Source organism: Sphingopyxis sp. GW821-FHT12F08 (assembly GCF_058806755.1).
Window position 1 is genome coordinate 1 of record NZ_JBXAQA010000007.1, and the last position, 55675, is coordinate 55675.

The 55675-nt window shown below is 66.5% G+C and carries 55 protein-coding genes and 1 tRNA gene (1 of these 56 cut by a window edge); 32 read left to right on the forward strand and 24 right to left on the reverse strand.

The window, feature by feature from the left end:
* Nucleotides 1–334 precede the first annotated feature (334 nt).
* The 5 genes from AC1RNQ_RS18030 (at nt 335) to AC1RNQ_RS18050 (ending at nt 2860) form a co-directional block, all read left to right on the forward strand.
* Nucleotides 335–664 carry an AtpZ/AtpI family protein gene (locus tag AC1RNQ_RS18030; RefSeq protein ID WP_493173336.1) on the forward strand — a complete coding sequence of 110 codons (330 nt, stop codon included), beginning with the start codon at nt 335–337 and terminating at the stop codon, nt 662–664.
* Between the two features lie 63 nt (nt 665–727).
* The gene (locus tag AC1RNQ_RS18035) at nt 728–1480 is read left to right on the forward strand and encodes a F0F1 ATP synthase subunit A (RefSeq protein ID WP_493173939.1); all 753 of its coding nucleotides are present in this window, start codon (nt 728–730) and stop codon (nt 1478–1480) included.
* A 42-nt stretch (nt 1481–1522) separates the two neighbouring features.
* Nucleotides 1523–1753 carry a F0F1 ATP synthase subunit C gene (locus AC1RNQ_RS18040; protein WP_037515205.1) on the forward strand — a complete coding sequence of 77 codons (231 nt, stop codon included), beginning with the start codon at nt 1523–1525 and terminating at the stop codon, nt 1751–1753.
* Nucleotides 1754–1824: 71 nt separating this feature from the next.
* Nucleotides 1825–2322, forward strand: coding sequence for a F0F1 ATP synthase subunit B family protein (locus AC1RNQ_RS18045; RefSeq protein ID WP_493173339.1), 498 nt, complete (start codon nt 1825–1827; stop codon nt 2320–2322).
* Complete coding sequence (locus AC1RNQ_RS18050) at nt 2315–2860, forward strand: F0F1 ATP synthase subunit B family protein (protein ID WP_493173341.1); 546 nt, start codon at nt 2315–2317, stop codon at nt 2858–2860. Before AC1RNQ_RS18045 ends, AC1RNQ_RS18050 begins: the two co-directional genes overlap by 8 nt.
* Nucleotides 2861–2863: 3 nt before the next feature.
* Here the strand turns inward: AC1RNQ_RS18050 and AC1RNQ_RS18055 are convergent, their stop codons facing one another.
* Nucleotides 2864–3511 (reverse strand): glutathione S-transferase family protein, encoded by a 648-nt coding sequence (locus tag AC1RNQ_RS18055; protein ID WP_493173343.1) that lies wholly within the window; start codon nt 3509–3511, stop codon nt 2864–2866.
* 13 nt (nt 3512–3524) lie between these two features.
* Nucleotides 3525–4244 carry an SDR family oxidoreductase gene (locus AC1RNQ_RS18060; RefSeq protein WP_493173345.1) on the reverse strand — a complete coding sequence of 240 codons (720 nt, stop codon included), beginning with the start codon at nt 4242–4244 and terminating at the stop codon, nt 3525–3527.
* Between the two features lie 72 nt (nt 4245–4316).
* On the opposite strand from AC1RNQ_RS18060, the gene uvrC reads away from it, so the two are divergent.
* The 7 genes from uvrC to AC1RNQ_RS18095 are packed head-to-tail and all read left to right on the forward strand — an operon-like array spanning nt 4317 to nt 10906.
* Nucleotides 4317–6251, forward strand: a complete 1935-nt coding sequence (gene uvrC / locus AC1RNQ_RS18065; RefSeq protein ID WP_493173347.1) for an excinuclease ABC subunit UvrC — start codon at nt 4317–4319, stop codon at nt 6249–6251.
* 13 nt (nt 6252–6264) lie between these two features.
* Entirely contained in the window at nt 6265–6657 is a 393-nt protein-coding gene (locus AC1RNQ_RS18070) for a PaaI family thioesterase (protein WP_493173349.1), read from the forward strand.
* Nucleotides 6645–7382: a DNA repair protein RecO gene (gene recO, locus AC1RNQ_RS18075; protein WP_493173351.1), complete on the forward strand. Its 738-nt coding sequence runs from the start codon at nt 6645–6647 to the stop codon at nt 7380–7382. The genes AC1RNQ_RS18070 and recO overlap by 13 nt, the downstream gene beginning before the upstream one ends.
* A gap of 48 nt (nt 7383–7430) precedes the next feature.
* The gene (gene leuB, locus AC1RNQ_RS18080; RefSeq protein ID WP_493173353.1) at nt 7431–8477 is read left to right on the forward strand and encodes a 3-isopropylmalate dehydrogenase; all 1047 of its coding nucleotides are present in this window, start codon (nt 7431–7433) and stop codon (nt 8475–8477) included.
* Between the two features lie 16 nt (nt 8478–8493).
* Nucleotides 8494–9699, forward strand: a complete 1206-nt coding sequence (locus AC1RNQ_RS18085; protein WP_493173355.1) for a trans-sulfuration enzyme family protein — start codon at nt 8494–8496, stop codon at nt 9697–9699.
* Nucleotides 9700–9716: 17 nt separating this feature from the next.
* Nucleotides 9717–10118: a Co2+/Mg2+ efflux protein ApaG gene (apaG, locus tag AC1RNQ_RS18090; protein ID WP_493173357.1), complete on the forward strand. Its 402-nt coding sequence runs from the start codon at nt 9717–9719 to the stop codon at nt 10116–10118.
* The gene (locus tag AC1RNQ_RS18095) at nt 10115–10906 is read left to right on the forward strand and encodes a LysR family transcriptional regulator (RefSeq protein ID WP_493173358.1); all 792 of its coding nucleotides are present in this window, start codon (nt 10115–10117) and stop codon (nt 10904–10906) included. The genes apaG and AC1RNQ_RS18095 overlap by 4 nt, the downstream gene beginning before the upstream one ends.
* A gap of 3 nt (nt 10907–10909) precedes the next feature.
* Here AC1RNQ_RS18095 and AC1RNQ_RS18100 read toward each other — a convergent pair whose 3' ends face one another.
* From AC1RNQ_RS18100 to parE, 4 genes are all read right to left on the reverse strand, one after another.
* Nucleotides 10910–12223, reverse strand: coding sequence for a serine hydrolase (locus tag AC1RNQ_RS18100; RefSeq protein WP_493173360.1), 1314 nt, complete (start codon nt 12221–12223; stop codon nt 10910–10912).
* The gene (locus AC1RNQ_RS18105; RefSeq protein ID WP_493173362.1) at nt 12220–12810 is read right to left on the reverse strand and encodes a hypothetical protein; all 591 of its coding nucleotides are present in this window, start codon (nt 12808–12810) and stop codon (nt 12220–12222) included. Before AC1RNQ_RS18105 ends, AC1RNQ_RS18100 begins: the two co-directional genes overlap by 4 nt.
* Nucleotides 12807–13331: an RNA polymerase sigma factor gene (locus AC1RNQ_RS18110; RefSeq protein ID WP_493173364.1), complete on the reverse strand. Its 525-nt coding sequence runs from the start codon at nt 13329–13331 to the stop codon at nt 12807–12809. Before AC1RNQ_RS18110 ends, AC1RNQ_RS18105 begins: the two co-directional genes overlap by 4 nt.
* An 82-nt stretch (nt 13332–13413) precedes the next feature.
* Nucleotides 13414–15393 (reverse strand): DNA topoisomerase IV subunit B, encoded by a 1980-nt coding sequence (parE, locus tag AC1RNQ_RS18115; RefSeq protein ID WP_493173366.1) that lies wholly within the window; start codon nt 15391–15393, stop codon nt 13414–13416.
* Between the two features lie 113 nt (nt 15394–15506).
* Between parE and AC1RNQ_RS18120 the strand changes: the two genes are divergently transcribed.
* On the forward strand, nt 15507–16991 hold the full coding sequence (locus AC1RNQ_RS18120) for a ComEC/Rec2 family competence protein (protein ID WP_493173368.1): 1485 nt from the start codon (nt 15507–15509) through the stop codon (nt 16989–16991).
* Between the two features lie 106 nt (nt 16992–17097).
* Nucleotides 17098–17934: an outer membrane protein gene (locus tag AC1RNQ_RS18125; RefSeq protein ID WP_493173369.1), complete on the forward strand. Its 837-nt coding sequence runs from the start codon at nt 17098–17100 to the stop codon at nt 17932–17934.
* A gap of 66 nt (nt 17935–18000) precedes the next feature.
* On the opposite strand, the gene AC1RNQ_RS18130 is transcribed toward AC1RNQ_RS18125, so the two are convergent.
* Nucleotides 18001–18396: a PaaI family thioesterase gene (locus tag AC1RNQ_RS18130; RefSeq protein ID WP_493173371.1), complete on the reverse strand. Its 396-nt coding sequence runs from the start codon at nt 18394–18396 to the stop codon at nt 18001–18003.
* A gap of 10 nt (nt 18397–18406) precedes the next feature.
* Nucleotides 18407–19099: a GcrA family cell cycle regulator gene (locus AC1RNQ_RS18135; protein WP_493173373.1), complete on the reverse strand. Its 693-nt coding sequence runs from the start codon at nt 19097–19099 to the stop codon at nt 18407–18409.
* Between the two features lie 109 nt (nt 19100–19208).
* On the opposite strand from AC1RNQ_RS18135, the gene AC1RNQ_RS18140 reads away from it, so the two are divergent.
* Complete coding sequence (locus AC1RNQ_RS18140; RefSeq protein WP_493173375.1) at nt 19209–20093, forward strand: ABC transporter permease; 885 nt, start codon at nt 19209–19211, stop codon at nt 20091–20093.
* A 9-nt stretch (nt 20094–20102) separates the two neighbouring features.
* Here AC1RNQ_RS18140 and hspQ read toward each other — a convergent pair whose 3' ends face one another.
* Together hspQ and AC1RNQ_RS18150 are read right to left on the reverse strand one after the other, a co-directional pair.
* A complete protein-coding gene (gene hspQ / locus AC1RNQ_RS18145) occupies nt 20103–20486 on the reverse strand; it encodes a heat shock protein HspQ (protein ID WP_493173377.1) in 384 nt (127 codons plus the stop codon).
* Nucleotides 20487–20596: 110 nt separating this feature from the next.
* Nucleotides 20597–20686, reverse strand: a tRNA-Ser gene (locus AC1RNQ_RS18150).
* Nucleotides 20687–21029: 343 nt separating this feature from the next.
* Here AC1RNQ_RS18150 and AC1RNQ_RS18155 point away from each other — a divergent pair.
* Nucleotides 21030–22004, forward strand: coding sequence for a right-handed parallel beta-helix repeat-containing protein (locus AC1RNQ_RS18155; RefSeq protein ID WP_493173379.1), 975 nt, complete (start codon nt 21030–21032; stop codon nt 22002–22004).
* A 73-nt stretch (nt 22005–22077) separates the two neighbouring features.
* Here the strand turns inward: AC1RNQ_RS18155 and virB11 are convergent, their stop codons facing one another.
* From virB11 to AC1RNQ_RS18200, 9 genes are all read right to left on the reverse strand, one after another.
* Nucleotides 22078–23079, reverse strand: a complete 1002-nt coding sequence (virB11, locus tag AC1RNQ_RS18160) for a P-type DNA transfer ATPase VirB11 (protein WP_493173381.1) — start codon at nt 23077–23079, stop codon at nt 22078–22080.
* Nucleotides 23079–24146 (reverse strand): TrbI/VirB10 family protein, encoded by a 1068-nt coding sequence (locus AC1RNQ_RS18165; protein ID WP_493173383.1) that lies wholly within the window; start codon nt 24144–24146, stop codon nt 23079–23081. The genes virB11 and AC1RNQ_RS18165 overlap by 1 nt, the downstream gene beginning before the upstream one ends.
* Nucleotides 24143–24838 (reverse strand): TrbG/VirB9 family P-type conjugative transfer protein, encoded by a 696-nt coding sequence (locus tag AC1RNQ_RS18170; RefSeq protein WP_493173385.1) that lies wholly within the window; start codon nt 24836–24838, stop codon nt 24143–24145. The genes AC1RNQ_RS18165 and AC1RNQ_RS18170 overlap by 4 nt, the downstream gene beginning before the upstream one ends.
* Nucleotides 24835–25662, reverse strand: a complete 828-nt coding sequence (locus AC1RNQ_RS18175; RefSeq protein ID WP_493173387.1) for a VirB8 family type IV secretion system protein — start codon at nt 25660–25662, stop codon at nt 24835–24837. The genes AC1RNQ_RS18170 and AC1RNQ_RS18175 overlap by 4 nt, the downstream gene beginning before the upstream one ends.
* Before the next feature lie 12 nt (nt 25663–25674).
* Nucleotides 25675–26913 carry a TrbL/VirB6 family protein gene (locus tag AC1RNQ_RS18180; protein WP_493173389.1) on the reverse strand — a complete coding sequence of 413 codons (1239 nt, stop codon included), beginning with the start codon at nt 26911–26913 and terminating at the stop codon, nt 25675–25677.
* Nucleotides 26910–29288 carry a VirB4 family type IV secretion/conjugal transfer ATPase gene (locus AC1RNQ_RS18185; protein ID WP_493173940.1) on the reverse strand — a complete coding sequence of 793 codons (2379 nt, stop codon included), beginning with the start codon at nt 29286–29288 and terminating at the stop codon, nt 26910–26912. Before AC1RNQ_RS18185 ends, AC1RNQ_RS18180 begins: the two co-directional genes overlap by 4 nt.
* The gene (locus AC1RNQ_RS18190) at nt 29261–29545 is read right to left on the reverse strand and encodes a VirB3 family type IV secretion system protein (RefSeq protein ID WP_493173391.1); all 285 of its coding nucleotides are present in this window, start codon (nt 29543–29545) and stop codon (nt 29261–29263) included. Before AC1RNQ_RS18190 ends, AC1RNQ_RS18185 begins: the two co-directional genes overlap by 28 nt.
* 10 nt (nt 29546–29555) lie before the next feature.
* A complete protein-coding gene (locus AC1RNQ_RS18195) occupies nt 29556–29873 on the reverse strand; it encodes a TrbC/VirB2 family type IV secretion system protein (protein WP_493173393.1) in 318 nt (105 codons plus the stop codon).
* A gap of 229 nt (nt 29874–30102) precedes the next feature.
* Nucleotides 30103–33351: an amidohydrolase family protein gene (locus AC1RNQ_RS18200; protein ID WP_493173395.1), complete on the reverse strand. Its 3249-nt coding sequence runs from the start codon at nt 33349–33351 to the stop codon at nt 30103–30105.
* Nucleotides 33352–33489: 138 nt separating this feature from the next.
* Between AC1RNQ_RS18200 and AC1RNQ_RS18205 the strand changes: the two genes are divergently transcribed.
* The 14 genes from AC1RNQ_RS18205 (at nt 33490) to AC1RNQ_RS18270 (ending at nt 45191) form a co-directional block, all read left to right on the forward strand.
* Nucleotides 33490–34668, forward strand: a complete 1179-nt coding sequence (locus AC1RNQ_RS18205; RefSeq protein ID WP_493173397.1) for a CaiB/BaiF CoA transferase family protein — start codon at nt 33490–33492, stop codon at nt 34666–34668.
* Between the two features lie 75 nt (nt 34669–34743).
* Nucleotides 34744–35625 carry a glutathione-dependent disulfide-bond oxidoreductase gene (gene yghU, locus AC1RNQ_RS18210; RefSeq protein WP_493173399.1) on the forward strand — a complete coding sequence of 294 codons (882 nt, stop codon included), beginning with the start codon at nt 34744–34746 and terminating at the stop codon, nt 35623–35625.
* A gap of 100 nt (nt 35626–35725) precedes the next feature.
* Entirely contained in the window at nt 35726–36340 is a 615-nt protein-coding gene (locus AC1RNQ_RS18215) for a phage tail protein (RefSeq protein ID WP_493173401.1), read from the forward strand.
* A 53-nt stretch (nt 36341–36393) separates the two neighbouring features.
* On the forward strand, nt 36394–37014 hold the full coding sequence (locus tag AC1RNQ_RS18220) for a phage tail protein (RefSeq protein WP_493173403.1): 621 nt from the start codon (nt 36394–36396) through the stop codon (nt 37012–37014).
* Between the two features lie 47 nt (nt 37015–37061).
* On the forward strand, nt 37062–37685 hold the full coding sequence (locus AC1RNQ_RS18225) for a phage tail protein (protein WP_493173405.1): 624 nt from the start codon (nt 37062–37064) through the stop codon (nt 37683–37685).
* A gap of 103 nt (nt 37686–37788) precedes the next feature.
* Nucleotides 37789–38400, forward strand: a complete 612-nt coding sequence (locus AC1RNQ_RS18230) for a phage tail protein (RefSeq protein ID WP_493173407.1) — start codon at nt 37789–37791, stop codon at nt 38398–38400.
* A 50-nt stretch (nt 38401–38450) separates the two neighbouring features.
* Nucleotides 38451–39059 carry a phage tail protein gene (locus tag AC1RNQ_RS18235; protein ID WP_493173409.1) on the forward strand — a complete coding sequence of 203 codons (609 nt, stop codon included), beginning with the start codon at nt 38451–38453 and terminating at the stop codon, nt 39057–39059.
* Nucleotides 39060–39103: 44 nt separating this feature from the next.
* Nucleotides 39104–39730, forward strand: coding sequence for a phage tail protein (locus AC1RNQ_RS18240; RefSeq protein ID WP_493173411.1), 627 nt, complete (start codon nt 39104–39106; stop codon nt 39728–39730).
* A gap of 215 nt (nt 39731–39945) precedes the next feature.
* The gene (locus AC1RNQ_RS18245; protein WP_493173413.1) at nt 39946–40497 is read left to right on the forward strand and encodes a phage tail protein; all 552 of its coding nucleotides are present in this window, start codon (nt 39946–39948) and stop codon (nt 40495–40497) included.
* Between the two features lie 48 nt (nt 40498–40545).
* Nucleotides 40546–41148: a phage tail protein gene (locus AC1RNQ_RS18250; RefSeq protein WP_493173415.1), complete on the forward strand. Its 603-nt coding sequence runs from the start codon at nt 40546–40548 to the stop codon at nt 41146–41148.
* Between the two features lie 48 nt (nt 41149–41196).
* On the forward strand, nt 41197–41820 hold the full coding sequence (locus AC1RNQ_RS18255; protein ID WP_493173417.1) for a phage tail protein: 624 nt from the start codon (nt 41197–41199) through the stop codon (nt 41818–41820).
* Between the two features lie 309 nt (nt 41821–42129).
* On the forward strand, nt 42130–42585 hold the full coding sequence (locus tag AC1RNQ_RS18260) for a TadE/TadG family type IV pilus assembly protein (protein ID WP_493173419.1): 456 nt from the start codon (nt 42130–42132) through the stop codon (nt 42583–42585).
* Nucleotides 42582–44210 carry a TadG family pilus assembly protein gene (locus AC1RNQ_RS18265; RefSeq protein ID WP_493173421.1) on the forward strand — a complete coding sequence of 543 codons (1629 nt, stop codon included), beginning with the start codon at nt 42582–42584 and terminating at the stop codon, nt 44208–44210. The genes AC1RNQ_RS18260 and AC1RNQ_RS18265 overlap by 4 nt, the downstream gene beginning before the upstream one ends.
* 78 nt (nt 44211–44288) lie before the next feature.
* Nucleotides 44289–45191, forward strand: a complete 903-nt coding sequence (locus AC1RNQ_RS18270; RefSeq protein WP_493173423.1) for a PAS domain-containing protein — start codon at nt 44289–44291, stop codon at nt 45189–45191.
* On the opposite strand, the gene AC1RNQ_RS18275 is transcribed toward AC1RNQ_RS18270, so the two are convergent.
* Complete coding sequence (locus tag AC1RNQ_RS18275; protein ID WP_493173425.1) at nt 45188–46264, reverse strand: MBL fold metallo-hydrolase; 1077 nt, start codon at nt 46262–46264, stop codon at nt 45188–45190. The two genes, AC1RNQ_RS18270 and AC1RNQ_RS18275, sit on opposite strands and share 4 nt — an antisense overlap.
* A 166-nt stretch (nt 46265–46430) precedes the next feature.
* Between AC1RNQ_RS18275 and AC1RNQ_RS18280 the strand changes: the two genes are divergently transcribed.
* Together AC1RNQ_RS18280 and AC1RNQ_RS18285 are read left to right on the forward strand one after the other, a co-directional pair.
* Complete coding sequence (locus tag AC1RNQ_RS18280) at nt 46431–47624, forward strand: acyl-CoA dehydrogenase family protein (protein ID WP_493173427.1); 1194 nt, start codon at nt 46431–46433, stop codon at nt 47622–47624.
* A gap of 111 nt (nt 47625–47735) precedes the next feature.
* The gene (locus AC1RNQ_RS18285) at nt 47736–48875 is read left to right on the forward strand and encodes an acyl-CoA dehydrogenase family protein (RefSeq protein ID WP_493173429.1); all 1140 of its coding nucleotides are present in this window, start codon (nt 47736–47738) and stop codon (nt 48873–48875) included.
* 224 nt (nt 48876–49099) lie between these two features.
* Here the strand turns inward: AC1RNQ_RS18285 and AC1RNQ_RS18290 are convergent, their stop codons facing one another.
* The 4 genes from AC1RNQ_RS18290 to AC1RNQ_RS18305 form a co-directional block, all read right to left on the reverse strand.
* Entirely contained in the window at nt 49100–51511 is a 2412-nt protein-coding gene (locus AC1RNQ_RS18290; RefSeq protein WP_493173431.1) for a TonB-dependent receptor, read from the reverse strand.
* A gap of 38 nt (nt 51512–51549) precedes the next feature.
* Entirely contained in the window at nt 51550–52485 is a 936-nt protein-coding gene (locus AC1RNQ_RS18295; RefSeq protein ID WP_493173433.1) for a FecR family protein, read from the reverse strand.
* Nucleotides 52475–53113 (reverse strand): RNA polymerase sigma factor, encoded by a 639-nt coding sequence (locus AC1RNQ_RS18300; protein WP_493173434.1) that lies wholly within the window; start codon nt 53111–53113, stop codon nt 52475–52477. Before AC1RNQ_RS18300 ends, AC1RNQ_RS18295 begins: the two co-directional genes overlap by 11 nt.
* A gap of 157 nt (nt 53114–53270) precedes the next feature.
* Nucleotides 53271–55675, reverse strand: the 3' portion of a protein-coding gene (locus AC1RNQ_RS18305; RefSeq protein WP_493173436.1) for an autotransporter outer membrane beta-barrel domain-containing protein. It continues 808 nt past the right edge of the window; 2405 of the gene's 3213 nt are visible here — the last part of the coding sequence; its start codon lies off the right edge, out of view; the stop codon is at nt 53271–53273.

Consider the following 55675-nt stretch of genomic DNA (forward strand, 5'->3'; position numbering starts at 1 on the left):
AGCCACAAAGACGCCTATGCATTCGAACACAGCCCATCGGCTCGACGCGCGCGCAATTACGGGCGGATTAGGGCGCCGTACCGTGCGCGACGCGCCCTCTTTGTGGTTTCGTGGCGTCGCGCGAGTCGATCGAACCACCCGCTCGCCACCCAGCGCCATCGGAGATAAGGAGAGACATCATTGCGCCCCCATTTTTGTGCACCCGCGCACAAGCATTGACTTACGGAGGCGTCATTCCTAAACGGACCGCGCCTTAGGGGTCCCCCGATTTTTCGGGCCTTTTTTCGCAGGCAGAATCGGGGATTTCCCGCTCTGTTTCAGGAGGATGGCGGAAATGACGGGGAACGGCAGCGATCCGGAACCAGCTTCGGAGGATTCGCGCCTGGTCTCGCTCGAAGAGCGATTGGACCGGGCCGAAGCCGCAGAAGCGAAACGGACCGCAGTGAACGCCGGACCGGAAGCCGATGCGAATTACAAGCTCGGCAACCGCGTCCTGGCCGAACTGCTGGGCGGGATCGGTGGCGGCGCGCTGGTCGGTTGGACGATCGACCATTTCGCCGGCACGGCGCCCTGGGGCCTGTTGGTGGTGCTGTTCCTCGGAATAGCCGTCGCCTTCAGGAACATATTTCGGATTGCGAACGTCCGGCCTGCAAAGCCGGATTGAGCGCAGGACTTGTTTGGGATTTAGGCGAGGTATCGCGTGGCGGATCAAGGCAAAGTGGACCCGATGCACCAGTTCGAGGTGCAGAAGATGTTCGACATGTTCCATGTCGGCGGTCACGAGGTCGCCTTCACCACCAGCGCGATGTGGATGGTGATCGCCGGCCTGCTTTTGTGGGTCTTCATGATCGGCGGGATGAAGCGCCAGCTCGTCCCCGGCCGCTGGCAGGTCGCCGTCGAAGGCTTCACCGGCTTCATCTCCAGTATGATGAACGCCAATATCGGCCCCGAAGGCCGCAAATATACGCCCTACGTCTTCTCGCTCTTCATGTTCATCCTGATGCTCAACGTCATCGGCCTCGCGCCGCTCGGCCTGTTCGGCGTCCACCCCTTCACCGTGACGAGCCATTTCGCGATCACCGGCGTGCTCGCGATCCTCAGCTTCGCGATCGTGCTGATCGTCGGCTTCTGGCGCCACGGCCTCCATTTCTTCTCGCTCTTCGTCCCGCACGGCACCCCGATCTGGCTGATGTGGCTGATCCCGGTGATCGAGCTGGTGTCGTTCCTCGTCCGCCCGTTCAGCCTCGCGCTGCGACTGTTCGTCGCGATGACCGCGGGTCACGTGCTGATGAAGGTGTTCGCCTCGTTCATCATCGACGGTCTGGCCGCCAGCCCGGTGATCGGCCTCGGCGTCGGCATCCCCAGCATGGCGCTGATGGTCGGCATCAGCGGCCTCGAACTGCTGGTCGCCGGCATCCAGGCCTATGTTTTCGCATTGCTAACGTCGCTCTATCTGAACGACGCGATCAACCTCCACTGATTTTCAACCACCTAATCGACGTTTTTCCCAAGGAGTTAAATAATGGACGTTCAAGCAGCTTCGCTCATCGGCGCAGGTCTGGCCGCCATCGGCGCCGGTATGGCCGCCATCGGTGTGGGCAATGTGTTCGGCAGCTTCCTTGAAAGCGCACTGCGCAATCCGGCAGCCGCCGACGGCCAGCAGGGCCGCCTGTTCATCGGCTTCGCGGCCGCCGAACTTCTCGGTCTGCTGTCGTTCCTGATCGCGATCCTGCTGTACCTCAAGGCAGCCTGATTTCGTCGGCGGGGCAGGCGCTTCGGCGCCCGCCCCGCGACTGCTTTCCTCTTTGTTCGTTGAGATAGTCCATGCCTCAGATCAGCCAATTCGCTGAAAACTGGTATGCCGCATCGCAGATTTTCTGGGTGCTGCTGACCTTCGGCTTCGTCTTCTTCGTCATCGGCCGCGGCATGCTGCCGAAGATCGAGGCGACGGTGGACGCGCGCGACCGCAAGGTGGCCGACGATCTCGCCGCGGCCAAGGCGGCGCATGCCGCCGCCGACGCGCTCGAGGAAAGCTATCGCCAGCAGGGCGATGCGAGCCGCGCCGCCGCGCAAAAGGCGGTGGGCGACGCCAAGGACAAGGCCGCAAAGGACGCCGAAAAGCGTCTTGCCAAGGTCGATGCCGAACTCAGCGACAAGCTGGCGGCGGCCGAAGCCGGTATTTCGGCGGCGCGCAGCTCGGCGATGGCCGAAATCGAATCGGTTGCGGCCGAAGCGGCGAGCGACCTGGTCGCCAAGCTGTCGGGCGTGAAGGTCGGCGCGGCGGATGTCAGGTCGGCGGTGAAGGCGGTGCTCCATGGCTGATTTGCTGATGATTTTTTCGGAAGCCGCGGGCGAAGTGCATGTCGAACCGGTATCGTTCGGTTTCATCGACGCGACCGTCTGGGTGTCGATCGCAATGGCGATCTTCATCGCCATCCTGCTGTGGAAAAAGGTGCCGGCGCTGGTCGCGGGCATGCTCGACAACAAGATCGCCGAGATCACCAAGCAGCTCAAGGAAGCCGAAGCGCTGCGGCTCGACGCCGAATCGCTGAAGGCCGAATATGAGGCGAAGCTCGCCGATGCGGCCAAGGAAGCCGGCGAGATGCGCGCGCGCGCCGAGGCCGAGGCCGAAACGCTGGTGGCGAAGGCGAAAGCCGACGCGACCGCGCTGATCGGACGCCGCAAGCAGATGGCCGAAGACCGCATCGCCGCGGCCGAAGCAACCGCGCTCAGCGAAGTCCGCTCGGCCGCTGCGAAGGCTGCGACCGAAGCCGCGGCGCGGCTGATCGCCGACAAGCACGACGCGGCCGCCGACAAGGCGCTCGTCGATCAGGCGATAGCGGGCGTCGCCAAGGGCTAAGCGTCAGCTGACCCCGGCGAGCCCGGCCACCCAGGCCTTGGTCGCCGGGCAACTGTCCATCGCCCGCCCGTAGGCGGGTCGGCCCGTGGTCCGGGCAATATAGGCCCGCTCGGTCGCGCCATGTTCGAAACCGATGGTCCGCTCGGCGAACTGCAGCGCATAGGTCACCGAAATATCGGCGGCCGTGAAGCGCTCTCCGGCGATATAGGGCGTGCTGGCCAACTGCCGGGAAACCAGCCCCAACCGGCTCTCGAATATCTCCCGGGCCCAGCCCACGGTCCAGTTCGCCTTGTCGTCCTCCGGGGCCAGGATATTGGTCGCCACAATGGCATTGACCGGCCCGGCGAGCCCCGCTTCGCCCATATGCAGAAACTGCAGATAGGCAGCGAAATCCGGATCGCCGGGCGCTGGCGCCAGCGGGCTCGGGCCGTAACGGGCCAGCAGATATTGGAGGATGGCGATCGACTCGACCATCACCGTGTCGCCGTCGACGATCGCCGGAATGAACCCGGCGGGATTGACCGCCTGGAACTCATGGTCGTTCTCGACCCCGTCGAGCAAATCGACCTGCCGCAGCCGGTACGCCAGCCCCATTTCCTCGAGCAGCCACGCCACCCGGAACCCGCGGCCCTCGCCGTAAACGGTGATCATCTCTTGCTGCCTCCTAATATTTGATCATGATCCGCCGCGCCAGCGCCGGCGAGATGCTGTGCACCAGCCGCAGTAGCTTGGTCTGCCCGACCGCGACCTCGGCGCTATTCGCCTTGATCCCGGCGACGATCTCGGCGGCGCAATCGGCCGCGTTCATCATCTTGCCGCCGCGCCCCGCGGTCATGTTCGTCGCCACCAGCGGCGGCAGCGCCTCCATCACCTTCACCCCGCTGTCCTTGAGCTGGTAGCGGATGGCCTGGGTATAGCTGCGCAGCGCCGCCTTGGTGGCGCAATAGATCGGCCCCCCGGCTCGCGGCGCGATCGCCAGCCCCGACGTGACGTTGACGATGATCGCATCGCCTTGGGCCTTGAGCTGCGGCAGCAACCGGGTGATCACGGCGATCGGCGCATAGAGGTTGGTGTCGATGCACTGCGCCGCGCTGGTCAGCGAAGCGACGTCGTCCAGTTCATAATCGCTGCCGACCCCGGCATTGTTGACCAGCAGCGCCAGCGGCTTGCCCGCAACGCCATCGACCACCGCGTCGATCCCGGCGGCACCCGACAAGTCGCCGACGATGGTGCCGAACCCCAGCGCCGCCATCGCCTGCAATTTCTCCGCCGAACGCCCGGTGACCGTCACGTCGGCGCCCAGTCCCTGCAACTGCAGCGCGATTTCCCGGCCGATGCCGTCGCTGCCCCCAGTAACCAATGCCGTTTTGCCGCGAATTTCCATGCGACCCCTCCCATGGTTGATTTACCCGTCACACTATGGCGGCTCGCATCGTCCTCGCCTACATGCAAAATCATGGTCCGCCCGAACGCCCCCGAACGATTCAACGAAGAGAAAGCGACGTACGTGGTCCGCGGCAGCGGCGAGGAAGGCGACAAGCCCGACCTCGAACGTGGCGCCGAGGCAATCCGCAACGTCGTGAAGAAACTGCCGACGCGCCCCGGCGTGTACCGCATGCTCGATGCCCGCGGCGACGTGCTCTACGTCGGCAAGGCGCGCGCCCTCAAGAACCGCGTGACCAACTACACCCAGGTCGCCCGCCTGCCGCAGCGGCTCCAGCGCATGGTGTCGCAAACGCGGGCGATGGAGATCGTCACCACGACGAGCGAGGCCGAGGCGCTGCTGCTCGAGGCGCAGCTGATCAAGCGCTACCGCCCGCCGTACAACGTGCTGCTCCGCGACGACAAAAGCTTCCCCTTCATCCTGCTGCGCATGGACCACGACTTTCCCCGGGTGCAGAAGCACCGCGGCGCGCGGCGTGCCAAGGGCCGTTACTATGGCCCCTTCGCCAGCGCCGGATCGGTGACGCGCACGCTCAACGCGCTGCAGAAGACCTTCCTGCTCCGCAGCTGCACCGACAGCTTCTTCACAAACCGCTCGCGGCCATGCCTGCTCTACCAGATCAAGCGCTGCAGTGCGCCATGCGTCGACCGGATTTCGACCGAGGACTATGCGCAGCTTGTCGGCGACGCACAGGATTTCCTCGAAGGCCGCTCGACCGGGGTACAGAAGCGCCTCGGCGACGCGATGACCAAGGCCGCCGAGGCGATGGACTTCGAGCAGGCGGCGGTGCTGCGCGACCGGCTCAAATCGCTGACCTTCATCCAGGGCAGCCAGTCGGTCCACGCCGACGGCCTCGGCGACGCCGACGTCTTCGCGCTCGCCGCCAAGGGCGGTCAACTGTGTATCGCGGGCTTCTTCATCCGCGGCGGCCAGAATTGGGGGCATCGCAGCTTTTTTCCGGCGCATGTGTCGGGGGTGCCCGAAGCGGAAGTGATGGCGAGCTTCCTGATGCAATTCTACGAAGGTGTGCCGCCGCCCAAGACAATCCTCGTCGACCGCGAGCCCGCCGAATGCGCGTTGCTCGCCGAGGCACTGGGCGAGGTCGCCGAGCGCAAGATCGAGATCAGCGTGCCGCAGCGCGGCAACCGCCGTCGCCTGCTCGAACAGGCGGTGCGCAACGCCGGCGAGGAACTCGACCGCCGGCTCGCCGAGAGCAGCAGCCAGGCGAAGCTCGGCCGCGAACTCGCCGATCTGTTCGACCTCGACAATCCGCCGCAGCGGATCGAAATCTACGACAACAGCCATATCCAGGGCAGCAACGCGCTCGGCGCGATGGTCGTCGCGGGACCCGAGGGCTGGATCAAGGGCGCGTACCGCAAGTTCAACATCAAGCGCAGCGAAACCCGGCCGGGCGACGACTTCGCGATGATGCGCGAGGTGTTCCAGCGCCGCTTCGCCCGCGCGATCGAGGAGGATCCCGAGCGGACCAGGGGCGAGTGGCCCGACCTGGTGCTGATCGACGGCGGCAAGGGACAGGTGTCGGCGGTCGCCTCGGTGTTCGCCGAACTGGGGATCGACGACCTGACCTTCATCGGGGTCGCCAAAGGCCCCGACCGCAATGCCGGACGCGAGACCTTCTACCACCCCGACGGGCGCGAATTCACGCTCCCGCCGAACAATGCCGTGCTCTTCTATATCCAGCGCCTCCGCGACGAGGCCCACCGCTTCGCCATTGGTGCACACCGGGCGAAGCGCGCCAAGGCGATGGGCTCGTCGCCGCTGGACGAAGTGCCGGGCATCGGCCCGTCGCGCAAAAAGGCGCTGCTGATGCATTTCGGCACCGCGCGCGCAGTACGCGGCGCCAGCCTCGAGGATCTGCAGAAGGCCCCCGGCGTCAGCGCCGCGGTGGCGCAGGCGGTCCATGATTTCTACCACGCGGGACGGTGAGGAGAGCGGGACGATGGATTTTGGCGCGATGATGCCGCTGGCGGCGACGCTGGGCGTGACGATCGACGAGGGAAGCAAGGAGCACGTTGCAGGCAAGCTGCCGGTGCGCCCCGAAATCTGCACCGCGGGCCATATCGTCCACGGCGGTGCGATCATGGCCTTCGCCGATTGCCTCGGCGCGGTGGGGGCGTTCCTGACTTTGCCCGAAGGCGCGAGCGGGACGACAACGATCGAAAGCAAAACCAATTTCCTCGGTGGCGGACCGGTCGGGTCGGTGCTCGTCGGCGAAGCGACCCCGGTGAAGATCGGCAAGCGCGTCTCCGTGTGGCAGACGCGCATCCGCACCGAGGACGGCGCCGACGTCGCGCTGGTGACGCAGACGCAGCTGGTGCTTTGGCCAGCCTGAGCGCCGAAGCGATCGTCTGCGCGGTCCGCGCGCATGGCGAGCATGGCGCGATCCTCCGCGCCCTGACGCGCGAGGCGGGGCTGGTCGCGGGCTATGTCCGCGGCGGGCGTTCGCGGCGGCTGCGGCCGATCCTGATGCCCGGAAATCTGGTCGCGCTCGAACTGCGCGCGCGGACGGAGGAGCAATTGGCCGGGGCAACGGCCGAATTGCTCGCGAGCCGTGCCCCGTTGCTGGCCGAACCATTGGCCGCGGCGGCGATCGACTGGGTGACCAGCGTGACCGCGGCGATCCTGCCCGAGAGCCAGCCCTATCCTGCGCTTTACGCGGCGCTGTCGGGCCTGCTCAATGCGGTCGCTGTGGCATCTTCGGCAAGGCAATGGGCCGCGGCGCTGGCACGCTACGAGCTGCTGTTGCTCGCCGAACTGGGGTTCGGGCTCGACCTCGACGAGTGCGTGGTCACGGGATCGCGCGATCATCTGGCCTTCGTCAGCCCCAAGTCGGGTGGCGCGGTGTGCGTCGAGGCGGCGATCGGCTATGAAGAGCGGCTGCTGCGCCTGCCGGCTTTCCTGCGCGGAGCCGGACCGGCCGAGACGATGGGCGATGTACTCGACGGGCTGGCGATCACCGGCCACTTCCTCGACCGCGACCTGATCGAGGGACGCAACCGCGACCTGCTCGAAGTCCGCGCGCGGCTGGTCGATCGGCTCGGCAGGGCAGTTGCGTAGCCGCCCTTCGCTGTCTAAGCGGCTCGCGAGACACGAAAGGGCAACGCATTGAATATCCTGCTGCTGGCTGGTGACGGTATCGGACCCGAGATCATGGCGGAGGCCGAGAAGATACTCGCCGCGCTCGCGCTTCCGGTGACGCTCGACCGCGCGCTCGTCGGCGGCACGGCCTATGAAGCGACCCGGCATCCGCTGCCCGCGGAGACGCTCGCTAAGGCCAAGGCGGCCGACGCGCTGCTGTTCGGTGCGGTCGGCGACCCGCGCTTCGACAATGTCGAGCGCCATTTGCGGCCCGAACAAGCGATCCTGGGCCTGCGCGCCGAGCTCGGGCTCTTCGCCAACCTGCGCCCGGCCAAGCTCTTCGCCGGGCTCGAGGACAGCTCGGCGCTGCGCCCCGAAGTCGCCTCGGCGATCGACCTGCTGATCGTCCGCGAACTCAACGGCGACGTCTATTTCGGCGAAAAGGGCACGCGCACCACGGCGGGCGGCGAGCGCGAGGGCTATGACATCATGTCGTACAGCGAGAGCGAGGTGCGCCGCATCGCGCATGTTGCGTTCAAGGCCGCGCAGGGCCGCCGCGGCAAGCTCTGCTCGGTCGATAAGGCCAATGTGCTCGAAACCTCGCAGCTCTGGCGCGACGTCGTGATCGAAGTCGCGAAGGACTATCCCGATGTCGAACTCAGCCATATGTATGTCGACAATGCCGCGATGCAGCTGGTGCGAAACCCGGGGCAGTTCGACGTCGTCGTGACCGGAAACCTGTTCGGTGACATCTTGTCCGATCAGGCGTCGATGTGTGTCGGCTCGATCGGCTTGCTCGCCTCGGCCTCGCTTGGCGAAGGCCGGCGCGGGCTCTATGAACCGATCCACGGCAGCGCGCCCGACATCGCGGGCCAGGGCGTCGCCAATCCGCTCGCGATGATCCTGTCCCTCGCGATGCTGCTCCGCCATTCGGGCGGCGACGAGGCGAGCGCGGCACGGATCGAGGCGGCGGTGGCGAAAGTGCTCGCCGACGGCTGCCGCGGCGCCGACCTCGGCGGAACCATGGGCACGGTCGCGCTCGGCGATGCAGTCGTTGCAGCCCTGAAGAACTAGAGTACGGATAGACGAGATGAAGAAAACCACGGGTTTCGATCGCGATACGACGCGAAGCTGGCATCCCGCGACGCAGGCGGTGCGCGGCGGCACCTGGCGCAGCGAGCATGGCGAGACGTCGGAGGCGCTGTTCCTGACCTCGGGTTATACCTATGACAATGCCGAGGAAGTCGCAGCGCGCTTTGCCGGCGAAGCGCAGGGCATGACCTATTCGCGGCTGCAGAACCCCACCGTCGCGATGCTCGAGGAACGGATCGCGCTGATGGAAGGCGCCGAGGCATGCCGCGCGCAGGCGACAGGCATGGCGGCGATGACCACGGCGCTGCTTTGTCAGCTGTCGGCGGGCGACCATATCGTCGCGGCGAAAGCCGCGTTCGGATCGTGCCGCTGGCTCGTCGACCATCTCTGCCCGCGCTTCGGGATCGAGACGACGGTGGTCGATGGCCGCGACAATGACGCGTGGGAAAAGGCGATCAGGCCGAACACCAAGGTCTTCTTCTTCGAAACCCCCGCCAATCCGACGATGGACATCGTCGACATGAAGCATGTCTGCGCGCTCGCGAAGGCGCATGGCATCACCAGCGTTGTCGACAATGCTTTTGCGACCAGCGTACTGCAACGCCCGATGGACTTCGGCGCCGACGTTGTCGCCTATTCGGCGACCAAGCTGATGGAAGGGCAAGGCCGCGTGCTCGCCGGTGCGGTGTGCGGGACCGAGAAGTTCATCAACGATATATTGCTGCCGTTCCAGCGCAACACCGGGCCGAACCTCGCGCCCTTCAACGCCTGGGTCGTGCTCAAGGGCCTCGAAACGCTCGACCTGCGCGCCAAGCGCCAGTCGGAAAATGCGCTGACCGTCGGCAAGTTCGTCGAGAAGCGCGTGGCGAAGATCCTGCACCCCGGTCTCGCCAGCCACCCGCAGCATAATCTGGCGATGAGCCAGATGGAGGCGTGCGGGCCGATCTTCTCCTTCATCCTCGAAGATCGCAAGCAGGCGATGGCGATGCTCAACGCGCTCGAACTGGTCGATATCAGCAATAATATCGGCGATTCGCGCAGCCTCTGCTGCCATCCCGCCTCGACGACGCACTATGGCGTCAGTGCCGAGGCGCGCGCCGACATGGGCGTGGTCGAGGGTATGCTGCGGATCAACATCGGGCTCGAGGATCCGCGCGACCTGATCGCCGACCTGGACCAGGCATTGACCAAGGTCGGGCTTTAGGCGACTCTGGGCGGGTGATGATCGACTCCTTCTTTCCTTATGCCGAGACGACCGGGTCGGTCACCGTGCGCGTCGCGGTCAGCTATTTGCCCGAACAGTCGCACCCGTCGCTCGGGCGCTGGTTCTGGGCCTATCATGTGCGGATCGAAAATCATGGGGAGGCGGCGGTGCAGCTGATCAACCGCCACTGGCGCATCGTCGACGGCCACGGCCAGGTCAGCGAGGTCGAGGGCGAGGGCGTGGTTGGCGAACAGCCGTTGATTCAGCCCGGCGGCGCGTTCGACTATGTCTCGGGCTGCCCGCTGCCGACCCCCGAGGGATCGATGATCGGCAGCTACGACATGCAGACGGCCGACGGATCGCACATGCTCGTCGCCATCCCGCATTTCCTCCTGAAGATGCCTGCGACCGCCTCATGAAACGCACCCATTTGCCGCTCAACGCGCTGCGCGTGTTCGACGCGGCCGCCCGTCACCTCAGCTTCACCCGCGCCGCCGACGAGCTGGCGGTGACCCCGGCCGCGGTAGGGCAGCAGATTCGCGCGCTCGAGGACATGCTCGGCGTCGTGCTCTTCCGCCGCACGCCCAAGGGGCTCGAACTGACCGGCGAAGCCAACGCGGGACTCGACGCGCTGCGGCAGGGCTTCCTGCAGTTCGAGGAATCGGTGCGCGCGATGCAGGCGGGGCAGTCGTCGCAATCGCTGACGATCGCGGCGCCGCGCGACCTGACCGCCAAATGGCTCGCGCCGCGGCTCGCGCGCTACAGCCAGCAAGCGCCCGACGTGCGCTTCACCCTGGTGTCCGCCGACGCGGGGATCGATTTCACCGAAGCCAACCTCGACCTCGCGATCTTCTGGACCGATGACGCGGGCGAGCATGAGGGCGTGGCGCTTGCCGAGGCGATGATGGTGACCGTCGCGGGTCCGGGCAGCGAGAGCGAGACGCGGATCGCCTGGCCGGGGTGCCCGGTCGACGAAGGCGAGCCCGCGCTGCGGCTGAGCGACGCGGGTCTGGCGATCGACGCCGCCGCCAACGGGCTGGGGCAGGCAAACGTCCCCGCGATGCTCGCCGAGGCCGATATCGCATCGGGCCGCGTGCGGGTGGTGCGCGAGGCTTTCGAGGTGCGGCGCGGCTACTGGCTCGTCGCGCCGACGCCGCAATGGCGGCAGGCGAAGGTCAGGGCGCTGGTCGCGGCGCTGACGGCCTGACCCCTATTTGCTCGCCAGCGCGAGCAACCGCGTGACGAGGCCGACCATCGTCTCGGTCGAGACCGCGGCCTCCGCATTGTTCCAGCTCGCGGTCACGACGAACCATTTGCCATCGGGCTTGCGCTGACCGAACAGGCTCATCGACAGCACGCCAAGTTCGGAACCGCCCTTGTAGCCGAGATACGACCAGCCGGCGGCGGTGCCCGGCCCGACGCCGTTGTTGATCGCCATCGCCGCCATCGCGTCCTGCGATCCGCGTTCGCGCAGGTCGATGAAGGCGCGGGCGATGTCGTTGGGGCTAGCGAACCATTCGAGGCTGTCGATGAAGCGCGGACCGCCGCTGAAGCTGACGCCGTCGATATTGGATAGGATGAGGCGGTCCTTGTTCGCTTCGATCAGCGTCCGCTGCGCCTTGTCGTCTCCGGCGACGAAGGCGTCGCGCTCGGCGGCGAAATTATTACCCTTCAGCGCGAAGGCCTCGACCGTGGTGAGGAAGGGGATGTTGCGCGACGGCGCGCTATGCCCCGTGCCGCGCATCCGCGTTTCGATCCTTTCGCGGCCGAGCAGGTGGATCAGCGTGTCGGTTGCGCCGTTGTCGCTGACCGAGATCATCCAGTTGGCGAGCGTCTGCAGCGTGACCGGCGTATCCTTCGGCCAGTTCGCGGTTCCCGCCGACGAGAAACTGGCGTGGCTCAACGGAACGACGTCGGACCATTTGCGCTGGCCCGCGGCGACCTGCGCCGCGAGTTCGTCGAGGATATAGAGTTTGAAGGTCGATCCGATCGCAAACTGCCGGTCGGCGTTGGCAGCCGCGATCGGCTTGACCGCCTTGTCGTCGATCTCGGCGACGAGGAAGCCGCTGCTGCCGGGCAGCGCGGCGATTTCGGCGGCGACCTTGTCGAAACCGTCGTTCGCCATCTCGAAATGGGTGAGACGGAGCCCGGTGACGCGCGCGTCGGCGTCGGGGCCGACGTCGAGCGCGACGGTGCCCACGCCCTTTTCGAAGCGCAGCAGAACCGTGCCCGACCGCCCGTCGGTCGAGGTCGCCCGGTCGACCGCGACCGGCTGGCCATATTGCGCGATCAGGTTGGCGTTGATCGCCTTGAACTGCGCCTCGGGCAGTGCGGCCTGGAATGACGGGTCGAAATAATCGGCGAAGACGATGCGTCCCGCGAGCAGGTCGACGAGCTGTGCGGCGCGGCGGTCGAAGACCGTGCCGGCCGCATTGGCCGCCTCCGGCGCCTGCTGGGCAAGCGCGGTGGTGCAGGGCAAAGCGATCGTCGACGCGGCCAAGAGCGAGGCGAGCAAAGGCTTCATAACAGGTCTCCTTGGGGGGAATGGGCACGGTCGATCCGGTCGATCTGCGCGCGGAGCATCGCGGCGGCCCGGCGATTGAGCCACCAGATGCCGCCGAACACCGACAATTGAAAGGCGATCAGCAGCGCGAAGCTGACCGGACTGCGCAATTCGGTCGCCTTGGCCAGCCCCGCGAGGAAGACCAGCAGGCCGGGCGCGAAGGGCGCGAGATACCAGCGGCCGATACGCGCGAGCATATGCTCTTCGCGGACCAGCCGCGCGCGATAATAGCCGCGGACATCCTGCGCCTCGGCATCGGGATCGGCGCGCGAGGTGCGGCGCGAAAGCTGCCAGACGACGACAAGCGCGCCGGCGATGACGAGCAGGCTGCCGAGCTTGAGCAAAGGTTCGGGCAGGAAGATGGCATAGAGCGCGAAAATCGCCACCACGACCGCTGCCGCGCCATATTCGCGCCGGTTGCGCCGGCGGATGGCGTCGCCGAAGCCCACGGCGCGCCGTTTGACCTCGTCGAGCGGCAGGGGGGCGAGAGCCGCCTCGCCACCCTGCCACAGCGCGCGGAGGCGCGTTTCGTCGGGGAAGTCGGTCATGTCATCACTCCAGCCGCGGCGAAGCGGCGCGTCAGCATGGTCTTGAAGCGGGAGATCTTGGCGGCGGCGACATCGGCCGACACCCCCGTCACCTCGGCGATTTCGGCCCCCGCGACGCCTTCGAGATAGAGCAGCAATATCTGCCGGTCGGGCGGGTCGAGCCGGTCGACGATCGCCAGGATCAGCGCCATCGCCTGTCCGCTTTCGGCCGCATCGAGCGGGGAAGGGGCATCGTCGGCGATGTCGAGGTCCTCGATGCTCGACCAGCTCCGGCGGGCATGGCGCAGCCGCGCGAGCATGTGCGATGTCGCCCGGTTGTGCGCAACGCGCCACACCCAGGTGCTGAGCGAACAGCGGCCGTCGAACCCGGCGAAGCTCTGCCACAGCGCGACCTGCAATTCCTGTTCGAGGTCGCGGCGCAGGTCGGCGTCAGCTTCATAGGCACGGGCGAGGCGCGCGAGCGCGCCGCCGAAGCGCGCCATCGCTTCCGCGAAATGCCGGTCCTGCTCGCTTTCGGTCACCCGGGTCTCCAGAGTTTCGTGCCGCATGATCCTTTAGTCGGACGCGGAACGGATTTCTGACGGGCGGCGCGAAATTTTTCCGTCAGGCGTCGATCGCCGCCTCGTCGAGGCTCGCGGCATTGGCCTGGATGAACTGGAAGCGATGTTCGGGATGTTTGCCCATCAGCCGGTCGACGAGGTCCTTGACCAGATGCCGCTCCTCATATTCCTGAGGCAGCGTGACGCGCAGCATCGAGCGCGTCGCGGGATCCATCGTCGTTTCCTTGAGCTGGTTCGGGTTCATCTCCCCCAGCCCCTTGAAGCGGCCGACCTCGACCTTCTTGCCCTTGAACAAGGTTGCCTCGATCTCGGCGCGGTGCGCGTCGTCGCGGGCATAGGCCGAGGTGCTGCCCGCGGTCAGGCGATAGAGCGGCGGCTGCGCGAGATAGACATGGCCGCGGCGCACGATGTCGGGCATTTCCTGGAAGAAAAAGGTCATCAGCAAGGTCGCGATATGCGCGCCGTCGACGTCCGCATCGGTCATGATCACGATCTTTTCGTAGCGCAGCCGATCGGCGTCGCAATCCTTGCGCATGCCGCAGCCCAGCGCGAGCGCGAGATCGGCGATTTCCTGATTGGCGCGGATCTTGTCGTTGGTCGCGCTCGCGACGTTCAGGATCTTGCCGCGGATCGGCAGGATCGCCTGCGTCTTGCGGTCGCGCGCCTGCTTGGCGCTGCCGCCCGCGCTGTCGCCTTCGACGATGAACAATTCCGTGCCTTCGGGGCCGTCGTTCGCACAATCGGTGAGCTTGCCGGGCAGGCGCAGCTTGCGCCCGCTGGTCGCGGTCTTGCGCTTGACTTCGCGCTCGGCCTTGCGCTTCAGCCGCTCGTCCATGCGGTCGAGGACGAGACCGAGCAGCGCGCGGCCGCGGTCCATATTGTCCGACAGATAATGGTCGAAATGGTCGCGCACGGCATTCTCGACGAAACGCGCGGCCTCGGGGCTCGACAGCCGATCCTTGGTCTGGCTCTGGAACTGCGGGTCGCGGATGAAGACGGAGAGCATCATCTCACCGCCGTTGAACACATCCTCTGCGGTGATCTGCGCGGCCTTTTTCTGCCCGATCAGCTCGCCGAAGCCGCGCAGGCCCTTGGTGAGCGCCGACCGTAGTCCCGCTTCATGGGTACCGCCGGCGGGGGTCGGGATGGTGTTGCAATACCAGCTGTACGAGCCGTCGGACCATAAAGGCCAAGCGATCGCCCATTCGGCGCGGCCCTGGTCGTTCGGGAAATCCTGCCGCCCGATAAAGGGCTCGGCGGTCGCGCATTCGCGCGTGCCGATCTGCTCCTTCAAATGATCGGCGAGGCCGCCGGGGAACTGGAATACCGCCTCGCTCGGGGTGTCGTCGCCGATCAGTTCGGCGGCGCATTTCCAGCGGATCTCGACCCCGGCGAAGAGATAGGCCTTCGAGCGCGCCATGCGGTAGAGGCGCTGCGGCTTGAAGCGGCCATGGTCGCCAAAGATTTCGGGGTCGGGGACGAAGGAGACGCTGGTGCCCCGGCGGTTCGGCGTCGGGCCGAGCTCTTCGAGCTTGCCGAGCGGTGTGCCGCGCGAAAAACGCTGGCGATAGAGCGTCTTGTTGCGCGCGACCTCGACAACCGTGTCGTTCGACAGCGCGTTGACGACGCTGACCCCGACGCCGTGGAGACCGCCCGAGGTCGCATAGGCCTTGCCCTCGAACTTGCCGCCCGAGTGGAGCATGGTCATGATGACCTCGAGCGCCGACTTGCCGGGGAATTTGGGGTGCGGGTCGACGGGCATGCCGCGGCCGTTGTCGACGACGGTCAGCCGGTTGCCGACGTCGAGGCTGATCTCGATCCGCGTCGCATGCCCCGCGACGGCCTCGTCCATGCTGTTGTCGATGATCTCGGCGGCGAGGTGGTGCAGCGCGCGCTCGTCGGTGCCGCCGATATACATGCCGGGGCGCCGGCGCACCGGTTCGAGCCCCTCCAGAACCTCGATCTGCGAGGCGTTGTAGCTTTCGGTGGCGGGCGTGCTGCCGTCGAACAAATCGTGACTCATATCCCCGCTATAGGAGCCGAGGAGTCGCGGTGGCAAGGGCGTCGATGGCGCTTTGGTCCCATACTTGTCACCGGACGCGTGGTAGGATCGCGGTGACGGCGATGGAGGGGGCTATGGCGCAATATCTCGACGACGATATCGTGGTGCTGCGGCGCGACGATGGCGAGATCTGGGAACATTATTGGGGCGATGCGGTCGAGCGGCTGCCGGCTGGCGATGTCGCGGGCAAGATGCGGGTGCGCATGCGTGGGCAGAACGGCGCCGACTGGGAAGGCTTCATCGACGCGCGGACGGCGCTGCGCACGACCCCGATCATGCGGCTGTCGATGATCGACGTGCAGCAGGGCGACGGGCTGATCATCGAGACGCCGGGCGGCCAGACGATCTTCATCGACGGCGGCGACAATAAATTGTTCGCGCGCCACGCGGCGGCGCGCTTTCCGAACAGCAGTGCGGCGGCGCCCAGAATCGTCGACGCGATCATTGTCACCCACGGCGACGCCGACCATTTCGACGGGCTGACCGACATCCGGAAATCCGAAAGCGACACGCGCCCGGGCAAGGCGCTGTTCATCGCGCCCAAGCGCGTGTTCCACAACGGGCTGGTCAAGCGGCCGACCTCGAAACCCGGCGGCGCGCGGCGCCCCGACAGCGAGATGTTCGGGGCCAACAAGAAGGTGGGCGCGATCCGCTATGCCACCGAACTCGTCGAGGATCCGCGCGCAGTAGCGGCGATCGACCGCAACGAGCCCTTCGACACCTGGTGCGCGACGCTCGACCATTGGGATGCGCGGACGAGGGCGGTGACGGGCGCGCCGATCGCGGTACGAAGGATCGACCATCTGCGCGGCGACGCCTTCGACTTCCTCGCCGACGAGGGGGTGTTCGTCGAAATGCACGGACCGATCTCGGAAGTCGTCGGCGGCAAGCCCGCGCTGCGCTTCTTTCGCGACCCGCCGGACGACGCCGGGCTGATGACCGGGACGGTGCCGCCGACCGGCGGCTCGGTATCCGCGTCGCACACGATCAACGGCCATTCGATCAGCTTCCGGATGCGTTACGGCAATGTCCGCTTCCTGCTGACCGGCGACCTCAACCATGAATCGATGGCAATGCTGCGCGAGGCAATGCCGCAGGCCTCACTGACCGCCGAGATACTGAAGGTGCCGCATCACGGCGCCGCCGATTTCGAAATGGCCTATCTGCGCGAGGCGAGCCCGGTGGTGTCGCTGATCTCGTCGGGCGACGAGAGCGAGGCCAAGGAATATATCCACCCGCGCGCGACGCTGATGGCGGCGCTGGGGCAGGCGTCGCGCGGGACGCCTGCGGTGATATTCAACACCGAGCTCGCCGCCTTCTTCGCCTATCGCGGAACGGTGATTCAGCCCGCGGGCGGCGGCAAGCCCGAACGCCGCTTCGAAGGGTTCGAGCGGACCAATTTCGGCATCGTACATATCCGAACCGACGGCACGCGCGTGCTCGCTTTCACCCACAGCGGCAAGAAGGGGATGAATGAGGCCTATCGCTTTACCGTTTCGGCGACGGGCGCGGTCGAATTCGCGCGCGCGGTGATCAAAAGGTCGGCGCCCAAGGCCTAGGCTGGCCGGCTCGGTTCAACCCGTTTTCCGAACAAGGCGGAACTTCGGGGCAAGGCACAGGGTTGCTCCACGGACTGCAAAGTCCTTCAAAAAGTGGAGTAAAAATATGAAAACCTTGGCTCTCCTCGCCGCTTCCGCGGCCGCGATGGCGCTCGCCTCGCCCGCGCTCGCCCAGAGCGACCGCGACAAGTCGCAGGATTTCGACGGCCCCTATGTCGGCGTGACCGGCGGTTACACCGTCCAGCCCAATGACGGGCGCGAGACCCTCGTCTTCGACACCAACCAGGACGGCACCTATGGCGAGACCGTCAACACCGCGGGCGGCACCGACGCCTTTTCGCCGGGCTTCTGCGGCGGATCGCCGACCGGGACCGCGAACGTCGATTGCCGCAACGACAAGGACGGCTTCGAATATTTCGGCAAGCTCGGTTACGACAAGCGCATGGGCAATATCGTGATCGGCGCGGTGATCGAGGGCGGGCGCAGCGAAGCGCGCGACGCGGTCTCGGGCTTCTCGACGACACCCGCCGCCTATCGTTTCTCGCGCTCGGCCGATTATCAGGCCAATGCGCGGCTGCGCGCGGGCTATACCCCCGGCGGCGGCGTGCTCTTCTATGCAACCGGTGGCGGCGCCTATGCCAAGCTCGACAATCGCTTCTCGACCACCAACAGCGTCAACAGCTTCGCCGATAACGGCCGGACCAACGGCTGGGGCTATGTCGCGGGCGGCGGTGCCGAGGCGATGCTGACCAGGAATATCTCGCTCGGGCTCGAATATCTTTACACCGACATCCAGGACGATGACTTCGTCGTCAATGTCGGCGCGGGGACCGCGGGGCCGACCAATGCCTTCCTGCAGAACGGGCCGGGCACCGACATCAAGCGCGGCGACGATCATTTCCGGACGCACAGCGTGCGCGCGAGCTTGAACTTCCGCTTCTGAGGTTGGCAAACCGCGGGAGATTAGGGGAGGCGCCGGACCGGAATGCGGTTCGGCGCCTTTCCCTTGTCAGGCGGCGGGCGCCGGGAAGATCACGAAACTGCCGTTGGCGCTGCTGACCAGCTTGCCGTGCTGGTACAGCCGCGCGTCGATATTGGCGATGCGCTTGCCGCGGTGCAGCACTTCGGCCTCGCAGGTCAGCCGGCCCTCGACGACGCGAGCGTGATAGTTGAACTTGATTTCCAGCGTCGCACACCAATGGTCGGCCGGCAGCAGGCTGGTCAGCGCCCCACCCATCGCCGTGTCGGCAAGGCTGTAGGCGACGCCGCCGTGCGCCGCGCCTTGCGGGCTGAAATGGCGCGCGGGCTCGACATCGATCGCCATCGCGCAGCGGCCGTCGCCGCGCTCGACCATCTGAAGGCCGAGTGCGCGCGCGAACTCGAAACTCTGCTCGAACGGCCTCAACGCACGCGCCTTAGCGGACCCGGGGGCCTCCGAACGGCGGGGGCGGAGGCGGACGGCGCGTGCCGCGCGGCAACTGCGCCTGATAGGCGCGGCCGCAATGCTCGACGCAATAGGGGAAGCCGGGGTTCACCGCGACGCCACAGAAATGGAAGTCGGGCTCGCCCGGATGCCCCATCGGCCAGCGGCAGATGCGGTCGTTGAGGTCGAGCAGGCTGGTCTTGCCGGCGATTTCCGGGCTCGGCTTCGCGGGCACCAAGCGGCGTGGCGGCGCGGGCGGGATCGGCGCCTGCTGGTCGCCGGGACCCTGGCGGATGAAGCCGCCGGGGCCGATCGAGACGATGCGCGGCGCGTCGGGCTTGGGCGCGGCTTCGACGAAGTCGGCATCGTCGCCATCGGTTTCGGGTGCGGGCTTGGGTTCGGGACGCACGGGGGCGACCGGACGCGCCGGAGCGGGTGCCGCGGCGCGCGGCGCGGGGGGCGGCGTTGCGGGACGCGACGCCGCGGGCGCGGCAGCCTTGACCGCGGGCTTGGCCTTTTCGGTCGCCTTCACGGGCGAGGGGCGCGACTTGAGACCCAGGCGGTGCGCCTTGCCGATCACCGCATTGCGGCTGACCCCGCCGAGTTCGTCGGCGATCTGGCTGGCGGTCAGCCCCTTTTCCCACATGCTGCGCAGGCTCTCGATGCGCTCGTCGGTCCAAGACATGCTTCAAATCCTTATCATTCCGCGTAGCGGGTCGGTCGCCGGTCCGTTCGGACCCTCGCGTCGCCGGCCAGCTTGCGGGAAAGTCGGGGAGGCGATAGGCGAGAACGCCATGAACGACCAGCCCCAAATTTCACGCCGCGACTCGGGTGTTTCCTCGGGTGATTTCGCCGCGACTCCGCCTTTCGCGGAGCCCGGCGTGCCGCATATCCGAACGCTCAACGTGCCCGGCATGCAGGCCCTATATGTCAAGGAGGTGCGGCGCTTTTTCAAGGTGCAGCTCCAAACAATCTGGGCACCGGCGATCACGACGCTTCTTTTCCTCGTCATTTTCACCGTTGCGCTGGGCGGTGCGGGGCGCACCGTGATCGGCGTACCCTTCGCCGATTTCGTCGCGCCGGGGCTGATCATGATGGCGATGCTGCAGAACAGTTTCGCAAACAGCTCCTTCTCGCTCCTGGTCGGCAAGATCCAGGGGACGATCGTCGACTATCTGATGCCGCCGCTCGCGGTGGGTGAACTGATCATCGCGCTGATCGGTGCCGCGGTGACGCGCGCGGTCCTCGTCGGCTGCGCGCTGTGGCTCGCGATGCTGCTCTGGCCGGGGGTGCATGTGATGCCCGATCATCTGTGGGCGGTCGCGGTGTTCGGCATTCTCGGTGCGGCGATGCTCGGCTTTCTCGGGCTGATCACCTCGGTCTGGGCGGAGAAGTTCGACCACGCCGCCGCGGTGACCAATTTCGTCGTGACGCCGCTGGCGCTGCTGTCGGGAACATTCTACGCGATCGACCGGCTCGCGCCGATGTTCCAGGGCATCGCGCACGCCAACCCCGTCTATTATGCGATCATGGGCTTCCGCTACGGCTTCATCGGTACCGTCGATTCGACGATTGCGAACCCGATCCTGACCGCGATCCTCGTACTGGTCGGGGTCAATCTGGTGCTGGGTCTGCTGACCTATCGCCTGCTCGCTTCGGGCTGGAAGCTTAAAGCCTGACCGGCGTACTTAGTGGCGGTGGATTGCGCGGAGGCGGTAGCGGCCGCGCTCGATCCCGTCGAACATCGCCTCGATCTGCGGATGTTCGACCGGGCCGCGATCGCCGTCGGCGACCAGATTCTGCTGGCTGACATAGGCGATATAGGACGAATCCTCATTTTCGGCGAGCAGGTGGTAGAAGGGCTGTTCCTTTGCCGGACGCATGCCCTCGGGAATCGCTTCATACCATTCGTCGCTGTTCGCGAAGACCGGGTCGATGTCGAACACGACGCCGCGGAAATCGAACATACGGTGGCGCACGATGTCGCCGGGCGCGAAGGTCGCGCTACCGATCAGCGGCGGGTTGATGCCGCCGGTGTCCAGCGAGGACTCGGAGAGGGATTTGAACGTCATATGATGAATCTATGACGATCCCGCAGCGATTCAAGTGGGATATGACGCCGCACCGCCGCGACCATGGCCGGCCCGCAGGCGCGGCGGCATGATCATGGTCGGTAGGAAAATGGAGGAGAGTGAGGGATTCGAACCCTCGGTACCGTTGCCGGCACTTCGCATTTCGAGTGCGACGCTTTCGACCACTCAGCCAACTCTCCTCGCTGAGGCAGACGCCCCTAGCGGTGGCTGCCGCGTCTGGCAACCCCTGCGCGTGCCGCAAAGTTTTATTGAGGCAGAAGAATGAATAAAAATAAGTAGATAGCTGTCATTTTGGCAGCCAGGACGCGATGGTTAAGCACTTGCTAGCCATAGCCAATACTGCCATGAAGCCATCAGGAGAGTCCGGCTTCGTGGGGAGGCGGCGAATCTCCACGTTTGATGGAAGCGCGTGCGATGGGTCGAAGCGCGCATTTCCGTTTCGATCGAAGTTTTGAGTGGGACTATGCCCCGCCGCCCGGCCACCGGTCGGCAAGCGATCGGGGCGATTATGGGGGAACATCTATGAACAGATACATGCTTCGCGGCTTGCTCGCCGCCTTTGTGGCGATGCTCGCCATTCCGCTCGCGACGCCCGCCTCGGCGCAGGCGACGCGCACCTGGATCTCGGGTGTCGGCGACGACGCCAACCCGTGCAGCCGCACCGCGCCGTGCAAGACTTTCCAGGGCGCGATTTCGAAGACCGCCGCCGGCGGCGAGATCAACTGCATCGATCCGGGCGGTTTCGGCGCGGTAACGATCACCAAGTCCATCGCGCTCAACTGCGACAATGTACTGAACGGCGTGCTGGTGTCGGGTACCAATGCCATCATCGTCAATGCCGCGGCCACCGACGTCGTCGTCCTCAGCGGCTTCGACCTCCAGGGACTCGGCACCGGGCTCAACGGCGTGCGTTTCCTCGCCGGCGGCGGCCTGCACATCAAGAATTCGACGATCCGCGGCTTTCGGGGGGCGGGTGCCTTCGGGATCAACTTCGCCCCGACCTCGGCCACAGGAGCGACGCTGACCGTCGACAATGTCGTGCTCGTCGAAAATGGTGCCTCGTCGGGCGTTACTGGCGGCATTTTGGTGCAGCCGGCGGCGAACGTCGCGGCGAACATCCTGATCGCGAACAGCCGGCTTGCCGACAACAATCGCGGCGGCATCCGCATCGATGCGAGCGCTGCGGGTTCGAGCGTCAAGGGCACGATTTCGGGCAGCGAGGTCACCGACAGCCAGATCGGCATCTATGTCCGCTCGGCGGCCGGCGGCGGCACGGCGAACATCACACTGGTCGACACGGTCGTGACCGGCAACGGCAGCACGGGCGTGATGTCCGAAGACGCGCTGGCGACGATCAACGTCAGCGGCAATACGATCACGCAGAACGGCAATGGCGTGCGTTCGCTGACCGGCGGTAATCTCGTCAGCTTCAGCGACAATGTGCTCGTGTCGAATGGCACCAACGGCACCTTCACGGCGACTGCGACCAAGCAGTAACCTTCGCCGATCGGCAATGAAAACGGGCGTCCGGCCGAGCCGGGCGCCCATTTTCGCGCCTGCCGTCTGCGCATCAGGTCTCTCGCAATTTCACTTCGCTGATGTGCCGCTTACCGCCGCTGCGGCCGAGTTGGACGAAGACATCGACCGTCGAGTGCACATAATGATGCACGTCGGCACGCGCGAGCTGGCTGCCCGCCTGGAGCACGAGCAGGGTAAGCTGCTCGATCGCGCGTTCGGGGCTGTCGGCGTGGATCGTCGTCATCGACCCCGGATGGCCGCTGTTGACCGCGCGCAGGAAGGAGAAGGCTTCGACCCCGCGCAATTCGCCGAGGATGATGCGGTCGGGGCGCAGGCGCAGCGAGGCGCTGAGCAGGTCCTCGGCGCTCGTATGCGTTTCGCCGAGCGCGCTGCGGGCGGCGAGCAGACCGACCGCGTTGGGATGGTGGATGGTGATTTCGGGCGTATCCTCGATCAGGATCAACCGCTCGCGTTCGGGGATCTCGCGCAGCAGCGCGTTGAGGAAGGTCGTCTTGCCCGACGAGGTGCCGCCCGAGATCAGGACATTCTTGCGGTTCTGGACCGCGGCGCGGAGCAGCTCGGGGATGTCGCCGGCATCGAGCAACTCGTGCAGCCGCCGGTCGAGTTCGTCCTTGTCGCCGATCCGCCCGGTCTTCGTCGCCGCAAAAGCGCCGCTGTCGGCATAATCGTCGAGCCGCAGATCGGGCGACACATGCTTGCGGATCGCAAGCACCATGCCGCCGCGCGTCGCGGGCGGCGCAACGATCTGGACACGCGCGCCATCGGGCATCGTCGCCGAGAGCAGAGGATGTTCGCGGCTGATCCCCTGGTGCGACAGCGAGGCGATCTGGCGCGCGAGCCGTTCGAGCAATTGCTCGGTGAGTGCGGGCAGTTCGTGCGTTTCGATCCTGCCGGTCAGCGATTCGGCCCACGCCTCGCCGGGCCGGTTGATATAGATGTCGGTGACATCGTCGCGCGCGAGTAGCGGCGCCAGCGGCGCGAGATAGCTGCGGAAATAGACGCGGTCGTCGGGCAGGGCCGCGACATTGCTCATCAGCGGCGCTCGACGCCCGAGAAGTCGAGGTCGCGCGCGACGAAGACCGAGATACTGGTGCCCTGATCGACTTTCAGCGTGGGTGCGATCGTCGCGGGCTGCGGGCGCTGCGCCCCGGTGCCGCCGGGCAGGATCACGACGGGCGAATTGGTCGCGCTGGCTGCCGCGTTGACCCCGATGTCGAGCACCGACTGCAGGATCGCCTCGCCGAAGCGCGAAAAGAAGTGGCTGTTGACCTTTGCCTTGATCCCGCCGCGCCCGAGTGGATCGCCCGACGGCGAGTTGAGCTGGATCGTCGCGCCGTCCGGGCGGATCAGCCGCGTCCAGGTGATGAAGGCGCGCTTCTGGCCCTGCGTCGCTTCGGAGCGATATTCGCCGATCAGCCGGCTGCCGCGCGGGATGAGGATGCGGCTGCCGTCGAAGCCGCGCACGTCGCGCGAGACGACCGCGCGCGAGAAACCGGGGCGCGAGCTGTCGAGCGGGGTTTCGAGCACCGCGGGGATCAGCGAGCCCTGGACGACCGTGGTACCGCGGTTGGCGAGCACGCCGGCGCGGACACGGCCTGCTTCGGCGGGGCCGGCGCCGCGCTGCTGGGTGTCGCCGTCATTGCCTTGCGATCCGGCCGCTGCGGTACCGCCGGCGCCATCGTAGACGAGCACCGATCCGGCGCCGACCGCGCGCGGCGGCGGTTGTGGCGGGTCGTAGCCCTGCGGCGGGCCCAACGGCGCGGGCTGCGGCATATAGACGACCTGCGGCGGTCCGGGCGGCGTGCTGGGCGCCGCCGGGGCGGGCGTATCGACGAATGGCGCGGGCAGCGGTTCGGGCGGCTGCGGATAGTCGGGCAGCGCGAGCGGCGGCGGCGCGGAAATCATCGCGACCGGCCCGCCGGTCACCGCGGGCGCTTCGGCGCCCTGCCGCCGGCCTTCGAGGATCACGAACAGCAGCACCGCGGCCAGCAAGGCGAAGCCGACGAGCAGCGGGGTCGGCAAGCCTTGGCGCGGGCGGCGCACGACCGGGGCGTTGTCGGGCGCGGCGCCGGGCGTTTCGGGAACGGTGGTGTCAGTCATTTAACGCGCGCCTGGCTGCGGCGGACGGCACGCGCGAGCTTGCCGTCGAGCCGGAAGACGAGGCGCGGGACGACCTCGTCGATGGTGAGGATGCCGTCGCGCATCATCGCGTCGACCAGCTTTTCCTGCCCGAGCTCGTCGACGGTGTAGACCGCGGGGAGCGTCGCGTCGGCGTCCCATTGCATGAAGGTGCGCAGCCCATCCTCGCTGATCGCCGAGGGGAAGAGCTCGCGCGTGCCCGTGAGCTTGTAGAGCCCTTGGTCGACGCGCTGTTCGTCGGGCGGGGTCGAGACCGGCGTCGGTTCGGGGTAGACGAAGCGCACGATCTGCGCGTCGCCGGCGCCGCCGTTCGACGGCGCGAGCTCGAACAAATAGGTGCGCGTGCCGGTCACCACGGTCATGTTAGTGGTGATGCCATATTGCAGCGGCTTGACGAAGATGCGGTCGCCGCGGCGGCTGGGTGCCACCTGCCAGGCGCTGCTGTCGCCGAGCGCGATATTCTCGATCGTCTCGTCGGCCGATATTTCGACCGTGAGCTGGTAGCCGGGCGCCGCGCTCAGGCGGACGACCTTGCCCTCGGCATAGGTCACCGCCTGGATCGACGGATCGATGCCGACCGGCACCGGATCGACCTGCGCCAGCGCGGGCAGGGCGAACAGCGCCGTGGCAAGAAGGGCGGCCGAGCGGATCACAGCGTGACCTGCGTCCCGTCGGGCAGCACCTTGACCGTGTCGCCGCGGCGCGGGCGGTTCGACGGGGGCGGCTGCGGCAGCGCACCGCCCTCGACCGCCGCCGGTGCGGCGGGGTTGCCCGGTCCCGCGACCGGAGTGGCCACTGGTACCGCAGCAGGCAGCATTTCGGGATCGCGGCGATAGCGCAGCACCTGGAAACCGAGCGGGTTGAACACCCGGTCCTCCTGCTTCATCGGCTCGCCCGAATAGCGATAGCGGATCGTCGCGACCCAGCTTTGCGCGGGCTGCCAGTCGCCGGTGGCGTCGCGGCGGCGCGTGTCGAAGCGGATCAGCGCGACATTGGCGCTCACCGGCGACACGCTCTTCACCTGCGTCTCGACGACGGTTCCGCGCGGATATTTGACCAGTGGGCTCGCCGCGCTGCCCGACTGCATCAGCGTCAGATAATCGCTGCGTGCGCGGTCGGCGGACCACAGCGCGACCTTGCGATAGTCGTTCTGCACCGAATCGACGTCGTAATTCTCGCGCGCGATGACGTACTGGACCAGGAAGCTTTGGGTCAGCGCGGTATCGCCGCTCACTTTCGCCGGCGCGAGCGGATTGAGCGCCTGGACGTAGCCGGTGTGGCGATCGACGAGCAAAGTATAGGGCTCGACGGTCTTGAGCGGCGTCAAAAAGACGAGCGCCAGCGCCTCGCACAGCGCGATCGCCGCCGCGACCGATGCGACGATCCACGCGGTGCGCCGCGACTTGGTCAGCTCGGTATGACGGTCGGCACCCCAGCTTTCGGCGGCCTGCAGATACTCTTCGCGGTTCTGTTTCATGTCCTGTTTCATCTAGCGTGTGTCCCGCCGGCTGCCGCTGGTCGAGACGCGGCCCGTGGTACGGCGGCGCGCGGGCGTGTCGCCGCCGGTGTCGGCGGAGGCGCGCTGCGCATCGCGGCTGGCCGCGGTTCCCGACGCCGCGCTGGCGACGGCGCGCGCGCGGTCGTTGCCGCCGCCGCGACTGGGTCCGGTGGAAGCCTCGCGGCGCTGCATCGCTTCGACGGCATCGACGATCACCGCCGCGCGCGAACGCGGGTCGTTGCGGTCGGCGGGTTGCGTCGCGGCACCGCGGTCGGCGCCGCCACCGCTGCCGCGCATCGAGGCGGGCAGATAGTTCTGCGCCCATTGCCACTGCGGTAGGCGCAGCCCTGCGGCGACGTAGAAAGAGACGCAGAGGATCGCGAGGGTGACGAAGGCGAAGACGATCGACAGCGCGAGCAATTCGGTCGCCGAACCCTGGATCGAGTAGCCCGAGGCACGCAGGTTGATCAGAGTCACGACACGTGGCTGGACGATGGCGGTCTCGACCGCGAGGACGAGCGAACTCGCGGTGGCGCCGAGGGTCAGCCCGATCAGCCCGCGCAGCCAGCCGCCGAATATCCCGCGCGTCGCGTCGAAAAGCAGGAAGGCGATGAAGAGCGGACCGAGTGCGAGCAGGATTCCCGCAGCGAGCCGGGTGAGCGCGACGCTGCCCAGCGCGCCGGCAAGGAAACCCATGCGCGCGGCGCCCAGCGCCTTGGTCTCGTAGGTGGTATCGGGTTCGATGCCCTCGCTGTCGGACACGCCGGCGCGCGCGGGCTCGCTGCCGACGCCCCAGGCGTTGAGCGTGCGCAGCGCGCGGTCGGTTTCGGACAGGCGCGTCGAAAGCGAGGTGTCGCTGCCCGCCAGCGAGGCGGCACCGCCGACGGCCGCACCGATCTGCGCGGGCGTGTCGATTGCTACGTCGTAGATCAAGGTACGGAAAGACGGCCAGCTTGTCGCGAGCGCGACGACGATGCCGATCTTGGCGAAGATCAACAGGCCGCCGCCGAGGTCGGGGCCACGCCCCGCGAACATGCGATAGCCGATCAGCGCGATGAAGATCGTGAGCATCGCGGTCAGGAAGGCAGCGATGCCCGATCCCGGTCCGGACAGGGCTAGATAGCCCGCATTGCCGATCGTCTGCGCCTGGCATTCGATCGCCGCGAGCGTGCCGCTGATGAAGCTGTCGGCCGACAACGGGACGGGGCAGGGGGCGAGCGCGATCGTCATGCGACCGCCAGCAGGCGCGACATCCACACGCCCGGATCGTCGCCCGCGGTCTCGCGGATCTGGTCGAGCAGTCGCACCGTACGCTCGCGGCCCGAAAGGATCGTCAGCATGTCGCGCTCGCCGGTCAGGTTCAGCCGCACGACGACGCTGTCGTTGCCATGCTTGACGAGGAAGCAATGCGCGTCGTCGGGCAGGGTGCGGATCAGCTGATATTCATGCTCGGTCAGCCCGAAGCCGTCCATATAATCGGCGGCGCGCGCCTTGGGGTTCGCCATGAAGATCTGCGTCGCGACCTGTTCGATCAGCGCGCTCGCGATCTTGCTTTCAAGCGCGTCCTGCGCGCTCTGCGTCGCGAAGCCAACGATGCCGTTGCGCTTGCGGATCGTCTTTTCCCAATCCTTGATCCGGCGGACGAAGACGTCGTCGTCGAGCGCCTTCCAGCCCTCGTCGACGACGATGATCGTCTCTTCGCCGGTCAGCCGTTCCTCGACGCGGTGGAAGAGGTACATCATCGCCGGGGTGCGCATCGCGGCATCGTCGAGGATGACGGTCATGTCGAAGCCGATCGTCGCGCTCTCCATGTCGGTCAGGTCCTCGACATTGTCGAACAGCCAGGCGCGCTCGCCGTCGCCCCACCAGGGACGCAGCCGCGACCACATGTCGTCGGCGCGCGGGCGATGGCCGCCGCGGAACAGCTCGGCGACATGGCGCAGGCGGCGGTGCGCGGGCGGCTGCGCATAGCTCGCGTCGACCGCATCCTTGATCTGCGCCATCTCCTCGATGCTGGCGCCGCCGACGAGCTGCGCGAGCCAGTCGATCAGGAACTGGCGGTTGACCGGCGTATCGTCGAGCTGGAGCGGATTGAGCCCGCTCGCGACGCCTGGGCGCAACTGGTCGTAGCGCCCGCCGATCGCGCGGATGAACAGCTCGGCGCCGCGATCCTTGTCGAAGAAGATGATGCGCGGGTCGAAGCGGCGCGCCTGCGCGAGCAGGAAGTTGACGACGACGGTCTTGCCCGACCCCGACGGCCCGATGACGGTGAAATTGCCGAGGTCGCCCTGGTGGAAGTTGAAATAATAGGGGCCGGCGGCGGTGGTCTCGAACACCGTCACCGCCTTGCCCCAGACGTTTCCGTCCGCGCGGCCCGCGGCGAAATTATGGCCGCTCGCGAGGCCGGCGAAATTGGCCGACGAGATCATGCCGCGGCGGACGATATATTTGAAATTTCCCGGGAATTGCGACCAGAAGGTCGGTTCGAGCGCGATATCCTCGCGCACCGAGATGATGCCGAGCTCGGCAAGCGACGCCTGGACGTCGGCGATATTGGCGCTGACTTCGGCTTCGTTCGCGCCATGCACGGCGATCGTCATATGGTGCTCGCCGAAGGCTGCGCGCCCCGCGGCGACATCGTCCTTGGCGCGCGAGAGCTGGTCGCGCAGGCTCAGCGCCTCGTCCTCGGTCGAGCGCATGCGGCGGAGCGCGAGGTTCATCTTGCCGAGCGCGGGCTGGCGATCGACGAAGGCGAAGCTCTGCGTCATTACCATCTCGAACGGCAGGCGCAGCAACTCGTCGAACATGCCCGTCGCGGTCGACGAGGGATAGTCCTTGATCGCCACCATGCCGACGAAGCGACGCCCGGCATCGCCCGCCGGCCCAAGCTCGATCGTCTCGGCCCCGAAACTGATCCGGCGATCGGGCAGATAGTCGCCGGCGTCCTGGTGCGGCGCGAGCAGGCGGCGCGGCTTGCCCGAATAGAGCTGGCCGAAGAATTCGAGCGGTTCGGAACATAGCCCCTGGTCGCTGTCGTAGAGCCCGAGCAGTTCGGGCTGGTAGCTGCCGAGCTGCGCCATCAGCGCCTCGCGCGCGGTGTCGAGCAGGCGCAGCTCCTGCGCCATCGTCGCGCGATAGTCCTGCCCCGTCTGGCCGAGCCAGCCCGACAGACGGTCGAGTAGCCCCATGCGCCCCGGCGCCGGGCGGCGGACGAGGGTGAGGTAGAGGTCGTTGCGGTAGAGCTGCTTGGTCGCGAGCCGCGCCCGCCAGCGCGCGTCGAGGCCCGCCGAAAAATCGTCGCCGAACTCGCCGTCGAGCTCGACGCTCGCCTCGCGCCGGACGACATGGTGATAGAGCGCATAGCGCGACGATCCGATCGCCTGCAGCATCGCGTCGCGGAGCAGCTTGCGGTAATTGAGTTCGTCGCTGTCGGCGGTTTCGAAGAGAATGCCGCGCAGGCGGATGACCTGCATCAGCAGGCCGTCGCGCGTCTCGATCGTGTGATCGTCGGCATGACGGGCATAGGGCAGATGCTTGCCCGCCGGCACCTCGCCGTCACTCGCCGCCGGGCGGGGTTTCAGGGACGATAGGAGTTGCACTGCCAGGTCTTGAAATTCTTGACGCGCGGACAGCGGCTGACCTTGGTCAGCCAGATGTCGAAGAAGCGCGGCTCGCGGAGGCACAGCAAGGCACCGGCCATATGGACGATGACCGCGCCGACCAGCGCCCAGGGCGAGCGGAAGATGAGGAACAGCTCGGTCGCGACGATCGCATTGATCACGAAGAAGCTGTAGGTGACGCCCGCGAACATCTGCGGCCGCGTCAGCGCCACAAACAGAGGATCGCGGTCGAGGTCGCTCATGGCGGCGCTCCTAGAGCCCGCTTCCCGAGGCCGACTGGATGCCTGCAACGATGCTTGCGGCGCCGAAGAGGATGAAGCAGCCGAGGATCACCGTCGCGCCATAACGCCAGTTGATCCGCCCGGTGAGCATCAGGAAGCCGACCGAGGCGACCGCGATGATCGCGACGACGGTGGCGACGGTGCCGAGCAGGGTGCCTTGCAGCCAGCGCACAGCGTTGACGATCGCGCCCGAACCCTCGGGATCGGGCAGGGCGGTCGCCGCATGCGCGCTCGCCGCATGGAAAAGCGTCGTTACCGAAGCCGCAATTGCCGCAAGTCTGGCCCTCATCTTACGCAAATCTATCCCCCCGGCCCGCAGGCCTCAGCATTCCCCAAGCCTAAATGTCTATAGGCAAAGGGGTTCGTCGCGCAAGGGCGATGCGGTGTGCGGGGAACAGCTCGCCGTTTCGTAGAGGGACGCGATTTGTTCGGTAAAGACCGTAGCCCTGAGCCTGTCGAAGGGCGCTTTCCAGGGAGGCGCCCTTCGACAGGCTCAGGGCTATGGCTTTGGAATAGGTTCAGCGGGGCGCCGACGGAGAATCCGTTTCCCACCAATAGGGCGCGCGCTTGCGATCACCCGTGTCGACCTCGTTCATCGTCAGCGGGTCGTAGAGCCGCCCGCCGAGCATCACGCGGTGGATCTTCTCGGTGTTGCGGATGTCCGCCGTGGGATCGGCGTCGAGGATCAGCAGGTCGGCGAGCTTGCCCGCCTCGAGCGAGCCGACATCCTTCGCATAACCCAGCGACTGCGCGGGCAAGATCGTCGCGGCGCGGAGCGCATCGATATTGCCCCAGCCGCCGCGCACGAACGACCATATCTCCCAATGCGCGCCGAGCCCCGCCTGCTGCCCGTGCGCGCCGATCGAGACGTTGCGCCCGGCGGCGGCGATCTTGCCCGCCTCGCGCGCCGAATCGTCGTCGACATAATCACCCTCGGGAGCGATCACCCGGCGCTTGTTGTTCGCGGCGAGTTCGGTCGGCGGGATATGTTTCGTCAGGATCGGATGCTCCCACACATTGGTGTGGGCGCGCCAATAGGGGTCGCCCGCGGGGCCGCCATAGGTGACGACGAGCGTCGGCGTATAGTCGACCGTCGTCTGGCCCCAGAGCTGTACCAGATCCTTGTAGAAGATGTGCAGCGGGATATTGTGCTCGACGGTCGAATTGCCGTCCTGGATCAGCGTCAGGTCCATGGTGTAGAGCGAGCCGCCCTCGGGCACGACCTCCATCCCCTCGGCCTGCGCGGCTTTCACGACCATCTGGCGCTGTTCGCGGCGCGGCTGGTTGTAGTTCTTGACGCTGTGCGCCCCCTGCGCCTTCAGCCGGCGGACGTGGGCCAGCGCGTCGTCATAGCTGTTGATCTCGGCATAGACCCCCGCGGCCTTGGCGCCATAGATGATCTCGCCGGTCGAGAAGATGCGCGGCGCGAGGATCAGCCCCGCGCGCTGCATTTCGGACGAGGGAAAAATCTCCGACGCGCGCGACGAAGGATTGTGGCTCGTCGTCGTACCCATCGCCAGATTGACGATTTCCGACCAATTCTGCTGCGGCACGAGTTCGTCGTCGCCGTGCGAGCCGTGCGCATGCGCATCGATGAATCCGGGAACGATCGTCTTGCCGGTCGCGTCGACGGTGACCGCACCCGCGGGCACGCTGATCGAGGCGAGCGGGCCGACCGCGGTGATGCGGTCGCCCTCGATCACGATCGCGCCATTGTTGATGATGCCGCCGTCCTTGTCGGCCATCGTGACGATGCGCGCGCCGGTGATCACCACCGTACCCTTGGGTTTAGCCGCCGCCTGCGTCATCGCGAGCGAGACGCCGTCGGTCGGGGGCGTGAATTTCGGCGCCTTCTCGTCCGCTGGGGCATTGAAGAACAGGCTGGCCAGATCGGCGCTGAACAGCGTCGCGCCGCGGCTCCAGTGCAGCTTCCGCCCGCCGTCGGACCAATGGATATAGTCCGCCCCGCTGCCGCTGACGCGCGTCACCGGCAGGGCGCCGCTCTTGGTGCCGAGCGAGACGTCCTGCCCGCCGGGCATCAGCGGCGTGACATAGGCGTCGTAATTCTGGCGGAAGGCGAGCATGCGGCCGTCGGGCGAAATCTCGTAATCGCTGACCAGTTCGCCGCTGGCGTGGACGCGCTTGTCCTGCCCATGCAGGTCGGTGCTGACCAGCTGGCTCTTGCCGTCGGCGGCGGCGACCATGAACAGGCGGTCGTTGTCGCTGCCGAATTGCGGCTTGGCGCCGTCCGAACTGACGCGTTCGGGCGTGCCGCCCGCTACGGCGACGCGGTAGACGCCGGGGTCTTCGCTCCATTTGCCCGAGGTCAGCCCGCCGCTGGCGCGGCGTTCGAAGGCGATCGTCTTGCCGTCGGGCGAGAAGCGCGGTTCGGCATAATGGCCGGGAACGCCCGTCACCTTGCGCGAGGCGCCGCCCGCGGCGGGGGTGACATGGATTTCGCCGAGGCCGGCGTCGGTCCAGCGGACGAAGACGATCGACTTGCCGTCGCGCGACCAGCTGGGCCACGCCTCCATCGCATCATCCTTCGCCGCGGTCAGCCGCCGCGCGGTGCCGCCGCTCGCGGGCTTGGTCCAGAGCTTGCCCAAAGTTTCGAACACCACGGTGCGGCCGTCGGGCGAGACTTCGGCCCAGCGCGGCATCTTGGTGGTGAAGCGGTCGGGCGCAATCTCGACCGTCGGATGCGTCGCATCGACGATCACGCGGTCGTCGCCGATCGCGAAAGGAATGACGCGTGCCTCGCCGCCATCGATGCCGACGCGGCGCAGCTTGCCACCGGCCCAGAACACGACGTCCTTGCTGTCGCGGGTCCACGCCATGTTCGGATAGACGCCGGTGACCGCCCAGGTTTCCTGGACGTCCTGGTCGAGCGCGTCATAGACCTTGCGCTCGCTGCCCGAGGCGAGATCCTTCACATAAAGCTTCGACATCGCGCCTTCGCGGCGGACATAAGCAAGCTTCTTGCCGTCGGGCGAGGGGGTGGGACGAACCGCGCCACCCGCGCCCGAGGCCGCGGTGCTCGTCTCGCCATCCTCGAGGTTGTAGCGCTCGATGTGGAACAGGTCGCTGTTGCTGTCCTGCGCATATTCGAAGATCGGTCCGGGGGTGACGTTGCGCGTGAAATAGACGCTCTTGCCGTCGGGTGCGAAGATCGGCTCGCCGAGTTCCTTCTGATGCTTCTCATTGGGTTTCTTGACCAGCGGCACGCCCGCGCCGCCCGAGACATGGTACATCCACACCTCGCCCGTGCCGAGCGAACGCCCGGTGGTGAAATGCTTCTTCGCGACGATGAACTGGCCGTCGGGCGACCAGCTCGGCTGGTTGAGCAGGCGGAAATCCTCCTTCGACAGCTGCACCTTGCCGCTGCCATCGCGGTTCATCAGCCAGATATTGTCGCCGCCGCCGCTATCGGAGACAAAGGCGATGCGGCTGCCGTCGGGCGAGAAGCGCGGCTGATGCTCATAGGCGAGCCCCTCGGCGATGCGCGTCGGCGTGCCGCCCTCGATTGCCATGGTGTAGATATCGCCGAGCAGGTCGAAGGCGATCGTCCGCCCGTCGGGCGCGACATCGACATTCATCCAGCTGCCCTCGTCGACCGCGATCGGGACCTTGCGCGTCGTCATGCCGGGCGGCGCGTTGACGTCCCACTTCTCGTTCTTCTCCTCCTCGGCGGGCGCCGGCGCGGTTTGAGCGAAGACCGAAGTCGAGCAGGCCAGCGACATGGCCAGGGCGAGTGCAACGCGCGCCATTTTAGTTTCCCCTGTTGAAATTATGATGCGACCATATGGCTTTGGCGCGCGAGTGCAAGCGCGGGGTTTCGACGAAGGCGCTGGCGGGGTCGACGAGCGGCTGCTAGCCGCAAGCGACAATAAGGGAGAGGAGGCTTCATGCCGCTCAAGGGCATCCGGGTACTCGATTTCGGCCGCTATATCGCCGGGCCTTATGTCGCCGCCTTGCTCGCCGACTACGGCGCCGACGTGATCCGGATCGAGGGGCCCGCCGGTAACGAGGATCGCTTTTCGGTGCCGGTCGCCGACGACGGGTCGGGGGCAATGTTCCTGCAGATGAACCGCGGCAAGCGCTGCCTGACGCTGAAGCCGGGCAGCGACGAGGGGCGCGTGATCGTGCGCAAGCTCGTCGCGACCGCCGATGTGGTGATCGCCAACATGCCCGACGACGCGCTGGAGAAGCTGGGGCTCGACTATCCGACGCTCGCGGCGCTCAATCCACACATCATCCTCGTCACCGCCTCGGCCTTCGGCAGCGAGGGGCCGCTGGCGCAGCATGTCGGCTTCGATGTGGTGGGGCAGGCGATGTCGGGCGCGGTGCATATCGGCGGCCGCGATGGCGCGCCGGCCCGCGCGCAGGTCAATTATGTCGATTTTACCACCGCGCTGCATTGCGCTTTCGGCGTCATGCTGGCGTTGCGCGAACGCGAGGCGACAGGGAAGGGGCAGCGCGTTTCGGGATCGCTGCTCGGCACCGCGCTCGCGATCACCAACGGGCTGACGATCGACCATGCGCTGAACGGAATCGAGCGCGGGATGATGGGCAATCGCGCCTTCAGCTCGGCGCCGACCGATATCTTCGCGACGCAGGACGGCTGGATCATGACGCAGGTCGTCGGCAACCCGATCTTCGCGCGCTGGGCGCAGCTGGTCGGGCGGCCCGATCTGGCCGACGATCCGCGCTTTGCAAACGATATTTCGCGCGGCGGGCATGGGGAAGAACTAAGCGCCGTGATGGCCGAATGGTGCGTGGCGCGGAGCAATGCGCAGGCGCTGGACGAACTCGGCGCGGCCAAGGTGCCCGCGGGGCCGGTGCTCAAGCCGTCCGAAGCGCTTGCGCATCCGCAGGTCGCGGCGACGCGGCTGGTCGATGCGATGGATTATCCGGGCGCATTCGGCGCGGCGCCGGTCGTCCGGACGCCGATCACTCTGTCAGCGACCGACAAGGCCGCGCCCACGCGGGCTCCGCGCGTGGGCGAGCATAGCGATGCGATTCTGGCGGAGATCGGTTACGACGCCGAAGCCATTTCGGCTTTGCGTGCGCAAGAGATTATTTGACTCGCCGCCGCTGGACGCCGCCACATCGCGTGATTACATACCGAGCAGTACACAATCTGACGTAGGAGTGCCCCGATGAGCGACGCCACCGATTATGTTCCGCCGAAGGTCTGGACCTGGGACAAGGAAAGCGGCGGGCGCTTCGCCAATATCAACCGGCCGATCGCAGGACCGACGCACGACAAGGACCTGCCGGTCGGCAAGCATCCGCTCCAGCTCTATTCGCTCGGAACGCCGAATGGCGTCAAGGTCACCGTGATGCTCGAGGAACTGCTCGCAGCGGGACACAGCGGCGCCGAATATGACGCTTGGCTGATCAACATCGGCGAGGGCGACCAGTTCTCGAGCGGCTATGTCGCGATCAATCCGAACAGCAAGATTCCCGTGATGGTCGACCGCAGCGGTGCCGATCCGATCCGCATCTTCGAATCGGGTGCGATCCTGATCCATCTGGCGGAGAAGTTCGGTGCCTTCCTGCCGACCGAAACCGCCGCGCGCGCCGAAACCCTGTCGTGGCTGATGTGGCAAATGGGGAGCGCGCCCTTCCTCGGCGGCGGCTTCGGGCACTTCTATGCCTATGCGCCGTTCAAGCAGGAATATCCGATCAATCGCTATGCCATGGAGGTGAAGCGCCAGCTCGACGTGCTCGACCGGCGGCTGGCGGAGAGCGAGTATATCGCTGGCGCCGATTACACGATCGCCGATATGGCGATCTGGCCCTGGTACGGCGCGCTCGCCAAGGGGCTGGTCTACGAGGCGGGCGAATTCCTGCAGGTGCAGGACTACAAGAATGTCCAGCGCTGGACCGATGCCATCGCGACGCGCCCTGCGGTCAAGCGCGGGCGGATGGTCAACCGCGTGATGGGCGATCCGGCAAGCCAGTTGCACGAACGGCACGATGCGAGCGATTTCGATCTGCGCACCCAAGATAAATTGGGGTTGCCGGACGAGAGCTGACCTATTCGGACCAAGTTGCTGAAATAATTGCCGTGGCTGCCTTTGACATCGGCGTAATATCGGTTAACCTCTTGCGGCTTGGGGCATCGGGATGGGGGGCATGACTGTGTTGCGCAGGTCAATATTCATATCGGCGTCGGCGGTGGCGATCGGTTTCGCCAGCTTGGCCTCCCCCGCGTCGGCGCAGGATAATTATCTCGGCCAGTTGCTGAAACTCGGCGGCAATTTCTGTCCGTTGGGGACACTCCGCGCCGACGGCAGCCTGCTCAGCATCGCGCAGGAAACCACGCTCTACGCGCTCTATGGTACGACCTATGGCGGCGACGGCGTGACTACCTTCGCTCTTCCGGACCTGCGCGGTCGGACGTCGATGAATCAGGGGCAGGGGCCGGGACTGACGAGCCGCGTCATCGGGCAGACGGGCGGCACCGAAACCAATTTGATGACGATCGCGAACATGCCGCGGCATGAGCATACCGCGCTGGTGCGCACGACTTCGGCGGCGGGTGATTCGCAGCGCGCCTTTCGCAACCTGTTCGGCACCACGCCCGCGAACAAATATGTCAGCGGCACCGCGCCCAATGCGCAATTGATCAACCGCGACACGGTGATCATCCGCAACACCGGCGAGGGCCAGCCTTGGGATCACCGCGCGCCGACGCTCAGCATCACCTGGTGTGTCGTGAACGCCGGGATTTTCCCGTCGCAGAACTGAGCGGCGAGGCGGCTTTTCGGGGCCGGCCAAGGGGCAGATAGGGGAGTATCATTATGCGGCACATGAAATCTTTGGCGTTTGCCGCCGCATCGGGGATCGCGATCGCGGCGGCCTCGCCCGCGGCGGCGCAGCAGTTTTTCATCGGTCAGGTTATCGAGACCGGCACGAATTTCTGCCCGCGCAACTTCGCTTCGGCTGCCGGGCAGCTATTGTCGATCCAGCAGAATACGGCGCTCTTTTCGATCCTCGGCACGATGTATGGCGGCAACGGGGTCACCACCTTCGCGCTGCCCGACATTCGCGGGCGCATGATGGTCGGTTTTGGCCAGATGCCTGGCGGCCAATTCTACACCTTCGGGGAGAGGGCTGGCCAGGAAACGGTCACGCTGACGACTTCGAACCTGCCGGCGCACTCGCATGTGGCGGTGTTCCAGACCGTCGATGCCAACACGAACGACAACAAGCCGTTTCGCAACGCCTTCGCAGTGACCCCCGACAACCAGTATAAGACACCGCCGGCGAGCGGGCCGGTGACCTTCGACGGCAATCTGCATAGCGCTACGATGGCGGTGCAGCAGACGGGCACCAGCGGCGTGCCGTTCCCGAACATGTCGCCCTTTATCGTGACGCAATATTGCATCGCGATTCAGGGCATTTTCCCGTCGCGCAACTGACCGGTGCCGGCGGGGCATCGAACGAAATAGGGACACTGGAGGCGGGCATGACGGGCAGGACGGCAATCAGGATCTTCACCATGGCGTTGATCGCGAGCGGGAGCGCGTTGGCGTATAGCGCGCCGGCCCATGCGGACGGGGTGGACCCCTATGTCGGCGAAATCATGCAGTTCGCCGGCAATTTCTGCCCGCGCGGCTGGGCGTTGGCGCAGGGGCAGCTGCTGTCGATCTCGCAGAATACGGCGCTTTTCTCACTGCTGGGCACCACTTATGGCGGCAATGGTCAGACGACGTTCGCGCTCCCCAATCTGTCGGGCCGCGCGATGAATTATTATGGATCGGGGTCGGGGCTGAGCGGCTATTCCATCGGCGAGGAGGCCGGGGCCGAGACGACGACGCTGACCGTCGACAATCTGGCGAAGCACGATCACCGCGCCGGCATCCAGACCGCCAATGCGATCGCCAATTCGACCACCGCGAATGGTAACGCGCTGGGCGTTTCGTCGAACAACAGCTTCCTGTCGGGGACCGACCCGGTCGGCAATCTGATGGACCGCACCATGGTTCAGGTCGGGGTGACCGGCGGCTCGGTGCCGGTGACCAACCGGCCGCCTTATCTGGTGATGATGCATTGCATTGCGCTGCAAGGGATTTTCCCGGCGCGCAACTGACGTTCCGGCCCGCTGTCCGGGGCCGCAAAAAGAATGAACGGGTCGATCGGTGCCGCCATTTCCGGCGGTGCTTGGCGTATGTGACTTTCTAGGAGGAGGCGGAATGATGATGTTGCGCAAATCATATCTATTGGCGACGGCGGCGGCCGTCGCGGGAACGCTGGGGGCCGCCTCGGCGGCGAACGCCCAGGACAATTATGTCGGGGAGATTCTCAAGGTCCCCTATAACTTCTGCCCGCTCGGCACCGACGAAGCCGATGGGCAGCTGCTGGCGATCTCGCAATATGGTGCGCTTTACGCGCTCTACGGCACGACCTTTGGCGGCGACGGGGTTACCACCTTTGCGTTGCCGAACATGCAGAGCCGCATGTCGATCCATACGGGGACCGGAACTGGCCTGACCGCGCGCGTGCTGGGCCAGTCGGGCGGCACCGAGACCAACACCCAGACGATCGCGACGATGCCGCGCCACGAGCATGTCGCGCTGGTGCGCACGACGAGCACGGCCGCGAATGCGACATCGCCTGTCGGCAACAAGCTCGGCACGACGCCCGCGGCCAAATATGCCAACAGCGCGCCGAACGCGCAGCTGATGAATCGTGAGAGCATCCTGATCAACAGTGCCGGTGGGGGGCAACCCTATGACCACCTGCCGCCGACGCTGACGATTCGTTATTGCGTCGCGCTCGAGGGCATTTTCCCGTCACAGAATTGAAGCTTGTCGCGCCGCTTTGAGGGCGCGCGCACATTCAAGGGGTTATGACAATGCGGTACAAGATTTCGATGTTGGCAGCGGCCAGCACCTTCGCCTTTGCGGGCACCGTGCCCGCGACGGGGCAGGATTATTTCATCGGCCAGGTGATCGAAACGGGTGCGGGTTTCTGCCCGCGGAACTTCCTCGAGGCGAACGGTCAGATATTGGCGATCAACACCAATGCGGCCTTTTTCTCGCTGCTCGGCACAACCTATGGCGGCAACGGCGTTTCGACGTTCCAGCTGCCCGACCTGCGGGGACGCATGCTGCTCGGCGACGGGCAGGGACCGGGGCTGTCGAATTATACCCAGGGACAAGTCGGTGGGCTGGAGAATGTGTCGCCCACGATCGCCAACCTGCCCAGCCACACCCATCCGGGCATCATCCAGACGGTGACCGGCGCGGGCAACCAGCGCATCGTATTCCGCAACAGCTTCGGCGTGACGGCCGACAATCAATATGTCAGCGGCACGCAGGCGGCGTTCGACGGCAACCTTGAAGCCACCACGCTCGCGGTCCAGAAGAGCGGTACCGACGGCGTGGTGGTACCCAATATGGCGCCGTTCCTCGTCACCCGCTATTGCATCGCGCAGTCCGGGATCTTCCCGTCGCGCAACTGATGCGCGTGGGCGCACATCATGACATCCAGACATCGGAGGCGGATATGAAACGCACTGGCAATCTTCGGAAATTCACCCTGGCGCTGGCGCTGGGGGGCAGCACATTAGGCTATTCGGCGCCGGCATCGGCGGACGGGCTCCAGCCCTATCTCGGGCAATTCATGCAGGTCGGCTTCAACTTCTGCCCGCGCAATTACACGCAGGCGGCGGGCCAGATCCTGTCGATCGCGCAGAATACGGCGCTTTTCTCGCTGCTCGGCACGAACTATGGCGGCAACGGCCAGACGACCTTCGCGCTGCCCGACCTGCGCGGCCGCGCGGCGGTGCATGTGGGGCAGGGCCCCGGTCTGTCGCCTTACGACCTGGGTCAGGTGACCGGCAGCGAGACGACGACGCTGACCAGTTTGAATATGGCGCCGCACAATCATCGCGTTGGCGCGCAGACGGCCAATGTGGCGGCCAATCAGACGGCGGCGAACGGCAATTCGCTCGCCGTCCCGGTCAACCCCGGCTATGCGGCGCCGCCGCCCGATCCCTCGGGGAATCTGATGGACCCGGGCAGCGTCCTGGTGCAGCCGACGGGCAATTCGATCCCGCTGCCGAACCAGCCGCCCTATCTGGTAATGAGATGGTGCATCGCGACGGCGGGGATTTTCCCGGCGCGCAACTGATCGTTGCGGTCTGGGTTGTCAGCCGGGCCGGGCGGATTGGAGCAAGGATCGCGGCGAGGCGGAGACCCGCCCCGCTGCGGTCCTGCCATTGACTCTGGTTAAATTTCGGTTAGCCTTTCGCCCGGGTTATCGAGGTGGGGGACTGAGCGATGGCTATCGCGCGTAAATCGCATTTTTATCTGTCTGCGGCGGCGGTTCTCGTCGGGGGGCTCGGTATGCCCGGAACCGCCCAGGCGCAGCTCTCCTATCTCGGCGAGATCATGAAGTTTGCGGGCAATTTCTGCCCGCGCGGAACGGCGGAGGCGAATGGCCAGCTGCTTTCGATTTCAGCCAACACCGCGCTCTTCTCGCTCTACGGCACCACTTACGGCGGCGACGGGATTACCACTTTCGGGCTGCCGAACATGGCTGGGCGCTATTCGATGCATCTCGGCCAGGGGCCGGGGCTTTCCAACTACGCTCAGGGCCAAAGCGGGGGCACCGAAACCACGACGCTGACCGAAAACCAGATGCCGCGGCACGAACATACCGGGCTGGTCCGCACGACCAGCGCGGCGGGCAACAATGGAGGTGCATTCCGCAACATCTTCCCGACGACGCCGGCGAACAAATATGTCAATGGTACCGCGCCGAACGCGCAGTTGATGAACCGCGAGACGGTGATCATCCGCAACACCGGCAGCAACACGCCTTTCAACCACCTGCCGCCCTATCTGGCCATTCGCTTTTGCGTCCTTACCGAAGGGATTTTCCCGTCACGCAACTGACGGCGTCGCCGCCGCGGCGGCAAATGGGGCTTTGAGGGGAGTTTTACGATGCGGCATTTGAAAACGGCGATGACGGTGGCGGTCGGTTTCGGCGCGCTGGGGACTGCGGGGCCGGTGGCGGCGCAGGATTATTTCCTCGGCCAGATGATCGAGGTGGGCGCCAATTTCTGCCCGCGCGGCTGGATCGAGACCAATGGGCAGATCCTGTCGATCGCGCAGAACACAGCGCTTTTCTCGCTGCTCGGCACGACCTATGGCGGCAATGGGCAGACGACCTTCGCACTGCCCGACATTCGCGGGCGGATGGTCCTCAACCAAGGGCAGGGACCCGGACTTCCGCTCTATTCGATCGGCCAGGTGGCGGGCGCCGAGAGCCAGACGCTGACGATCAACCAGATGGCCTCGCACACCCACGAAGCGGTATTCCAGACGGTGAATCAGAATGCGGCCACGACGATTCCGTTCCGCAACTCCTTCGCGGTGACGAGCGATTTCCAATATTCGAATGTGGTCCAGTTCGATGGCGCGCTGAATGCCGCGACGCTGGCGGTGCAGAAGGCGGGTGGGTCCGATGCGGTGGCGAACATGTCGCCGTTCCTCGTCAATCGCTATTGCATCGCATTGCAGGGGATTTTCCCGTCGCGCAACTGAGCCTTTGGCGGTTGCGCGGATGAAACAGGATAAAGTTGGAGGCGGGATATGACACGCATGGGGGCAATCGGGAAATTTTCGGCGGCGGCGCTGCTCGGCACGTCGGCGCTGACGGTGGCGACGCCGGCCACGGCGCAGATCGAGCCGCTCATCGGGCAGATGATGCAGGTGGGGTTCAACTTCTGCCCGCGCGGCTGGGCGACCGCCGCCGGCCAGATCTTGCCGATCGCACAGAACACCGCGCTCTTCTCGATCCTCGGGACCACCTATGGCGGCAACGGCCAGACGACCTTCGCGCTGCCCGACCTGCGCGGGCGGGTCGCGGTCAATCAGGGTAGCGGCCCGGGCCTGTCGCCCTATGTGCTGGGCCAGGTCGGCGGGAGCGAGACCGTGACGCTGCTGCCTGCGAACCTGCCCAAGCACGACCACCGCGGCGGCATCCAGACCGCCAACGCGAACGCCAACGCCACCAGCGCCAATGGCAATGCGCTCGGCGTTTCGTCGAACAACAGCTTCATCGCGCCGCCCCCCGATCCAGCGGGCAACCTGATGGATCGCACGATGGTCCAGATCGCGCCGACGGGCGGCTCGCAGCCGATCTCCAACCGGCCGCCTTATCTGGCCGTGAACTGGTGCATTGCGCTCGAAGGGATTTTCCCGTCACGGAACTGAGCCTGCCCTGATTCTGCGGCGGGGCTCGCTGCACAAAGGAGGTCGCGCTGCCCACCAGCGCGGCCTTTTTCGTATGTCCAGCGTTTCGCGCGCGGAGCAGCCGAAATGCGGGTTTGACGCCGTTTCCGCGCCGAGCGTCGCAGGGTTCCGTTAACCCGCGATCGACCGATGCCCAAGCGGGCCCGGTTTTCCGCCATTTCCGCTCCTCGGCGCCCATCCACGGCGTCGCGCGATTCTTCGTATTTTGCGTAAAATCGCTGGCGTCGTCGGCAGCGATGCCTTTCACGGACCGCGTGCCACGATCCCGGCATGATCAATATCGTTCGCCATCTCCTGTCGCCGCCCTCGCTCCGTCGCCACGCGGCCGTGTTGCGGCGCTGCGAAAGCGGCACCGCGATGATCGAGACCGCGATCCTGCTGCCGCTGTTCCTGATGCTGCTCCTCGGCATCATGATCTACGGCCAATATTTCATGCTCGCGCACAGCGTGCAGCAGGCGGCGAACGATGGCGCGCGCGCCGCGATCACCGGCCTCGACGCCGCCGACCGCCGCGCGGTCGCGGTGCGGGCAGTCGACCGCAGCATGCACGGCGTCGGGGGATACCGCAGCGAACTGCGCGACGTCGCGGTCTCCGAAACCATCGACGCGATCACCGTCGATTTGACCTACCGTGTTCCCGAAAGCAGCCTGTTGCGCAATTCACTCGTCCCGTCGCCGGGCGAAGAGATCCGCGCCAGCGCGACCTTCGAACTGCCGGCCGAATGATGCGCGCGCTTCTCTCTTCGCTGCATCGCGACACGCGCGGGACGATCAGCATCGCCGCCGCCTTTGGCCTGACGATGTTGATCGGCGCGGCGGCGCTGGCGGTCGACGTCGGCGCGCTGCATCTCGACCGCCGCAAGCTGCAGGGGATCGCCGACGCCGCGGCGATGGCCGCCGCCGCCAAGCCGGGAGAGGAACGCGCCGCTGCCGAGCGCATCATCGCGGCCAATTGCGACTGCGGCATCGCCATCGCATCGATCACCCGCGGCAATTATGTCGCCGATGCCGGGGTGGTCGCCGAGCAGCGTTTCACCGAGGGCGGGGCGTCGCCCAATGCGGTACGCATCGTGCTGACGCGGTCGCACCCGCTGTTCTTCGGGCGTTTGATAACCGGCCGCAGCAGCAATGTGATCAGCGCGCGCGCCACGGGGTCGCGGCGTGGCTATGCCGCCTTTTCGCTCGGCTCACGTGTGGCGGCAGTTAGCGGCGGCGTGCCCAACGCGATCCTGTCGGCGCTGACGGGCAGCGAACTCAGCCTGTCGGCGATGGACTATAACGCGCTGGCGAGCGCCGATGTCGACCTGCTCGCCTTTTCGGAAGCGCTGCGGACCGAGATCGGGGTCGAGGCGCTGACCTTCGGCCAGACGCTGAACAGCCAGGTGACTTTGCCGCAGGTGCTGTCGGCGCTCGCCGAGGCAAGCGGAGGCAGCGCCGCGCCGGTCATCGCGCATATGGCGGCGCGCGCGGACCCGACGACATTGATCCCTGCATCGGCGATCGACCTCGGTCCACGTCACGCGAGCGCGCGCGTCGATCCTGCCAACCCCGTGCGCGTCAATCTGCTCAGCCTGATGCGCGCGATGCTGGTCACGGCCTCGGCCGATCGCCAGGTCGACCTCGACCTCGTCAGCGGCCTGCCCGGCGGGTCGCATATCAAGGTGGGGCTGATCGTCGGCGAGCCGCCGGCCAACTCGCCGCTGATCGCGGTCACCGACGATAATGAGGTCGTCGTCCGCACCGCGCAGGTGCGGCTACGGGTCGATGCCAAGGTGGCGACCCCGCTCGCGACGGTCGAGATTCCCATCCTCGCCGAACTCGGGTCGGCGGCAGCACGCATCTCGGACATCGACTGCAGCAAGGGAAGCGACGAGGCAGTGACGCTGGCGGTGACGACATCGCCCGCGATGCTCGCGATCGGCAGCGTCAGCGACGCCGATTTTGGCGACATGCAGCGCCCGCTCGATCCGAAGAAGGCGCGGTTGCTCAAGCTCCCGCTCGCCAGCGTCGATGCCGAGGCCGAGCTTTTCTTGTCCGATCTGGAGGAAAAGCCCGTCGCCTTTTCGCGCGACGATATCGCCGACGGGACCGTCAAGACGGTGTCGAGCACGGGGCTGGTCGCCGGGGCGGCCAAGTCGCTCTCCGACCGCATGACGTTGACCGGAACTGTTCTGGGAATCGGCTTGAATCTGGGAGCGTTGAAGGCCCTCGTCGCGCAAACGGTCGCTACCGCCGCGCCGGTCCTCGACGGCATGCTCGCACAGATCACCGGGGTGCTCGGGGTCCATGTCGGTCAGGCCGACGCGCGCGTCAACGCGCTGCGCTGCGGTCAGGCGCGGCTGGTCGGTTGATCCGTTACTGACCAAGGGAGCCGATCGACGGTCGCTGGCGTCCCATAAGAGGGAATGAGTGGCGATCCGGAGGACTGGATGGATCAAGGTCAGGTGCCCGAACGCGTATCGGCGGCGGATTTCATCCGTGGCTTCGCGAATTGGCGACTGCATTCGGCGAGGCGGCCCGTGGTGGTGACACATCATGGCAAGGATGCGCATGTGTTAATCTCGCTCGATGACTATCGCCGGCTCGGCGGAGTAGCGGATGCGGCGGCGGACGCGTCCGAGGCACAGATGCGCGATTCACACTCGATGCTGCTCGAATCGATCCGCGACAGCCTGATCCTCGTCGACCGGCAGCGGCGGATCGTCGCAATCAACCCCGCTGCGGGCGACATGCTCGAGGCGAGCACGGCGGCGCTTGCCGATCAACCGCTCGCTGCCGCGTTACCGATGATCGAGACCAGCCTGATCTTTCACCACATTCTGCGCATGATCGACCATCGCGAGCGCTTCTCGGGCGACCTGCCGTCGCTGCTGCGTCCGGGGCAGTGGCTGCATGTCGACCTGATCCCGCTACCGATCGGCGGCGCGATCGTGCTGCGCGACGTCAGCGACGCGATGGCCGCGCTCGAACGCGACGACGCGCGCGGGGCGGCGATCCGCGCGATCGAGGTCGACGGCGGCATCGGTCATGCCTGCATCTCGGTGCGCGAGGCGATCGAGCACGCCAATGACGCGCTGCTGGCGACGATCGGGGTCGGCGACGAGGCGATCCGCCGCGTGCGCTTTTCGGCGCTGCTCGCGCTCGGGCGGCGGCAGGCGTTCGCCGAGGCGCTGGAGGAGCTGTTCCGCACCGGGGTGCCGGTCCGGATCGAGTCCGAACTGGTAGCGCGCGACGGTGCCGCGGTGCCCGTGACGCTGTCGATCGTCGAACGGCGCGGCGCTTATGCCAGCGAGGGGGCCGTGGTGCTGGTGACCACGCGCCGCGCCGCCTAAAACCAGCTGCCGTGTTCGATCGCCGTGCTGTCCGCTGCGAGCGAGAAATATTGGCCGTCCCGCCCGACGACGATCGGGCCGTCGAAATGCGCCTCGGCGCCATCGAGGAATGCCGCATTCATATAGGATGACGGCATCGAAGGCACGATATGGCTGAGCACGAGCATGCGGACCCCCGCGACCTTCGCACTGTCGGCCGCCTGCGCCGGGCTGGCGTGGTAGTCGAGGATGTCGCGCATGATCTGCGCCGTCTGCCCACGCCCGGCCTTGTCGAGTTCGGCGGCGAGCGCCTTGACCATTTCCGGCTGCAACGCCTCGTGGATCAGGATGTCGGCGCCTTTCGATACGGTTTCGACCATTTTCGAGGGGCCGGTATCGCCGCTGATCACGACGCTGCGGCCTTTGTAGTCGAAGCGGTAGCCGACCGACGGCGTGACGGGGCGGTGGTCGACGGGAAAGGCGGTGACGCGGAGGCCGTCGGCTTCGTAGACCACGGTCGGCCCGGTCGGAATGGCGAAGGGCATCGCGACGGCGCCTGCGGCGGCGGGCGGCGTGATGGCCTCGCCATGGTGCGCGGTGCGATAGCCGTTGTCGAGTGCATAGGCGGCGTTGAAGCCCGTTACGACGCTCTCGACCCCGGTCGGGCCGTGGATGGGCAGGGGGCTGGTGTTGCCGCTGGCGGTCCAGCGCAGCAGCATCATCGGCCCCAAACCGTCGATATGGTCCGAATGATAATGGGTCAGGAATAGCGCTTTGATCCTGCCGTTGGGCAGGCCCATTTGCGCGATGTTGCGCGCCGCGCCTTCGCCGGCATCGACGACGATCATCGTCTTGCCCGCGATCACGACGGTGCAGGCGGCGGCGCGTTCGCGATTGGGGAGCGGGGATCCGGTGCCGCACAGGCCGACATGCAGGCCATCGGGCAAAGCCGCGAGGGTGTCGCGGCCGATGCTGCGCTCTACGCCGCGATCAAACAGCCACCAGCCGATCGGCGCCTGGAACGCCCAGGCGCAAAGCAGCGCCAGGCCGACGATCAGCGCCGCCGATAGCGCAGCGCATTTGCCTTTGCTCATCCTCGATCCCCCGCTGGTCCCGCACCGATCATGCGCCCGAACGCGGTGCTGGACAAGGGCGTGGAAGTTGGCGAAGTTGCCGCGTAACACGTAGCAAAATACAACTTACCTTTACGTAAGCGTGAACCGCTATTATAAGCCGGACACAGCCCTTGGGAGAATCACGATGGACATGGAGTTCAGCCCCGAAGACCTGGCCTTCCAGCAGGAAGTGCGCAGCTTCATCGCCGAAAATTACCCCGAAGAATTGCGCGGCAAGCAGGATGAGGGCGAAGAGCTGGCGAAGGAGGATTTCCTCGCCTGGCACAAGGTTCTATACAAAAAGGGCTGGGTCGCCCCGGCTTGGCCGGTCGAATATGGCGGCACTGGCTGGACTCCGACGCAGCGCTTCATCTTTTCCGAAGAAACCGCGCGCGCCGACTGCATCCGGCTGATGCCCTTCGGGCTCGCGATGGTCGGCCCGGTGATCTACACCTTCGGCACCCCCGAGCAAAAGGCGTACTTCCTTCCCCGCATCCTGTCGGGCGAGGATTGGTGGTGCCAGGGCTATTCGGAGCCCGGTGCGGGGTCGGATCTTGCCAGCCTGCGCACGACGGCGGTTCCCGACGGCAGCGATTACATCGTCAACGGCCAGAAGACCTGGACGACGATGGCGCAGCACGCCGACTGGGGCTTTTTCCTCGTCCGCACCGACAAGGAAGCGAAGCAGCAGGAAGGCATCAGCTTCCTTTTGATCGACATGAAGTCGCCGGGCATCACCGTGCGCCCGATCATCACGCTGGGCGGCGAGCATGAGGTCAATGAAGTGTGGCTGGAGGACGTCCGCGTCCCGCAGTCGCAGCGCGTCTACGAAGAGAATAAAGGCTGGACCTGCGCCAAGTTCCTGCTCGCGCACGAACGCACCGGCATCGCGGGCGTCGCGGCATCGAAGCGCGGCGTCGAGAAGGTCAAGGCGATCGCGCGCACCGAGCTCGACGGCGACAAGCCGCTGATCCAGAACGCCTTCTTCAAGCGCAAGATCGCCGAGCTCGAGGTCGACCTGACTGCGCTCGAATTTACCGAGCTGCGCAGCCTGGCGGGACCCAATGCGGGCCGCGGGCCGGGGCCGGAATCAAGCCTGCTCAAGATCAAGGGCTCGGAAATCCAGCAGCGGCTGACCGAACTGACGCTCGAAGCGGTGGGCCATTATGGCGCGCCTTACTTCCGCGGCTTCGGCGATGGCGACAACGAGCATCCGATCGGGCCCGACTATGCACACCGCGCGGCGCCGACCTATTTCAATGTCCGCAAGACGACGATTTATGGCGGGTCGAACGAGATCCAGCGCAATATCATCGCAAAGATGGTGCTCGGGCTCTAATCACATAATTGACGTCATCCCGGCGAAAGCCGTGATCTCGACCTCTCGCTATGACTCAGCGGTGAGATCCCGGTCTTCGCCGGGATGACGATGAAATCGAGGACAACGACAATGGATTTCACCTACACCGAAACGCAGGACATGATCCGCGACACGCTGGCCCGCTTCCTCGGCGACACCTATGATTTCGAGACGCGCCAGAAGTTCATCGCCAGCGACGAAGGCCGCGATCCCGCGATCTGGACCGCGCTGGCGCAGGAGCTGGGCATGCTCGGCGCGGCCTTTTCGGAAGAGCATGGCGGCCTTGGCGGCGGCGCTTTGGAAAATGCGATCATCATGGAAGAACTCGGCAAGGTGCTAGGTATCGAGCCGTACCTGCCGACCGTGGTCATCGCGGGCGGCGCGCTCAAGGCCGTCGGCGGCGCGCAGGCCGACAAATTCATCCCCGAGATCATCGCGGGCAACGTCATCGTCGCTTTCGCCTATGCCGAACCGCAGGGCCGCTACGACCTCGCCAACCTGCGTACCAGCGCGAAGAAGGACGGCGCGGGCTATGTGCTGAACGGCCACAAGGGCGTGGTCTATGCCGCGCCCTGGGCGACGCACCTGCTCGTCACCGCGCGCACCGGCGGCGGCCAGCGCGACCGCGACGGCGTGTCGCTGTTCTTGATCGACGCCAATCTGCCCGGCATCGTGCGCCGCGACTATCCGACCGTCGACGGCAGCCGCGCGTCGGAAATCTATTTCGAGAATGTCGCGATCCACGCCGACGCGCTGCTGGGCGGCGAGGGCGACGGGCTGGCGCTGATCGAACAGATCGTCGACGAGGCGACGGTCGCGGTGTGCGCCGAGGCAACGGGCGTGATGCAGAAGCTGCACGAAGGAACGCTGGAATATACGCAGCAGCGCAAACAGTTCGGCGTGCCGATCGCGAAATTCCAGGTGTTGCAGCACCGCATGGTCGACATGTTCATGGAGGTCGAACAGGCGCGGTCGATGACGATCATGGGCACGCTGAAGCTGGGCCTGCCCGCCGACGCGCGCAAGGCCGCGGTGTCGGCGGCGAAGAACAAGGTCGCGCGCGGTGCGAATTTCGTCGGGCAGAATGCGATCCAGACGCATGGCGGCATCGGCATTACGCAGGAACTGGCGATCGGCCATTATTTCAAGCGCGCGACGATGATCGAGGGCCAGTTCGGCAGCGCCGATTATCATATGGAGCGGTATGAGGCGCTGACTTTGGCGGAGTAGGGGCTGAAGTAGGTTTAGGGGGGTGTCAGATATCCTCCCCATCGACTTGCGATGGGGAGGTGGCAGCCGCGTAGCGGCTGACGGAGGGGCCGACGCCGTCAGGCGTCGGTGCGACCTTTCGGCCCCTCCACCACTCGCTTCGCGAGCGGTCCCCCTCCCCATCGCAAGTCGATGGGGAGGATATTTTGGGCAGCTTTGCACCCCAAGCGGCCCTCAGCCACTCATCAATAAGACAAATCGATCGCGATCCGGAGCGTCCTTGGCCGCAGCGGGGTCAGATAGCCCGCGCTGCCCTCGACGAAGGGCGTGCCGAGCGCGAAGCGGTTGCCCTTGGCGTCGAACAGGTTGGTCAGCGTCAGCGACAGGCCGCGGCGGTGGTTGCCCACGCGCATCGCGAGGCCGGTGTCGACATATTTGCCCTGGCCCTCGCCGAGGATCGGGCCGATGCCGAGCCGCGACGGGCCGACATAGTTCGCCCAGCCGTTGACCCGCAAATCCTCGTCGCCCATCGGCGCGGCATAGTTGAACGAGCCGCGTACCGCATATTTGGCGACATTGGGAATCTGGCCGAGGCGCTCGAGCAATTGCTCCTGCGGGATGGTGATCCCGATGTCGCCGCCCGCGGCGGCGGCGCGCACCGCGATGGTGCGCAGTTCGCCCGAGAAGAGCTCGGTCACGCGGCTGTGGTTATAGACCCCGCCAAGCTCGAACGACAATTCGGGGGTCGGGCGCACCGCGAAGGCGCCGGTAATGCTGGTGATCCGCCCGTCGCCGATATTGGCGGTGGTCGGGAAGCCGTTGGTGTCGATGAAATCGGCCTGGATGTCGCGCCAGCGGCTGTGCGAGACCGACAGGCTGGCGTCGAATGGCGTCCAGCCCTTTTCACCGAAGCGCACCCCGGCCTCGAGCGTCTGGACCTGGTCGTTGCGGAAGCGGCGGACGAAATTATTGTCGACCGCGAGCCCGCCGGGGCGGAAACCCTCCTGATAGCGGACGTAGAGCGTCACGTCGCGCATCGGCCTGGCGAGCAGCGAGGCCGAGGGCAGGAGGTCGGTTTCCGACCGGTGCGCGGTTTCGGCGCGGCCCGCGAAGGCAACGTCGAGCGGGATGTCCCTGCCGGCGCCGTCGAGGCGCGCATGCGACAGGCGGAGCCCGCCCGCGGCGATCAGGTTCGGCATCAGCTCGACCGTCGCCTCGCCATAGCCGGTGACTTCGGTGATGCGGTTGGAGACGCCGGTGAGCGGCATCTGGACGAAGGCGTCGCCGATCTCGCGACTCTGGCGCGTGCGATTGTCGAGGAGGCTGACGCCGACCACCCAGCCGAGCCCGTCGTCGAAGGGGCGCGACAGGCGCGTTTCGCTGACGAACATCCGCGTCGCGTTGCGCTGGTCGAGGATGCGCGGCGGGTCGTTCGGCTTGCTGGCGTCGAAGCGTTCGAACAGCCGGTGGCTGACGAAGGCGTTCGACGACTGGAAGAACAGCCCGTCCCAATCCTTCATCACGACGATCGTGCCGAGGCCGTATTTCGCCTTGGCATTTTGCTCGACCCTCGAATTGCGGATCAGCGGCGGAGCGTTCTTGTCCGAATATTGCGCGTCCTGCGAATTGATCGTCTGGTAGACGCCGCCGAAATCGATCGTCCAGTCATCGCCTGCATCGACGCGGAAGGTCGCGCGGCCACCGCGGACGTCGACACGGTTGACGTCGTTCTGCCCGAGCATCGGATTGTCGATATAGCCGCCGTCGCTAAGTATATAGCCGACGAGGCGCAGCGCGTGGCCGCCGTCGCCGACGGGCAGATTGACGATCGCGCCGAGGTCGCCGCCTGGGTCGCCGTGCTGTGTTACCGATACTCCAGCGATCGCCTGCACCGTCTGGCGATTGGGGTCGGGGGCGTTGGGGACGGCGCGGATGATGCCGCCGAGCGAACCCGCGCCGTAGAGCGTGCCCTGCGGCCCTTCGAGAATCTCGACATTCTGGATGTCGTAGAGGCGCAGGTCGGGGTCGGGCGCGTTGTAGCTGAGGCGTATGTCGCCGAGATACTGGCCGACGGTCGACTGGGTCGGCCCGGTGAAGCTGGAATCGGCGATGCCGCGGATGAACAGCTTGTTGCGCCCCGACCCCAGGTGGGTCGAGGAGACGGTGGCCATGCGCGAGAGGATCGATTCCATCCCGCGCTCGCCGCCGAACGCCAAATCGCCGCCATCCAGCGCGGTGGCGACGCCCGCAAAGCTTGCGTAGGGAATGTCGGTCTTCGAGGCGGTGACGATGATCTCGTCGTCGGGCCCGGCGACGAGGTTGTCGGGCTCGCGCGCTCGGGGCGGCGGTGGTTTTGGCGGCGAGGTGGCGCGGCGCGCGACTTTGGGCAGTGGCGGGAGCCGTTCGATGCGCCAGCTGGTCGCGCCGACGCGCACCGCGCGCGCGTCCGAGCCCGCGAGCATGCGGCGGATCGCCTCGTCGACGCTCATCCGCCCGCGCACCTTCTTGACGCGGTTGCCCCACAGCCCGGCATCGGCGACGCTGATGCTCACTCCGCCCTGTCGGCTGAGCAGCGGCAGGCTGCTCGACAAATTGCCCTTGGGCACGTCGAACGCGCGTTCCTCGGCGGCCTGCGCGGCGGCAGGAACGGCGAGCATCGCGATCGCGGCAACAAGGGGCAGGCTGCGCTGCATCGCTAGCGGGTCAGCACCCAGCCGTCGCCGCGCCGCTCGGCGCGGGTGCCAGACAGCGCCGCGAGATCGGCGACGGCGCGCGCCTTGTCGGCGCCGATCACGAGCGCGCCGCGGAAGGGGAGGTTCGCGGCCTCGGGCGAGACGCTGACCGTGATGCCGGCGGTGCGGCCGAGGTCGCCCGCGACCACAGCAAGCGGCGTGTCGGCATAGACGAGCTGGCCGTTGCGCCAGCCGCCGATCGTCGCGCTGTCAACCTTGCGCACGGTCGGCGCCTTTTTGTCGCCGTCGCGCGCCTCGATGCCTTCGCCCGCGACCATGCGTACATTGTCGCGGTCGGGGTTATAGACGACGATGCCTTCCGAGACCGCGACCGTGGTCGCACGGTCACGGCGGACGACGTTGAAGGCGGTGCCGAGGTCGACGAGCCGTGCGCCGCCCGTTTCGACCACGAAGGGATCGGATTCGCGGTGGACGATCTGGAACATTGCCTCGCCGCTTTCGAGCCGGGCGAAGCGCGGGCGCGCTTCGTCGAGCGTGACGACCGAGCCGCCGTTGACCTCGATCTTCGACCCGTCGGCTAGCGCGAGGACGCGGTGTTCGCCGGGGGCGGTTTCGATGCGGTTGGGGTCGCCGAACAGGCCGAGGTTGGGGACGGTGATCGCGGCGACGAGCGCGGCGGCGAGCGCCCCGCCGAACCAGGCGCGGCGCGACGTACGGACGCGGGGGGCTTCGTCGTTGGCGGCGACGGGGACGGCGGGCCGTGCGGGGAGGGCACCCAAGTCGGCGTCGAGCAGTGCGACGGCGTCATAGGCCTCGGCGTGCGCCGGATCCGCGGCGAGCCAGTCGGCGAAACCGTCCCAGTCGGCGAAACCAGGGTCGCGCTGGGCGATGACCCAGTCGATCGCGCGGGCTTCGATCATGGCGGCGTCAGGACGCATCGAACTGCCTCCTGACCGCGGCGAGCGCCGCATAGACTTTGCGCAGGTCGGCCTCGACCGTGCTGAGGCTGACGCCTTGCTCGGCGGCGATGTCGCGCTGGGCGACGCCGTCGACGCGGAAGCGGCGGAAGATGCGCGCGGCGCGCGCGCCGGTCGCCTCGATTACGGCTTCGACCTGGTCGAGCTGCTGGCGCGAGATCAGCGCGGCCTCGGCCGAAGGGGCCTCGGTCGCGGCATTCTCGCCCCACGCCTTGTCGCGCAGCTCGCGCTGGCGCGACGAGCGGTAGCGGTCGAGCATCAGGTTGTTCGCGGCGCGCATCACATAGGAGAGCGGATCGGCGACCGGGCCGGTAAGGCGGTCGGTGAGGCGCATCCACAGGTCCTGGAACAGATCCTCGGCGCCCGCGCCCGCACCGCGCACTTCGAGGAAGCGGATGATGCGCGCGCGGTTGGCGAGCAATACCCCTTCGATGCCCTGCATGGGCTGCGGTGCGTCGGTCGCCTCTGTCATGGATCGGTTGATTCGGAACGCCATCTGCTGCTTTTCGGCACCTGCCTGGCCGGTGCCCCACGTCCCCCTGGCGGGGCCGTCATATAGCGCGCCCAGCGCGGCGCGCAACCGCGGCATGGCCTCTCCCGCATCGAAACGACGCTCGCGGGAAAGAGGGAAGGGGGCGGTGGCGGCAATCATGATCCTCGTTCGTTCATCAAATCAAAGGGCAAGGGGGAAGCGGAGGGTGGGGTGGGTGCTTCCCCCTTGCCGGGACAAGGTCGGACCCGGGGGCTTAGAGACCGACCTTGAGGCTCGCACGGAAAGACCAAGCCACATGGCTTTGCTGTTCTTCCGCGGAGAGTTCGCCGCCAACCTGGAATGCAGAGTTGCCGGCGATCCCGCGGAGGCGGCCGACCCAGCCGCTCGTGCGATCATCAGGGGTGAGGGTGAAAGGGGTGCCGTCCTTGAACGACGCCGTCGTGGTGCCGAGCGAACCGCCGACGATCTGGCGGCGGCCGCCCTCGAACTCGAAGCGCGTCCAGCCGTCATATTCGTCCTCGCCGCCGAAATCGAGGCCGACCGCAACGGTGCCCGACACCGCCAGCTCGTCGCTGTCGCGGCCGAGCACGGTGAGGTCGAGCGCGTCGCCGCCGCCGGTTTCGGTGTAGCCGTCTTCCTGCAGCTTGTAATAGTCGACCGCGACCGCCGGGCGGAACGAGATGCCGCCGAGGCGGGTGTCATAGGCGACCGAGCCCGCGGCCGACCACAGCGTGCCGTCCCACTTGGCGCGCATCTCCTCGTTGATGTCATCGGCGCCGGCTTCGGCCTGGAAAAGGCGCGTGCCCTTGAAGCTGACCGGTGCGCCCGAGACACGGGCGCTGGCGAGGATGCCGTTCGAACGCAGGCGCCAGTGGAGCGCGCCCTCGAACTGGCTCGACGACACTTCGTTGGCGTTCGCCTTGTTGCCGTCCTTGCCGCTGAGATAGCCGATCGAACCGCCGAAATTGCCGAGGTCGGTCTTGATCTCGGCACCGAGCGAGACGCCCCAGCCGGTAACGTCGTAGCCGGCGGTGTCGCCGATGCTCTTCGACGTGCCCCAGGCCGCCTGGTTGATCCAATAGCCCCATTTGCCCTGGTCCTGGAACGGGGCGTTGGGGTCCATCAGGTAGCGGGCGAGGGCGCGCGAGCCCGAGGTGACGGTTTCGAACACGCCGCCTTCATGCTCGGGCAGCATCTGGCTGAGCTGGGTCTTGAACTGCGACTGGTCGGTGATGTCGAGGAAGACCTGTTCGATGTCCTCATCGGCCGCCAGCGCGTCGATCACCGCGTTGAAGGCGCCGCCTTCCGACCGGTTGAGGCCGAGTTCGGTCACGCTCTTGCGCGACACGTCGACGATCAGCTGGGTGGCGTTCGAGGTCAGCGTGCCCTTGTAGAGGAAGGGGAGCAGCGTCGTCGTGGTGGTGAGGTTGTTCGCGCCGGTGAGCGTGCCAGCGGTCAGCACGACATGCTGGCCCTCGGCATTGTCGAGGCTGGTGAGGCGCAGCGCGAGCTTCGATTCGGCGCCGAAGCTGGCGTTGCCGGTCACCTGGATCGCGGTGCCGGTGTTGCCGCCGTCGAGCGTCACGCCGAGCACGCCCTTGTCGGTGACCGCGAGCGACGCGATGGTCGCCGCGCCGACGACGTCGAAGGTGCCGCCGCCCACCGCGACCGCCAGGCCCTGCGCATTGGCGAGACGGCCCGAGAACATCGCGGTGCCGCCGATGGTCAGCGTGTCGCTGCCGCCGCCGAAATCGGCGACGCCGCCGAATTTCGAAGTACCGGCGAGGGTCATGATGTCGTTGCCGCCGCCGAAGGTCGCGGTGCCGTCGAAGGTACCGTCGCCCGACAGCGCGAGCGTGTTGTTGCCGGTACCGAAGAAGGCGTCGCCGTTCATCGAACCGTCGGCGATGTCGATCAGGTCGTTGCCGACCCCGAAGCGCACGTCGCCGATGATCGCCGGCGCAGCGATGCCCGACGCGACCGCGGTCTGCTTGACCGAGGCGCCGCCGAGATTGCTCGACAGGTCGATCGCGATATTGCGATCCGAGACGCCGAGCGCGCCCGTCGCCGAGATGGTGCCGCTGTTCTCGACCGTGCCGACGGTGCCCGACAGGTCGACGATGCCGCGCGCGGTGCCATTATCGCCCGCCGCCTTCGAGGCGATGGTACCGCTGTTGCGGATCAGCCCGACATTGCTGCCGGCCTCGACGACGATGCCGGTGGTGATCGCGGTCGCGGCGTTGCCGCCCTGCGCGTCGACCTTGCCCGCGTTGCGGATTTCGGCGAGCGTTGCGCCCGCGCCGACCTGGATCGCGGTCGCCGAGGCGCCGTTCGAGATGGCCGTGACGAGGCCCGCGCTGCCGATCGCGACGCCGCCGGCGATGTTCACATTGCCGCCGAGACCGCCGATCTGCATCGCGGTGGCGTTCTTGCCGGCATAGAGGCCATTGCCGAGGATCGTACCGTCGACGATCACGCCGAAGCCGGTGCCGGTGCCCGGGACCGCGCCGATGGTGACGTCGCGCCCGGCCGCGCCGATGCGCACCGCGGGGGCCGAGCCGAAGGAACGGACGACCGCCGAGCCTTCCTTGGCGTCCTCGATGCCGTCCTTGTCCTCGTCATTGTCGGTGGTGCTGGCGTCCTTGGGCGGGACTGCGA

Coding starts and splice junctions, on each gene's coding strand:
- AC1RNQ_RS18030 (WP_493173336.1), top strand. CDS start 335: ATGACGGGGAACGGCAGCGATCCGGAACCAGCTTCGGAGGATTCGCGC.
- AC1RNQ_RS18035 (WP_493173939.1), top strand. CDS start 728: ATGCACCAGTTCGAGGTGCAGAAGATGTTCGACATGTTCCATGTCGGC.
- AC1RNQ_RS18040 (WP_037515205.1), top strand. CDS start 1,523: ATGGACGTTCAAGCAGCTTCGCTCATCGGCGCAGGTCTGGCCGCCATC.
- AC1RNQ_RS18045 (WP_493173339.1), top strand. CDS start 1,825: ATGCCTCAGATCAGCCAATTCGCTGAAAACTGGTATGCCGCATCGCAG.
- AC1RNQ_RS18050 (WP_493173341.1), top strand. CDS start 2,315: ATGGCTGATTTGCTGATGATTTTTTCGGAAGCCGCGGGCGAAGTGCAT.
- AC1RNQ_RS18055 (WP_493173343.1), bottom strand. CDS start 3,511: ATGATCACCGTTTACGGCGAGGGCCGCGGGTTCCGGGTGGCGTGGCTG.
- AC1RNQ_RS18060 (WP_493173345.1), bottom strand. CDS start 4,244: ATGGAAATTCGCGGCAAAACGGCATTGGTTACTGGGGGCAGCGACGGC.
- uvrC (WP_493173347.1), top strand. CDS start 4,317: ATGGTCCGCCCGAACGCCCCCGAACGATTCAACGAAGAGAAAGCGACG.
- AC1RNQ_RS18070 (WP_493173349.1), top strand. CDS start 6,265: ATGGATTTTGGCGCGATGATGCCGCTGGCGGCGACGCTGGGCGTGACG.
- AC1RNQ_RS18085 (WP_493173355.1), top strand. CDS start 8,494: ATGAAGAAAACCACGGGTTTCGATCGCGATACGACGCGAAGCTGGCAT.
- apaG (WP_493173357.1), top strand. CDS start 9,717: ATGATCGACTCCTTCTTTCCTTATGCCGAGACGACCGGGTCGGTCACC.
- AC1RNQ_RS18095 (WP_493173358.1), top strand. CDS start 10,115: ATGAAACGCACCCATTTGCCGCTCAACGCGCTGCGCGTGTTCGACGCG.
- AC1RNQ_RS18100 (WP_493173360.1), bottom strand. CDS start 12,223: ATGAAGCCTTTGCTCGCCTCGCTCTTGGCCGCGTCGACGATCGCTTTG.
- AC1RNQ_RS18105 (WP_493173362.1), bottom strand. CDS start 12,810: ATGACCGACTTCCCCGACGAAACGCGCCTCCGCGCGCTGTGGCAGGGT.
- parE (WP_493173366.1), bottom strand. CDS start 15,393: ATGAGTCACGATTTGTTCGACGGCAGCACGCCCGCCACCGAAAGCTAC.
- AC1RNQ_RS18120 (WP_493173368.1), top strand. CDS start 15,507: ATGGCGCAATATCTCGACGACGATATCGTGGTGCTGCGGCGCGACGAT.
- AC1RNQ_RS18125 (WP_493173369.1), top strand. CDS start 17,098: ATGAAAACCTTGGCTCTCCTCGCCGCTTCCGCGGCCGCGATGGCGCTC.
- AC1RNQ_RS18135 (WP_493173373.1), bottom strand. CDS start 19,099: ATGTCTTGGACCGACGAGCGCATCGAGAGCCTGCGCAGCATGTGGGAA.
- AC1RNQ_RS18140 (WP_493173375.1), top strand. CDS start 19,209: ATGAACGACCAGCCCCAAATTTCACGCCGCGACTCGGGTGTTTCCTCG.
- hspQ (WP_493173377.1), bottom strand. CDS start 20,486: ATGACGTTCAAATCCCTCTCCGAGTCCTCGCTGGACACCGGCGGCATC.
- AC1RNQ_RS18155 (WP_493173379.1), top strand. CDS start 21,030: ATGAACAGATACATGCTTCGCGGCTTGCTCGCCGCCTTTGTGGCGATG.
- virB11 (WP_493173381.1), bottom strand. CDS start 23,079: ATGAGCAATGTCGCGGCCCTGCCCGACGACCGCGTCTATTTCCGCAGC.
- AC1RNQ_RS18165 (WP_493173383.1), bottom strand. CDS start 24,146: ATGACTGACACCACCGTTCCCGAAACGCCCGGCGCCGCGCCCGACAAC.
- AC1RNQ_RS18175 (WP_493173387.1), bottom strand. CDS start 25,662: ATGAAACAGAACCGCGAAGAGTATCTGCAGGCCGCCGAAAGCTGGGGT.
- AC1RNQ_RS18180 (WP_493173389.1), bottom strand. CDS start 26,913: ATGACGATCGCGCTCGCCCCCTGCCCCGTCCCGTTGTCGGCCGACAGC.
- AC1RNQ_RS18190 (WP_493173391.1), bottom strand. CDS start 29,545: ATGAGCGACCTCGACCGCGATCCTCTGTTTGTGGCGCTGACGCGGCCG.
- AC1RNQ_RS18195 (WP_493173393.1), bottom strand. CDS start 29,873: ATGAGGGCCAGACTTGCGGCAATTGCGGCTTCGGTAACGACGCTTTTC.
- AC1RNQ_RS18200 (WP_493173395.1), bottom strand. CDS start 33,351: ATGGCGCGCGTTGCACTCGCCCTGGCCATGTCGCTGGCCTGCTCGACT.
- AC1RNQ_RS18205 (WP_493173397.1), top strand. CDS start 33,490: ATGCCGCTCAAGGGCATCCGGGTACTCGATTTCGGCCGCTATATCGCC.
- yghU (WP_493173399.1), top strand. CDS start 34,744: ATGAGCGACGCCACCGATTATGTTCCGCCGAAGGTCTGGACCTGGGAC.
- AC1RNQ_RS18215 (WP_493173401.1), top strand. CDS start 35,726: ATGACTGTGTTGCGCAGGTCAATATTCATATCGGCGTCGGCGGTGGCG.
- AC1RNQ_RS18220 (WP_493173403.1), top strand. CDS start 36,394: ATGCGGCACATGAAATCTTTGGCGTTTGCCGCCGCATCGGGGATCGCG.
- AC1RNQ_RS18225 (WP_493173405.1), top strand. CDS start 37,062: ATGACGGGCAGGACGGCAATCAGGATCTTCACCATGGCGTTGATCGCG.
- AC1RNQ_RS18230 (WP_493173407.1), top strand. CDS start 37,789: ATGATGATGTTGCGCAAATCATATCTATTGGCGACGGCGGCGGCCGTC.
- AC1RNQ_RS18235 (WP_493173409.1), top strand. CDS start 38,451: ATGCGGTACAAGATTTCGATGTTGGCAGCGGCCAGCACCTTCGCCTTT.
- AC1RNQ_RS18240 (WP_493173411.1), top strand. CDS start 39,104: ATGAAACGCACTGGCAATCTTCGGAAATTCACCCTGGCGCTGGCGCTG.
- AC1RNQ_RS18245 (WP_493173413.1), top strand. CDS start 39,946: ATGCCCGGAACCGCCCAGGCGCAGCTCTCCTATCTCGGCGAGATCATG.
- AC1RNQ_RS18250 (WP_493173415.1), top strand. CDS start 40,546: ATGCGGCATTTGAAAACGGCGATGACGGTGGCGGTCGGTTTCGGCGCG.
- AC1RNQ_RS18255 (WP_493173417.1), top strand. CDS start 41,197: ATGACACGCATGGGGGCAATCGGGAAATTTTCGGCGGCGGCGCTGCTC.
- AC1RNQ_RS18260 (WP_493173419.1), top strand. CDS start 42,130: ATGATCAATATCGTTCGCCATCTCCTGTCGCCGCCCTCGCTCCGTCGC.
- AC1RNQ_RS18265 (WP_493173421.1), top strand. CDS start 42,582: ATGATGCGCGCGCTTCTCTCTTCGCTGCATCGCGACACGCGCGGGACG.
- AC1RNQ_RS18270 (WP_493173423.1), top strand. CDS start 44,289: ATGGATCAAGGTCAGGTGCCCGAACGCGTATCGGCGGCGGATTTCATC.
- AC1RNQ_RS18275 (WP_493173425.1), bottom strand. CDS start 46,264: ATGAGCAAAGGCAAATGCGCTGCGCTATCGGCGGCGCTGATCGTCGGC.
- AC1RNQ_RS18280 (WP_493173427.1), top strand. CDS start 46,431: ATGGACATGGAGTTCAGCCCCGAAGACCTGGCCTTCCAGCAGGAAGTG.
- AC1RNQ_RS18285 (WP_493173429.1), top strand. CDS start 47,736: ATGGATTTCACCTACACCGAAACGCAGGACATGATCCGCGACACGCTG.
- AC1RNQ_RS18290 (WP_493173431.1), bottom strand. CDS start 51,511: ATGCTCGCCGTTCCTGCCGCCGCGCAGGCCGCCGAGGAACGCGCGTTC.
- AC1RNQ_RS18295 (WP_493173433.1), bottom strand. CDS start 52,485: ATGCGTCCTGACGCCGCCATGATCGAAGCCCGCGCGATCGACTGGGTC.
- AC1RNQ_RS18300 (WP_493173434.1), bottom strand. CDS start 53,113: ATGCCGCGGTTGCGCGCCGCGCTGGGCGCGCTATATGACGGCCCCGCC.